Raw genomic sequence first — 56,243 nt, forward strand, 5'->3', positions numbered from 1 at the left:
GGCGCCCTGGATCACCTCGGCCAGCTTGCGGGCGTCGGTCTTCTGCGCGAAGCGCGCCTTGTCTGGGTCCATCAGCACGGTGCGGCCTTCGTAGACCACGCCTTCAATGTCGGTGACCCAGACGTTCTCCAGCGGCAGGCCCAGGTCCACCATCAGATCCAGGCAGGCCAGCGCGGCCGCGCCTGCGCCCGAGGTCACAACCTTGACCTGCTTGATGTCCTTGCCCACGACCTTCAGGCCGTTGATGAAAGCCGCCGACACGCAGATCGCGGTGCCGTGCTGGTCGTCGTGGAAGACGGGGATCTTCATGCGTTCGCGCAGCTTGCGCTCGACGGTGAAGCATTCCGGCGCCTTGATGTCTTCGAGGTTGATGCCGCCGAAGGTGGCTTCCAGGCCGGCAATGATCTCGACCAGCTTGTCCGGGTCGGTCTCGTTGATTTCGATGTCGTACACGTCCAGGCCGGCGAACTTCTTGAACAGCACCGCCTTGCCTTCCATCACGGGCTTGGAAGCCAGCGCGCCGATGTTGCCCAGGCCCAGCACCGCGGTGCCGTTGGTGATCACGCCCACCAGGTTGCCGCGCGCCGTGTAGCGGAACACATTGGCCGGATCGGCCACGATCTCTTCACAGGCTGCCGCCACCCCGGGCGAGTACGCCAGGGCCAGGTCCCGCTGGTTGGTGAGCTGCTTGGTCGGCGTGACCGAGACTTTGCCGGGGCGCCCATGCTCATGGTATTCAAGGGCGGCTTTGCGGAGATTGGCATCCATAGGGGCGGCTACTGGCTAGAGTGGGAAACACGAAAGGGGGGAATTCTATTCCGATGGCGAACGCCGCGATACCTCGGTCATGCCCGCCTGCCCCTTGGATAAGCGCATGCGTTCCATGTTAGCGCCAGCTTACAAATTGTCGCTATTCCGCGATGCGGAATAAGGGGAACCGGCGATCGGGATCGAACTGGGCCTTCACCCGGGAGTCCAGTCGGGTAGTGGCAAGCCCGGGCGGCTCACCCGCCGACTCCGCAGCTTGCGGCGCGGGTTCGGCGTCCGCCAAGGTGACCGCCTGCACCCAGGCCAAGGTGCCGCCGTGCCCCAGCAGCAGATGCGCCAGGTTGACGGTCGCGGGCGCCTCGGGCTTCAGCGCATCCAGGCGGTAGCGGCCCAGCCAACGCTCGCCGTCACGGGTGGCGAAGGCATCGCCGCCAGACGCCAGTTGAAACAGCGCGGGCACCAGGCGCTGCACAGTGGCCGAACGCAGGGGCTGGACGTCGGCCTCGCCAAAAGGTCCCAGCGTTTCTTCGATGCCGTCCGCCAGCATCACGTCCAGGGCCAGCAGCCCCGAGTCCGCGCACCGGCCGGCCCGCCAGCGGGCCGGCGCGGCCAGCCACGCGGCCAGGGTCATGTCCCCGGGCAGGCCGGCAAATTGCCGCAGCCCCGCCTGGGCCAAGGCCGCCACGGTGGTCCCGGGCTGCGCGCGCCAGCGTCCAGGAGCTTCGGGCAGCGGCGCCAATCCGACCATGGCGGACGGGTCTACCCGGAGAACCGGCCCATGGACCGCTTCGAAAGGCCCTTCGGCGCCGTCCAGCGCCAGCGTCACGCCATACGCGGCGCAGAGCGTGCGCGCATGCGCCACGTCCGCATCGCGCGCCGGAATCAGTACGCCACGCGGGCCGCCCGCCCCGGCCTCGCCCAGGTCGCGGACGGCGCCCTGGCACAGCAGGGTCAGCCGCTCCATGAAAGCCGCCCAGGGGCTGCGGACCGGACGACGGCCCAGGAGGAAAGCGCGCCGGGATGGCTGCATGACTACAATTCCTTTTTCGCTACAAAACGCCTTCGAGAATCCGATGCCCCGCCTTGCCAATCGCACCCACGACTTCCTGACCTTTCAGGTAATGGAACTATTCAAGCAGGCGCAAGCGCTGCAGGCGGCGGGCAAGGACATTATCAGCCTGGGCATCGGCGAACCGGACTTTACCGCGCCCCCCCAGGTCGTGGAAGCGCTGGAACGCGCGGCGCGCGCCGGCCTCAGCGGCTACAGTCCTTCGGCGGGCCTGACCTCCCTGCGGGAAGCCATCGCGCAGTTCTACCATGAACAGTTCGGCGCCCGGATCAATCCGTACCGCGTTATCGTCACTGCGGGGGCTTCCGGGGCCCTGACGCTTGCCTGCGCGGCTCTGGTCAATCAGGGCGGCGAAGTGCTGATGCCGGATCCGTCCTACCCCGCCAACAGCAATTTCGTGCTGGCGGCGGGCGGCGTGCCGCGACTGATTCCAAGTACCGCCGCCAAGCGCTTCCAGTTGTCTGCGCAAGACGTGGCCAGCCACTGGACACCCGCGACCCAGGGCGTATTGGTCGCCTCGCCCAGCAACCCTACCGGCACCTCCATCGACCACGGCGAGCTGGCCGAACTGCTGGCGCAGGTCCGTGCGCGCGACGGCTTCGCGATCGTCGACGAAATCTACCTGGGTCTGTCCTACGAAGGCCAGCCGCGCTCGGCCCTCACCCTGGACGACGATGTCATCGTCATCAACAGCTTTTCGAAGTACTTCCACATGACGGGCTGGCGCCTGGGCTGGATGATCGTGCCCGAGGACATGGTGGCCCCGGTGGAAAAAATCGCCGCCAGCCTGGCGATCTGCGCGCCCACGCTGGCCCAGCACGCCGCGCTGGCCTGCTTTTCCGCAGGCGCGATGAAGACCTTCGAGCATCGCCGCGAGGCCTTCAAGCAACGCCGCGACTACCTGTTGCCGGAATTCGAGCGCATGGGCATCCAGGTTCCCGTCAAGCCGGATGGCGCCTTCTATATTTATGCCGACATCGCCAACCTGGGCATGGACAGCGCTGCCTTCTCGCAACGCCTGCTGCTGGAGGCGGGCGTCGCCGCCGTGCCGGGCCTGGACTTCGGGCCGGCCCATGGCCGCCACACCATGCGCTTTTCCTACGCCACCGGCCTGGACCGTCTGGAAGAGGCGGTCGCCCGGATCGGCCGGCTTCTGCAAGGGTAAGGCCCCCGCGAAGGCTGCTCCGCCGTGGGGCAGCCCGGCGGCGGAACGGCCATTCTTATGAAGAGCGCCGAAGCAAGCGACACACGCTGAAGGATCAGTCGCGAGCCAGCGCGATGCCCGAGGCCAGCGCCAGGCGGCGGCGTTCCGCCTGCACCTTGGCGCCATAGCCGTTGTCGTCCGGTCCGGTGGACCCGACGTAACACGCCAAACCGCCATCGACCGAACCGCGCCGGTTGATACAGTCGCGCAGGATCGTGGCGCCCACCCTGATATTCGCGGCGGGATCCAGCGCGGTCTTGCCGACCGCGTCGAACTTGTCCTGGTGGACACTGGTCATCACCTGCATCAGCCCCTGGGCGCCCACATGGCTTTCAGCCAAGGGGTTATAGCGGGACTCGATGGCGATCACGGCCAGCACCAGCAACGGGTCCAGCTGCTTTTCACGGCTGACTTTGTATACCGTGTTCAACAGCGGGCCGGTGGCGTCATAGGCGACCTTGTACTTGCGCGAAATATAGTTGCGCAGGGCTTCCGCCTGCGGACCGGTGGCGCTCATCGCGGTAACCGGTTTGGGCGCTGGCGGCGCGACACGAGCAGGCCCCAGCATGCCGGTGGCATTGCTGGCGGGAGCGGTCGGAACGGCCATGGCAATTGCCGACGACATGTCGGAACCCAGTTCGGACCCGGCTTCGGATTCGGTGCCGGTTTGCATGGATGTAGGCGCTAGGGCGGTCAACAAGGCTTTGTGCACTTGCAATGCCTGGTCGCGCAAACCAGGCAGGGCGAATCCCATGCTTACCGTCACAATGACCGCAATGCCCAGATAGACGGAGCAAATGCGCAGGGACTCGGCAAGATATTGGTGCACTCCTTGGGCCAGGCTTCTGAACAGGCTGGCCACTGACGCATCGGGCATAAAACCTCCTGCGTTAAAAAAGAGGGAGTCAATGTTAACCTCTCTGTCTACCCAATATGTAACCAAATCGCTGGGATCTGTAGTGAAATACCGCGACCTTAGAGACTTCCTCGCCCAACTTGAACGCATGGGCGAGCTCAAACGCATCACTGTGCCGGTATCTACCCGGCTCGAAATGACCGAAATTTCCGACCGTGTCCTGCGTGCGGAAGGTCCGGCCCTGCTGTTTGAAAACGCTCAGCACAATGGCCAACCGGCGCAGATGCCGGTGCTGGCCAATCTGTTCGGCACCCCGTCCCGCGTGGCCCGCGGCATGGGCGCGGACGACGTCAGCGCCCTGCGCGATATCGGCGAGCTGCTCGCCTCGCTGCGCGAACCCGAGGCACCCCGCGGCCTGCGCGACGCGCTGGCCAAGGTTTCGATGCTGAAGTCCGCGCTGTGGGACATGAGCCCCAAGACCGTCAAAAGTCCCGCTTGCCAGGAAATTGTCTGGGAAGGCAAGGACGTGGACCTCACCCGGCTGCCCATCCAGACCTGCTGGCCAGGCGACGTGGCGCCGCTGTTGACCTGGGGCCTGGTGATCACGCGCGGCCCCAATGCCCGCCGCCAGAACCTGGGCATATACCGCCAGCAACTGCTGGGGCCCAACAAGCTGATCATGCGCTGGCTGTCGCACCGCGGCGGCGCGCTGGATTTCCGCGACCACGCCTTGGCGCATCCCGGCACCCCCTTCCCCATCGCGGTCGCCCTGGGTGCCGACCCGGCGACCACGCTGGGCGCCGTCACGCCGGTGCCCGACAGCCTGTCCGAATACCAGTTTGCCGGCCTGCTGCGCGGTTCGCGCACCGAGGTGTCAAAGGCGCTGGGCAGCGACCTGTCCGTACCCGCCTGGGCGGAAATCGTGCTGGAAGGCCACCTGCTGCCATCCTCCGACCCGCGCGCCGTCGCCCCCGTTGTGCCGGAAGGCGTCAATCCGCCGCCGAACACCGATTACGAAATGGCGCTGGAGGGTCCCTACGGCGACCATACCGGCTATTACAACGAACAGGACTGGTTCCCCGTCTTCACGGTGGAGCGGATCACGATGCGGCGCAATCCCATCTATCACTCCACCTATACCGGCAAGCCGCCGGACGAGCCCGCCGTGCTGGGCGTGGCGCTCAACGAGGTGTTCGTGCCCCTGCTGCGTCGCCAGTTGCCCGAGATCGTGGACTTCTACCTGCCGCCGGAAGGCTGCAGCTACCGCCTTGCGGTGGTGTCGATCCGCAAGCAATATGCGGGGCACGCCAAGCGCGTCATGTTCGGCCTGTGGAGCATCCTGCGCCAATTCATGTACACAAAGTTCATCGTGGTGGTGGACGAGGACATCAACCCGCGCGACTGGAAGGAAGTCGTGTGGGCGATGACCACGCGCATGGATCCGGTGCGCGATACCTTGCTGGTGGAGAACACGCCCATCGACTACCTGGACTTCGCTTCGCCGGTGTCCGGCCTGGGCGGCAAGATGGGCATGGACGCCACCAACAAGTGGCCGGGCGAAACCAATCGCGAATGGGGCACCCCCATCACGATGGACGCCGACGTCAAGAAACGCGTGGACGATCTGTGGGGGCAACTGGGCCTGTAATTTCCCGGCTCACGCCATGAAAAAACCCGTCAGAGCGTGACGGGTTTTTTCATGGGCGGCGCAGGCGTCAGCGTTGCCCGGCAGCCGGATCGCCATCGCGGCGCGAGTTCTGCCAGGCCCTGAACAATTGCCAGCCGACAAACGCGCCGCCTGCGATCTTCAAGAGCTTGGAGCGTTTGCCGCCGCGCATGACCATGGCGGACAGCGACGAACTGACGATGGGATAACGCCGCGCCAGGCTGATCGCCTGCAAGGCCCAGCGCGACGCGCTGCCCGATGCCAGGCCGGGTAGCAGCCCCTTGAGCAGCGCGGCCGGCTCCAGCTTGCGTCCGGCGGAGGCGATGCTTTGCGCCAACGATTCGCGTTCGATGGCGGCGCGGGCGCGCAGCAGTTCGATGCGCACGGCGCGATCGACGGTGGGAGACCTTTTCGTCATGCTTCAGCCCTCCTCGCGCCGGCGCAACTGCGCTTCGTCGTCGTCCTGCGCATCGCGCACCCGCTCCAGCAGCTCGGCATCGCGGCCGAGTTCTTCCAGCGTGGCAGAGAACGGCGGCGCGCCGTAGACCAGCCCGTGCCGCACCGCCACCAGCAAGGCCACGCCTACCAGTCCATAGAAGCCCGCCAGCAGGCCCAAGGCCAGATAGCGGTCTTCGGTGGGCCAGAACGCAACCGCGACCGTGACGGTGAAGACCAGCACCGCCAGTGTCAGGAAAAGCAGCGCAGCAAATGCCATGCCCAAGAGCTTGAGCAGGCGCGCTTTTTCATCCGCCGCTTCCAGCGCCAGCAATTCCAGGCGCGTGCGCAACAGCCCGACCACGCTGGAGGCAACGCCGAAAACAGATTTTCGTAGACCCATGGCTGAAAAGGACGCCGGGCGGGAAGCGCGGCCCTACGCCCGCGCCGCCCGCCCGGATGTCCTGCCCAATCAGCGGCGGCTGATCAGCAAGCCGAGCAGCAGGCCGGTCACGCCTGCGATGCCGATGGCTTGCCAGGGATTGTCGTGCACGTAATCATCGGTCGCGCGGGCAGCCTTGCGGCCGCGTTCCAGTACGGCGTCCTGCGCTTCGTACAAGGCTTCGCGCGTACGCTTCAGCGAGGTCAGCGCGCGGTCGCGCAATTCATTGGCCTTGTCGCCCGTGCTGCTGGCGGCTTCGCGCAACAGGCTTTCGGCGTCATTCAGGCTGGACTTGACACTGTCGATGAGTTTTTCTTTTGCGACTTCTTCGGATTTTCTCGTGGCCATTATTTGAGCTCCTGTTGTGTGTCAATGACGGAACCATCATACCAGCCGTCATGCGGTGCAGACGGCGCGCTTGCTACGGTGTGCTACTTGATTTGCGTAATCTCAACGGCGGATTTGACGCCGCCCTGATCGATATCCTGCTTCATCACCAGGTTGATTGCCGGACAGTACCAGTCCGTCACGGTGGTGTTCATGCCCGGGATGGGAATGATCAGGCCCTGGAACGTGGCCATGGTGGGATCGGAGTTGCGGGTGTATGTGATCGGATGGCAGGACTGCGCGCCCAACGCCGTGTTCACCGACGTCTTCTGCCCGACGGTTTTCTCGCCGATGCGCACCGTGGTGCTGGGCTGCCCGCCCACGGGCGCCTCTTTGCCGATCTTCAGGCGAAACGACGAGCCGGGCAATTTCTGGCCGGCGCTGAGTTTGCCGTCATAGGCGAACAGACCCAGCATGCGCAGGTCGAACTGGCCTTCGGAGGGCTTGGGCGCCTCGCCCGCGCTGGCATAGCGCAGGAAAGTGGCCTGGCCGCCCTTGACCGTCATCAGGTAATCCAGCTTGGACTTGCCCGGAGGCAGGCCCGCATAGCTGAAGGTGGCAACGCCCTGCACGCGCGCGCGGCAGTTGTCGCCATTGCTCTTTGTAACTTCGGCGAACGTCAGATCGGCGCCCAGCGCCAGATTGCCGGAGCCGGTCAGTTGCACGGCGCCGCCGTCATGCATGAATTGCGCATCGCACACGCCGGCCTGCGCCGCAGCGGCCGCGCCCAGCGCGCCCGCCAAAAAAACCAGGGATGCCATTTTTCGCATCGTCACACGCCACTCCATCAATCCGGAAAAAAACTGCCCGCGCCTGGCGCATGGCTGGCTTGATACTACACCGGTTGCGAAGCCCGGCGTATGTCGGAACGTGTCGGCGCGTACCGCGTCGAATCGGCGCCAGCGGCGGCTACACAGGCGCTGCCGCGAGCGCGGCGCGCCCGATCAGCGCCTGGATCTCAGGCACGCAGGAGCCGCAACCCGTGCCGCAGCCCAGGCTGGCCTTCAAGGCTGCCAGGTCGCAGCCACGGCCGATGCCGGCCAGGATGGCCGCCTCGCTCACGCCATTGCAGACGCATATGGCACGTGAACGGGCCGCCCCGGCTATCCGCCCCAGCAGCAGCGCCGCCACGCCGGCCGGCGCGTCCCCGCCCCCGGCCCAGGCCAGCAGCGCGTCCTGCGGCCGCAGGTCGCCGGCAAGCAGAAAGCCACGCAACACGCCTTGCTCCATCCTCACCCTGCGCATCTGACCGCGCGCAGGGTCATCGAAGGCCACATCGGGCGCCAGCAGGTCCAGCGCGCCCGCGATCGCTTCCAGCTCCGCGGCCTGCGGCGCGGCCCTGGCGGCCAACCGCATTCTCACTCCGCCCGCGCCCACTGGCAGGACGACCGCGTATTCGAAGCGCCGCAGCCAGGGGGCCAGGCGCGCGCGCAGGGCGGCGCTGTCGCCCTGCAGCCACCCGGCGGCCTGCCACGCCAGGCCTGCGGGTTCCGCACGGATGGCGCAGTGCTTGAGCTCCGGCTGGCGTGAAATGGGATCGGTCGCCGGATTGGTCAAGGCATTCACCCCCTGCCCGGCCATATAGGCGCTGCCCCAATGCATGGGCAGGAACACCTGCCCGGACGGCAACGCATCGTCCGCCTGCACGGGTAGCACCACACTACCCCGGCGCGATGCCAGCCTTGCCAGCGCGCCGGGCTCGAGCTTCAGCTGGCGCATGTCCCCAGGGTGCATGGACACCCAGGGTTCCTCGACATGCTGCGTCAGCGCAGGGGCCAGGGACGTGCGCGCCATGGTGTGCCAATGATCGCGCAAGCGGCCGGTGGTCAGCCGCAGGGGATATGCCGGTGTCGTGGGCTCGGCGACCTGCTGGTAGTCCACGTCGCAAAAGCGGGCGCGCCCGCTGGCGGTGGGAAACACGGCGTCGGCATACAGGCGCGCCGTTCCCTGCCCTTGCCGGTAAGGCCATTGCTGCGGCCCCTGCGCGTCAAGCGTCGCGTAGTCCAACGCGCTGTAGTCCAGGTCCCGGCCCGCGGTCGTGCGGGCGTGCTCGGCAAAGACCTCGCTCTCATCCCGATAGGCAAACAGCGCCGCCTTGTCCGGCGCGATCCGGGCGGCCAGTCGCAACGCCACCGCTTGCGCCAGGCGCCAGTCCGGCTGCGCGTCGCCGGGTGGGTCGATTGCCGCCCGCACCCGGCTGATGCGCCGTTCCGAATTGGTCACGGTGCCGGACTTCTCGGGCCACGTGGCGGCCGGCAGCACCAGGTCCGCATATGCCAGGGTCTCCGTGCCGGCGAACGCCTCCTGCACGATGACGAATTCGGCACGCTCGAGTGCCGCGCGCACGCGTGCCTGGTCAGGCAGAGACTGGGCCGGATTGGTGGCGGCGATCCACAGCACTTTGATCCGCCCTTGCAGCACCGCGTCGAACATCTCCAGCGCCGTGGCGCCCGGCGCCTGGGGCAAGGCGTGCACGCCCCACAGGGCGGCGGTTTCCTCGCGGTCCGCCGCCAACCCTGGGTCGCGATGGCCCGGCAACAACGTGGCCATGCCGCCAGCCTCCCGGCCGCCCATCGCGTTGGGTTGCCCCGTCAAAGAGAACGGCCCGGCGCCGGGCTTGCCGATCTGCCCGGTCGCCAGATGCAGGTGTATCAACGCAGCATTCTTGTCGGCGCCGCTGGTCGATTGGTTCAAACCCATGGTGTAGAGCGACAGCGCCGCGCCCGCACCGCCAAACCAGCGCGCTGCCCGGATGATGTCTTCCGCCGGGACGCCGCAGATATCCTGGGCCGCGCGCGGGGTGATCTTGCGCGCCCGCGCCATCAGGGTCTCGAAGCCCTCGGTATGGCGCTGGATGTAGCCTTGGTCCAGCAAGCCCTCGCGCTCCATGACATTCAGCATGGCGTGGAACAGGGCCACGTCGGTGCCGGCCGCCAGCAGCAGATGCAAGTCGGCGAAGGCCGCGGTGTCGGTGCGTCGCGGATCCGCGACGATCACCTTCATGCTGGGACGCCGCGCCCGCGCCGCCTCCAGCCGCCTGAACAGCACGGGATGCGCGTACGCCATGTTGGAGCCGGCGATCAGCACCGTATCCGCCAGGTCCAGATCTTCGTAGCAGGCTGGCGGCGCATCCGCGCCCAGCGTGCGTTTGTAGCCCGACACCGCGCTGGACATGCACAGGCGCGAATTGGTGTCGATATTGTTGGTGCCGACCAGCCCGCGCGCCAATTTGTTGAAAACCGCGTAATCCTCGGTCAGCAGCTGCCCCGACAGATAGAAACCCACTGCGTCCGGTCCGTCGCGCGCGATGGTGTCGGCCAACCTGGCCGCCACGATGTCCAGCGCCTCGCCCAGCGCAATGGCCCGCATCGGTTGGGCGCGCGTCCCGCGCCATTGCGCCGAGAGGACGCGCGCGCCGTCGCGCCGCACCGTGTCCGCCAACGCCAACCCCTTGCTGCACAACCTGCCCCGGTTGGCGGGATGCTGTTCGTCACCACGCACGCGCAGCACGGCGCCGTCGCGCGTTTGCACCCGCAAGCCGCAGCCGGTGCCGCAATAGCAGCACACAGATGCCACTTCGCTGACGCCGTGCGCCACGTCCACGATATCTATCCGGCGCGTCTTGGACCCATCCATGCCTTACTCTCCCGCCGCGCCTTCGCCGTGCATGAGTCGCTCGCGCAAAGGGCCAATGCGCCTGCCCTCGCGGATCAGCCGCACATACCACCCGCTGTCCGCCGTATCGCCGTACAGGCAGGCGCCCACCAATTTGTCGTCGCGGATCACCAGTTTCTTGTAGACGCCGCCCGGCGTGTCGGCCAGCGTAATCGCTTCGGTCTGCGGCCCACCCGTGAAGTCGCCGGCGGAGAAGAGGTCAATGCCGGTGACCTTCAGCCGAGTCGCAGTGACGCTGCCTTGATAGCGGCCAATGCCATGCAGCGCCAGATGATTGGCCGCCACTTTCGCCTGCTCGTACAGGGGCGCGACCAGGCCATAGGCGGTGCCGCGATGGCTGACGCATTCGCCCACCGCATAAATGCGCGGGTCATACGTCTGCAAGGTGTCGCTGACCACCACGCCACGATTCACGTGCAGCCCGCAGCGCTCCGCCAATTCCGTGTTGGGCCGCACGCCCACCGCCATCACGACCAGGTCCGCCGGGATCTCTTCCCCGTCCGCGAAGCGCAAAGCGCGCACCCGCCCGCTGCCTCCGTCCAGGATCTCCCGGGTCTCGCGCCCCAGCAGGAACTTCAGTCCCCGCGCTTCGAGACTGCGGCGCAGCAATGCCGCGGCGCCGCCGTCAAGCTGCCGGTCCAGCAGCGATTCGCCGAGATGCACCACCGACACATCCATGCCACGCGCGGCCAGGCCATTGGCGGCCTCCAGCCCCAGCAGGCCCCCGCCTATCACCACCGCATGCCGGTAGCGCGACGACGCTTCTATCATCCGGTTTACGTCGCCGATATCGCGAAAGGCGATGACGCCGTCCAGATTGCTGCCCGGCACCGGCAGGATGAACGGATTCGATCCGGTGGCCAACAGCAGCCGATCGTAGGGCGCCTCGGTGCCGTCGTCGGCCAGCGCAATCCGACGTGCGCGGTTCACGCCGACCACCTTGCGATTCAGTAGCAGGCGGATGCAGTGACGGACATACCAGTCCTCGTCATTGAGCACGATGTCCCGCAGGGTCTGTTCGCCGGTCAGGACCGGCGATAGCAAAATGCGGTTGTAGTTGGGATACGGCTCCGCGCCGAACACCGTGATGTCGTACAGGTCTGGCGCCAGCTTCAGCAGTTCCTCCAGCGTGCGCATGCCTGCCATGCCATTGCCGACCACGACGAGCTTCTGCTTCGTGTCCATGGCGATCCTAGGCGGCTGCGCGCGATGCGCCGGCCTCGGCTAGCGGTTCGTCTGCCGCAGACAGGGCCGCATTGGCCTGCGCTGCGGCCTGCGAGCGCTCCGGGTTGCCATGGCGCCGATGCAGGAAATCCACCACGGACGCCCGGCAGGCCAGATAGGCCGCATCGTTGGCCAGGCGCACACGGTCGCGCGGACGGGGTAAAGGCACTGGCAGGATCTCTCCGATGGTCGCAGCCGGACCGTTGGTCAGCATAACGATGCGGTCGGACAGCAGCACGGCTTCGTCGACGTCGTGCGTAACCATGATGGTGGTGGTGCGCGTCTTGGCGACGATCTTCAGCAATTCGTCCTGCAGATGCGCCCGCGTGAGCGCATCCAGCGCGCCAAAGGGTTCGTCCATCAGCAGCACGCCCGGCTCGATCGCCAGGGCCCGCGCAATGCCCACGCGCTGCTTCATGCCGCCGGAGATTTCGCGCGGCAGCTTGTTCTGCGCCGGCAGCAGACCCACCAGATCCAGCGCGGCCCGGGTGCGTTCGATCAGCTGCGCGCGCTTTTCGGAAGCGCCGAAGACCCGCTCCACCGCCAGATGCACGTTCTGGAAGCAGCTCAACCAGGGCAACAGCGAATGGTTCTGAAACACCACGGCACGGTCCGGGCCAGGCCCGGTGATCTCGCGCTCCGCGCACAGCAGCACACCGCTGCTGGGACGGGCCAGGCCGGCGATCAGGTTGAGCAACGTCGATTTGCCGCAGCCGGAATGGCCTATCAGCGTAATGAACTCGCCTTGGTCCACCGTCAGGTCGACATCGCGCAGCGCCACGAAGTTGCCCTTGCGGGTATTGAACGTCTGGCCCACGCGCTCGATGCGTACATGCTTCTTCATGGCGCTATTCCTCCGTATAGGTGAAGCGGCGGGCCAGGGCGACCAGCAGGGTTTCCAGCAGCAGGCCCACAATGCCGATGACGAAAATCGCAATGACGATGTGTTCCACCTTCAGGTTGTTCCATTCGTCCCACAGCCAGAAGCCGATGCCCGTGCCGCCGGTCAGCATCTCCGCCGCCACGATCACCAGCCACGCCGTGCCGATCGACAGGCGCACGCCGGTCAACATGTAGGGCAGCACGGCGGGCAACAGCACCTTGGTGGTCACCTTCCATTCGGACAGGTTCAGCACCCGCGCCACGTTCAGGTAGTCCTGGGGAACGCGCGACACGCCAACTGCGGTGTTGATGATCATCGGCCAGATCGAACAGATGAAGATGGCCCAGATGGCGGCCGGATTGGCCGCCTTGAACAGCAGCAACCCCAGCGGCAGCCAGGCCAGCGGCGACACCGGCCGCAGCAGGCTGACGATGGGAGAGAACATCGCGCGCACCGCGGCATAGCGGCCAATGGCGAAGCCTACGGGTATGCCGATCAGCGCCGCCAGTCCGAAGCCGATCGCCACGCGCTGCAGCGACGCCAGCAGGTTCCAGCCTATGCCCTTGTCATTGGGGCCGTTGTCGTAGAACGGATCGGAAAAAAGCTCGACGGCCGCGCGCCAGGTGACTCCCGGCGTGGGGATTTCCGGTATGCGCATCGCCACCACCTGCCACACCAGCACAAACAGCGCGAAGCCCGCCACGGGCCCGACCACGGCCCGCAATGCACACTCCAGACGCTCTCGCCAGAAGACGATGAACGCATCGCCACGATTCATACTCGTTACGGTAGACATAGCATGCCCCTTTCAGATATCCGCGGATTGGCGCTCAGGCCCGGACCTTGAATCCGTCGGCGTAGCCCGCGGGATTGCTGCCGTCCCACACCACGCCGTCGATGAGTTTGGAGCTGCGCATCTCACTGGGCGGCAGCGCCACGCCCGCTGCCTGCGCGGCCTGCCTGTACAGGTCGATCCGGTTGATCTGCTTAGCAATCGCCAGGTAGTCGGGATGCTCCTTGAGCAGCCCCCAGCGCTTGTGCTGCGTGAGGAACCACATGCCATCGCTGAGGTACGGGAAATTCGCGGATCCATCGGCGTAAAAGCGCATGGCGTGCTCGTCCGTCCAGCGCTTGCCCAAGCCGTCCTCATAGCGCCCCAGCATGCGGTCGACGATGCCGCTGGCGTCCGTGTTGACATAGGATTTGGCGGCGATGGTCTCGGCGGTCTTCTGGCGGTTGGCGGGCGAGGCATCGATCCACTTGCCAGCCTCGAGGATGGCGGCGGTGACCGCGCGCGCCGTGTTCGGATGCCGCGATACGAAGTCCGCGCTTGTGCCCAGCACCTTCTCGGGGTGGTCCGTCCAGATGCCCTGCGACGTAACGGCGGTGTAGCCGATCTTGTCCAGGATGGCGCGCGCCCCCCAAGGTTCGCCCACGCAATAGCCGTCCATATTGCCCACGCGCATATTGGCCACCATCTGCGGAGGCGGCACGGTAATCACCTTGGCGTCCTTCATGGGATTGATGCCATAGGACGCCAGCCAGTAGTACAGCCACATCGCATGCGTGCCGGTGGGAAAGGTCTGGGCAAAGGTGTATTCGCGCTTGTCGGAGGCCATCAGCTTGGCCAGCGATTCGCCATCGCGCACACCCGCAACGCGCAGTTTGTCCGATAGCGTGATCGCCTGGCCGTTCTGGTTCAGGCTCATCAGCACAGCCATGTCCTTCTTCGGTCCGCCTATGCCCAGGTGCACGCCGTAGACCAGGCCATAGAGCACGTGCGCCATGTCAAGCTCGCCATTCATGAGCTTGTCGCGCACCGCCGCCCAGGAAGCTTCCTTGGAGGGCGTGATGGTCACGCCATGCTTTTTGTCGATGCCCAGCACCGAGGCCATCACGACCGACGCGCAATCGGTCAGCGGTATGAAGCCGATCTTGACCTCGGTCTTCTCCGGAGCATCCGTGCCGGCGGCCCAGGCGCCGGCGCGCACCAAAGGATCCACCAATGACAGCAGGCTGGCGCCGGCCACCGCGCGCGCCGTGCCGCTCAGCCATTTGCGGCGTCCGGCGTTGGCACTGAGATCCCCGCCCGCGGCGGCGTCGGTGGAGGGGCTACGGGTCGATGGCGTCATGCATGGCTCCTGGCAAAAAAAAACGTCCCGCGCGCCATGGACTCCCATCCAGTGGCGCTGCGGAACGTCGTTGTCCCTTGCCGCGATTCGCGGCGCGTTGCGTGGGGCAACCGTCGTTGGCGCCCGAAATCACTCAAGCAAACGCTGTGCCAGGAAACACGGAACAAGGGCTCATGCGCCGCCAGGCCGCGTCCGCGCTGGCGCAGCCCGGGATCATGCGCCTACGGCCGGCAGGCCGGAAAACGGGGCGCGAACCAATCTGGTGCGCAACCGGTTGCGGCAGCGCACCATCCGCGTGCCATCCACGCTCCCTCGCTGTGCCGGCGGGCGCGCCGCCGTCGCGCAACGCGATGGCATGGAACTTGCATGACTGTGTGCATCAGAGGGGAATCTCATGCTTAAGGTCATGCTGCTCAACGATGGAGAAGGACGCGCGGCATCGCTGCGGCAAACGCTGGCCGCGGCGGGGGTGCATGTCGTCGCGGAAGCAACGCCAGGCATGGACCTGGCCGCCGCGATCGCGCAGGCCGCCCCCGACGTCGTACTGATAGATAGCGATGCGCCCGGCCGGGACACACTGGAAAACGTCTGTGTGGCCAGCGAGCACAGCGACCGCCCGGTCGTGATGTTCACGGACAACGGCAATCGCGACACCATACGCAGCGCCTTGCGCGCAGGCGTCGCGGCGTATGTCGTGGGCGACGTGCCGGCCGGGCGCATCGAGCCGCTCTTGACGGTGGCGATCGAACGCTTCGCCATGGAGAAGTCGCGCCGCGAGGAATTGCGCGAAGCGCAATTGCGCCTGGCCGACCGCCAATGGGTGGAAAAGGCGAAAGGCATCCTGATGAAGGCGCGCTCGATCTCCGAGGACGAGGCCCACGGGCTGTTGCGCCAACGCGCCATGCAAAGCCAGAAGCGGCTGGGCGAAGTCGCACGCGAGGTGGTGGAAATGAGCGCCTGGCTCGGCAAATCGACTTAATGATCTTTGGTTATATGAAACAAAGAAATCAAAAGTTGTGGGGATGAGCCCCCCTTCCTATGATCCAACGACACTATGCCGGGTACGCCCGAGGCTGGCATTCAATGACGCTTTTCCCGATTTTTGCCGATCTGAAAGACAGGCTGGTCCTGGTGGTGGGCGGTGGCGCGGTCGCCGAACGCAAGACGCTTTCCCTGCTGGAAGCCTCCGCGGACGTACTCGTGGGCGCCCCGGCGCTGACACCCGCCCTGGCCGCCCTGGCCGCCGAAGGCCGCATCCGCCATCTTTCCGGCCGGTTTGATCCCGCCTGGCTCAACGAGGCCTGGCTGGTGGTCGCCGCCACCGATGACCGAGTAACCAATGCCGCCGTTTCGGAGGCGGCCCGCGCCCGGCGCATATTCAGCAACGTGGTCGACGATCCCGAGCTGTCATCCTTCCAGGTGCCCTCCATTGTCGACCGCTCGCCCGTCATCGTCGCCATTTCCTCATCCGGCGTGGCGCCGGTGCTGGCGCGCCGGATCCGGGAACGCATCGAATCGCTGTTCGACCATACATTGGGCCAGCTGGCCGGCTTGGCCGCCAGCTACCGCAAGCGCATCCGGGCGAGCCACCCCGACCTGGGCGCTCGCCGCCGCTTCTACGACTGGCTGCTGGACGGCCCGGTGGCGGGCTTCCTGCGGCAGCAACAGCCGGCCCAGGCAGAAGCCGCGCTCGAGGCCGCCTTGGCCGCGCCACAAGCGCCTGCCACGGGCAGCGTGGTGCTGGTGGGCGCCGGCCCAGGCGATCCCGGCCTGCTGACGCTGAAGGCGCTGCGCGCGCTGAACGAAGCCGATGTGATCCTCCATGACCGGCTGGTCAGCGACGAGGTCATGGGACTGGCGCGCCGCGACGCCGAGCGCGTGTCTGTCGGCAAGCTGCCTGGCGAAAACCACAACGCCACCCAGGCGCGCATCCATAAGCTGATGGTCGAGCATGCGCGCGCCGGACGCCGCGTGGTGCGGCTCAAGGGGGGAGACGCCTTCATCTTTGGGCGAGGCGGCGAAGAACTGGAGTATCTGCGCGCGCATGGCGTGCGCTATGAAGTGGTGCCGGGCATCACCGCCGCGCTGGCCTGTGCGGCCTATGCCGGCATCCCGCTGACGCACCGCGAGCACGCCCAGTCCGTCCGCCTGGTCACCGCGCACTGCCGCGAAGACGAAGACAATCTGGACTGGCCCGCGCTGGCACGTGAAAAACAGACCCTGGCGTTCTACATGGGCGTAGGACAACTGGACCTGCTGACCAACCGCCTGCTGGCACACGGCCGGTCGCCGGACACGCCTTTCGCGCTGATCGAAAACGGCAGCCGGCCCGAACAGCGCGTGTTGTCGGGCACGCTCGAACGATTGCCGTCCCTGGCCGCGGAGCACGCCATCCAGTCCCCCGCCCTTTTGATCGTGGGCGAGGTCGCGGGCCTGGCGCCGCAGCTGCAATGGTTCGGCCAGCACATTGAAGGCCAGCCGGAGGAAATGGCGGCCTGACCGGCTGCATCCGCAGCCGTCGCCCCAGACCGCTATTCGGTCTTTTGAGTCGTGCCGAAGATGCGGTCGCCGGCGTCGCCCAGGCCGGGCATGATGTAGCCGTGTTCATTGAGGCCGTCATCGATGGACGCGGTATAGATATGCACATCGGGGTGCTTGGCCAGGACGGCGTCAATACCGACCGGCGCCGCAACCAGCACCAACGCGCGGATTTCCTTGCAGCCGGCGCGCTTGAGCAGGTCGATGGCGGCAACCATGGAGCCGCCGGTGGCCAGCATCGGATCGACGATCAGGGCCAGGCGCTGGTCCAGTTCGCCCACCAGGCGTTCCAGGTAGGTATGCGCTTCCAGCGTCTCTTCGTTGCGGGCCACGCCCACCACGCTGACCTTGGCGCCCGGAATCAGGCTGAGCACGCCGTCCAGCATGCCGATGCCGGCGCGCAGGATGGGCACCACAGTGACTTTCTTGCCAGCGATCTTCTCGACCTCTACCGGGCCACACCAGCCTTCGACCGTGGCGGGCGCCAGCGGCAGGTCCTTGGACGCTTCGTAAGTGAGCAGCGCGCCCACTTCCTGAGAGAGCTCACGGAAGCTCTTGGTGCTGAGGTCGGCGCGGCGCATGATCCCGAGCTTGTGGCGGATCAGCGGATGGCGGATTTCGTGCACGGGCATGTGCGTAACTCTCCAGAATATTGATAGACAGGGTTTTCGCCTCAGGCGGAACCATGGCGGCGCGACGCGCATTGCGTCGCCCGTCGCTGAGCCACATCTGAGGATCGTAATCGGTTTGGAAGGGAATTGTTATTGACCGCCAGCAGGATCTTTCGAAGATTTTTTCCGGCGCGATGAATGCATGTTTATTGTTCAGTGAGCCAGGCGATCAGTGCGTCGTCGAAGGCGCGCACGGCGCCCGCCTGTTCATGGTTAACGATGCTGACCACCACGTAGCGCTTGCCGCTGGCGCCCAGCACGTAACCCGCGATGGAACGCACGTCGCGCAGCGATCCCGTCTTCAGGTGGGCCATGCCCGCGGTGCCGTCGCCCTTGAGCCGGCGGCGCACCGTGCCGTCCACCCCGGCGATTGCAAAAGATGAAATGTACTCCGGCATGACCGGCGAATTCCAGGCCACGGTCAGCATGGACGCAAGGCTGTCGGCGGACACCCGGGCGTCGCGCGACAGGCCGGCGCCGTTGTCGATGACCAGTTCCGGCATGTCCAGGCCTTGCTTGGCCAACAGCCCCTTGGCCACGGCTTCGCTGCTGGCGACGGTGGCGGGCCGGCGGCCTCGCTCTGCGCCCAGGGTCAGCAGCAAGGTGCGCGCCATCACATTGTTGCTGCGCTTGTTGATCTGGCGGATGGCCTCGGCCAGCGTCGGCGAATCATGCGAGGCCAGCACGACGGCGTCGGGCGGGACCATGCCTGAACGGACCTGGCCCTTGAAGGTGCCGCCCAGTTCCTTCCAGAGCATGCGGAACACCTCGGTGGCGTAGTCGGGCTGCGACAGCGCCAGGCGATACAGGCTGAACTCGCCGCAGGAGCCCGCCACCTTGCCGTTCACGCGGATGGTCACGCCTTGCTGGGTGATCAATGGCTCGGTCGTCACTACCGGAGGGCCAGGGCAGCGGGCGTCGCTCCATTCCACGCGGCCCTCGATTTTCAGCCCGGGCAGCGGCGGGTCGATCAGCGGCACCCATTTGTTGGCGGCCGGATCCGGCGTGAACAGCAGGCGCAGCGCGCCGAAGCCCACCATGAGGGCGTCGGGGCTGGCGTTGTAGGCTCGGTCCGGGGCGCCATCGAACGCGCCAGGGTCGGTCGCCACCTGGCCGAAGATGCTGCGGTCGATGACCAGGTCGTTGATCTGCTTGACGCCGCGCAGCCGCAGTTCTCGCAGCAATACCCACAAGTCCTGCAGCAGGAATTGTGGATCGCCGCCAGCCCGCAAATATAGGGGACCGCTCAGCACGCCCTTGGCATCGGGCCGCGCGCCCGGCGCCGTCATGAACTCGGTGCGCCAGACGTAGTTGGGCCCCAGTTCGGACAGCGCTGCCCAGGTCGTGACCAGCTTCATCACCGAGGCCGGATTGCGCGATTCCTTGGCGTTCAGCGCCACCAGGCGCGGCCCGCCCACTTCCTGTACCACCAGAGACAGGGAACTATCGGGCAGCTTGCTCGCTTTCCAGGCGTTCACCACGTTGGGCGGCAGGCCGGGCACCTGTGCCCAGGCCGCGCTCGCCACCGCGGCCAGCAGCCCTCCGGCCAGCCACCGCTTCAGCCCGCCCACACGCCTATTCGCTCGTCCCGTCATCTACGCCCACCCGGTTGCTCGTCCTGCAAAACCGAGAGCATACAAAACCTGGGCGAGTTGCGGCGCGCAGGCCGTTTCCCCGCCGGGCCGCCCCAAGGGGGAACAGTGTATGGACTGTGTATGGACCGGGGAGAAAGGTGACAGGTGTACGAGGACATAGGTGACACCATACGCCCCCCCTCGGGGCAATAAGCGCGAAGAGCCCCTCGGAGGCAGCAAGCACAAACGGCCCCCCAGAAAAATAGCCCGCCCGCCGCCGGGCCGCCCCAAGGCGGGCCAGCCCCCCTCGGGGGGGCAGCAAGCACGCATAGCGTGCGCAGCGTGGGGGGCCCTCCCTCCCGCCGGGCCGCCCCAAGGCGGGCCAGCCCCCCTCGGGGGGGCAGCAAGCACGCATAGCGTGCGCAGCGTGGGGGGCCCTCCCTCCCGCCGGGCCGCCCCAAGGCGGGCCAGCCCCCCTCGGGGGGGCAGCAAGCACGCATAGCGTGCGCAGCGTGGGGGCCCTCCCTCTCCCTCTACTTCAGCCGCCACTTGCCCGAAGCCACGGTCGCCATCACCAGCGCCCGCTCATCCAGCCCATTGTGGTCGGTGGGACTCATGTTGACCACGCCGGTCGCGGTCGGCAGGTTCTTGACGTTTTCCAGCGCGTCGCGCAGCGCCGCCCGGAATTCGGGCGTGCCGGGCTTGGCGGTCTTCAACGCCACCGGGATGGCCTGCTGCAGCAAGAGGCCGACGTCCCAGGTATAGGCGGCGAACAGGGACACGCTGCCCGCGCCGTTGGCCGCCTCGTACTTCTTGGCGAAGGCCTGGGCGGTCGACTTGACCGGATTGTCGTCGGGCAGCAGATCGGCCACCATCACCGGCCCCACCGGCACCCAGGCGCCCTCGCAGGCGTCGCCGCAGACCCGCAGGAAATCGTTGTTGGCCACGCCGTGGTTGAAATAGATCTTGCCCTTGTAGCCGCGCTCACGCAGCGCCCGGGCCGGCATGGCGGCCGGCGTGCCCGAAGCCCCGACGACCACGGCGTCCGGCGCCGCGCCCACCACCTTCAGGGTCTGGGCCACGGCCGACGTGTCCGTGGGCGCAAAGGCTTCCTTGCCCACCACCTCGATGCCGTGCTTTTTGGCCGCTTTCTCGATTTCCACCCAGAAGGTCTCGCCCAGCGCATTGTTGAAGCCGATGAAGGCCAGCTTCTTCACGCCATTGGCCGCCGCATGGCGCGCAATGCCTTCGGCCATCAGCGAATCCGAGTGCGGCGTCTTGAACACCCAGCGGCGCTTGTCGTCCATTGGCTCGATCAGGCGCGCCGAGGAAGCCAGGGTGATCACCGGCGTGGTGCCGCTGGCCACCGTGTCCAGCATGGCCATGGTGTTGGGCGTGGTGGTGGACCCGACGATCAGGTCGACCTTGTTCTCGGAAATGAGCTTGTGGGAATTGCTGACTGCGCGGGTGGTGTCGGAAGCGTCGTCCAGCACCACGTACTCGACCTTGACGCCCCCGATCTCGGCGGGCAGCAGGCTGATGGTGTTGCGTTCGGGGATGCCCAGCGAGGCCTGGGGACCGGTGGTGGAAAGCGTGGCGCCGATTTTCACTTGGGCCAGCGCGGGCGCGGCGCCCGCTGCCAGCAGGGCGGCCAGCGCGGCGGCCATGAGGGTACGACGAGGGGTCATGCGGAGTCTCCTTGGATACGCGGATGTCTTATGCTTTGCGCCGATCCGCTACGGCGTGGAACTCTGTTTATACGGCGGGGAACCCGGCGGACGGGCACCTCGGGGCCCGCTGCGGGTTTGTCCGCACGGGCTCGCAGCGCGGCGCGGCTGCGTTCTTGCTGGTCTCCACGTTGCCAGTGACTGGCAAGCGCTGTATTTTTTAGTGATACACGTATTCTAATAAGAGACAAATCGATGTCAACAACTAGCAGTACGGGGATCCAATCCGCTGAAATCGCCCTGGATGTGCTGACCCGGCTGGCCGAACTGGGCGGCGCTCTGTCCGTATCGGAGCTGGGCCGCAGCCTGGACATGCCGCGCGCCAAGGTGCACCGCTACCTGGTGTCGCTCGAGCGCCGCGGCTACGTGGAACAGGACGCTGCCAGCGCCCGCTACCGGCTCGGGCCGCAAGCCCTGCATACCGGACTGGCCGCCCTGGCCGAAGTGGACTTCGTGAAACTGGCGGCCGGCTGCCTGGACAGCCTGAGCGCCGCCATTGGCCAGACGGTTTTCATCTCCGTCTGGGGACAGCATGGGCCCACCATCGTGCAATGGCGCGACGCGCGCCTGCCGGTAACGGTCAACGTGCGGGTGGGCTCGGTGCTGCCGCTGCTCAATAGCGCGACCGGCCGCGTCTTCGCCGCCTGGCTCCCTGAATCCCTGGCCCTGCCCCGGGCCCTGTCCGAGTGGGACGCGCTGCGCAGCCATGACCCGGATGCCGCCCAGGTGCTGGATGCCGCCGCTGCCCCCACTGACCCCGCGGCGGCGCTGCGCAGGCAATGGCAGGCGACCCGCCAACGCGGCTACGCCAGCGTCAGCGGCCACCTGTTGCATGGCATAGACTCCGCCGCCGTGCCGGTGCTGGATGCCCAGGGCCACCTGGCCGGCGCCATCACCAGCCTGGGATTGCATGGCGGCTTCGACCTCTCGCCCGATGGGGAACCCGTGCGGGCGCTGGTCGGGGCGGCAGCCGATTGTTCGCGCCGGCTGGGGTGGAGTCCGGCCCGCTGAACGCGGCCGCGGCAGGCATCCGTCCCCGGGCGCGGCTGCCGCGTTTTCCGGCCGCTTTACAATACACGGTTGCCCCGAGCCCTCCTGGCTCGCCTTTCGCCTTCTTTTGCCGCCCTAGCCGGACGGATAGCCGCGTGACCCAGTCCCTCACCGTTTCCGATTTCAACTACGAACTGCCGCCCGAGCTCATCGCCCAGGCGCCCGCCGCCGAACGCACCGGCAGCCGCCTGCTGCACCTGGATGGCGCCGGCCAGCTGCACGACCGGCAGTTCGCCGACCTGGCCTCGCTGCTGCGTCCGCAAGACCTGCTGATCTTCAACGACACGCGCGTCATCAAGGCGCGCCTGAACGGCCACAAGATCACCGGCGGCAAGATCGAGGTGCTGGTCGAACGCATCACCGAACCCGACCGCGTCCTGGCCCATGTGCGCGCCAGCAAGTCGCCCGGCCCGGGCATGGTGCTGCGCCTGGCCGATGCCTTCGATGCCACCGTGCTGGGCCGCGAAGGGGAACTGTTCGACATCCGCTTTCCCGGCCCCGTGCTGGAACTGCTGGACGCCCACGGCGCGACCCCGCTGCCGCCCTACATCACGCACGAGGCCGACACTGGTGACGACGAGCGCTATCAGACGGTCTACGCCCGCGAGCCCGGCGCCGTGGCCGCACCCACCGCCGGCCTGCACTTCGACCAGCCCACGCTGGACCGCCTGGCTGCGATGGGCGTCGAACGCGCCTTCGTCACGCTGCACGTAGGCGCGGGCACCTTCCAGCCGGTGCGCGTGGACAACCTGGCTGACCACGTCATGCATGCCGAATGGTTCACCGTGCCACAGGCAACGGTGGACGCGATTGCCGCCGCCCGCAGCCGAGGCGGCCGGGTCATCGCCGTCGGCACCACCAGCGTGCGCGCCCTGGAGTCCGCCGCCGCCCAGACCGAAGGGCGCACCGCCCCCGGCCTGCCGCTGGCCTCGGCCCAGGGCGACACGCGCCTGTTCATCACTCCCGGTTACCGGTACCGCGTCATCGACGCCCTGGTCACCAATTTCCACCTGCCCCAGTCGACCCTGCTGATGCTGGTGTCGGCGCTGGCCGGCGTAGAACCCATACGCCGCGCCTACGCCCACGCCGTCGCCGAGCGCTACCGCTTCTTCAGCTATGGCGACGCCATGTTTATCGAGTCCCCCGCCCCATGACCGGACTGAATTTCGAACTGCTTGCCACCGACGGCGGCGCCCGCCGCGGCCGCATCACGCTGAACCACGGCGTGGTCGAGACGCCCATTTTCATGCCTGTGGGCACCTATGGCAGCGTCAAGGCCATGCTGCCGCACGAACTGAAAGAGATCGGCTCGCAGATCGTGCTGGGCAACACCTTTCACCTGTGGCTGCGTCCCGGCACGGAAATCATGGAAAAGCATGGCGGCCTGCATGGCTTCATGCAATGGGACAAGCCCATCCTGACCGACTCCGGAGGTTTCCAGGTCTTCAGCCTGCAAGGCATGCGCAAGATCACCGAGGAAGGCGTGAAGTTCGCCTCCCCCATCGACGGCGCGCGGCTGTTCCTGACGCCGGAAGAATCCATGCGCATCCAGCGTTCGCTGAACTCCGACATCGTCATGGTGTTCGACGAGTGCACGCCCTATGAAATCGACGGCCGGCCCGCCACCGTCGAAGAAGCCGCCCGCTCCATGCGCATGTCGTTGCGCTGGGCGCGCCGGTCGCGCGAAGAATTCGACCGCCTGCAAAACCCCAATGCGCTGTTCGGCATCGTCCAGGGCGGCATGTACGAAGCCCTGCGCGACGAATCCCTGGCCGGGCTGCAGGAGATCGGCTTCCATGGCTACGCGATCGGCGGCCTCTCCGTCGGCGAGCCCAAGGAAGACATGATGCGCATCCTGGCGCACGTCACGCCCAAGCTGCCGGCCCAGGCGCCCCGCTACCTGATGGGCGTGGGCACGCCGGAAGACCTGGTCGAGGGCGTCTCCCGCGGCGTGGATATGTTCGATTGCGTCATGCCGACGCGCAATGCCCGCAACGGCTGGCTGTTCACCCGTTTCGGCGACGTGAAGATCCGCAACGCCAAGTACCGCGACGACACCCGCCCGCTGGACCCGAGCTGCGGCTGCCATACCTGCGCGAATTTCTCGCGCGCGTACCTGCATCACCTGCAGCGCGCCAACGAAATTACCGGCGCGCGCCTGAACACCCTGCACAACCTGCATTTCTATCTGACCATCATGAAGGAAATGCGCGAGGCCATCGCCGACGGCCGCTTCGACGCCTGGCGCGCGCAGTTCGCGGCCGACCGTGCGCGAGGGGTGGATTAGAATTTCAGGACGCAGAACCTATATACAATAGTCGGCTTGCCCTATCCATGGCTCGCGCGGGGATGGGCGCATAAAAACACTAGATACAAACACCCAAACAGACTAAACGCAGGAGAATTCAATGTCCGTTATCGATACCGCCAGCCTCGTCGTGGCTCAGGCTGCCGCCCCCGAGGGTAACGCGCTGATGGGCATGCTGCCCATCATCCTGATGTTCGTGATCCTCTACTTCCTGATGATCCGTCCCCAGATGAAGCGCCAGAAAGAGCACCGCAACCTGATCGCCGCCCTGGCCAAGGGCGACGAAGTCGTCACCGCCGGCGGCCTGCTCGGCAAGGTGACCAAGGTCAACGACAGCTACGTCACCGTCGAAGTCTCCGAACTGGCCGACAAGCCCGTCGAAGTGATCATGCAGAAGTCCTCGGTCTCGACCGTGCTGCCCAAGGGAACCATCAAGGCCCTGTAAGCGTCCCACAGGAGCCCCATCGGGCTCTTGTGCTTGATGGCCCTGCCGCCGCCCGCCGCGCTTGCCGCCCGGGCGGCCCTTTCATCACTTTTACATGAAGTAGCCGGCAATGAACCGCTATCCCCTCTGGAAGTACATTACGGTCCTGGTCGCGGTCATCATCGGCCTGCTGTACACGCTTCCCAATTTCTACGGCGAATCTCCGGCCGTCCAGGTTTCCAGCGCCAAGGCCACGATCAAGGTCGATCCCGCCATGCTGAGCCGGGTCGAACAGATCCTGACCGACGCCAAGATCCCCAACGAAGGGGTCTACTATGAACAGAACGGCACGCTCGGCACCGTGCGCGCCCGCTTCGCGTCGACCGACCTGCAACTGCAGGCGCGCGACCTCATCGACAAATCCCTCAATACCGTCGCTGGCGACCCGCACTACACCGTCGCGCTGAACCTGCTGCCCGCCTCTCCTGCCTGGATGCGCGCGCTGGGCTGGTTCGCGCCCAAGCCCATGTACCTGGGCCTGGACCTGCGCGGCGGCGTGCACTTCCTGCTGCAAGTGGACATGCAGGGCGCCCTGACCGCCCGCTACGATTCGCTGGCCGCCGACGTGCGCTCGGTGTTGCGCGACCAGAAGGTCAACGTGGCCGGCGTCGAACGCTCGGGCATGGCCATTGCCGCCACCTTCGCCAACTCGGACGACCGCGACCGCGCCATCTCGACCCTGCGCAGCCGCCTGCCCGACCTGGAATTCACCGAACGCGAAGAAAACGGCAAACCCCTGCTGATGGCCGCCCTGAACCCGGCCGCCGTCACCCGCGTGCAGGATTCCGCGCTGAAGCAGAACATCAACACGCTGCACAACCGTATCAACGAACTGGGCGTGGCCGAACCGGTCATCCAGCAACAAGGCGGCGACCGCATCGTGGTGCAGTTGCCCGGCGTGCAGGACGTGGCCAAGGCCAAGGAACTGCTCGGCCGCACCGCCACGCTGGAAATCCGCATGGTCGACGACACCCCCGCCGCGCAAGCCGCGTTGCTGGGCGGCAGCGTCCCCTTCGGCCTCGAACGCTACAACGACCGCGACGGCCGCCCCATCCTGGTCCGCCGCCAGGTCATCCTGACCGGCGAAAACCTGCAGGACGCCCAGCCCGGCCGCGATTCGCAGACCCAACAGGCTGCCGTGCACCTGACGCTGGACTCCAAGGGCGCGCGTATCTTCCGCGACGTCACCCGCGACAACATCGGCAAGCGCATGGCCATCCTGCTGTTTGAAAACGGCAAGGGCGAAGTGGTCACGGCGCCGGTCATCCGCAGCGAAATCGCCGGCGGCCAGGTGCAGATCTCCGGCAGCATGAGCTCCGAGGAAGCCGCCGACACCGCGCTGCTGCTGCGCGCGGGCGCGCTGGCCGCGCCCATGTCCATCATCGAGGAACGCACCATCGGCCCGAGCCTGGGCGCGGACAACATCGCCAAGGGCTTCTATTCGACGCTGTACGGCTTCCTGGCCATCGCCGCCTTCATCATCCTGTACTACCACCTGTTCGGCGTGTTCTCCACGATCGGCCTGACCATGAACGTGCTGCTGCTGCTGGCGCTGCTGTCCATGCTGCAGGCCACGCTGACCCTGCCAGGTATCGCGGCTATCGCGCTGACGCTGGGCATGGCCATCGACTCGAACGTGCTGATCAACGAGCGGATACGCGAAGAACTGCGCGCGGGCGCCAGTCCGCAGCAGGCCATCCACCACGGCTTCGAGCGCGCCTGGGGCACCATCCTGGACTCCAACCTCACCACGCTGATCGTGGGCCTGGCGCTGTTGGCGTTCGGTTCGGGCCCGATCCGGGGCTTTGCGGTGGTCCACGTCCTGGGCATCCTGACCTCGATGTTCTCGTCGGTGGTGGGCGTGCGCGCGCTGGCCAACCTCTGGTATGGCCGCAAGAAGAAGCTCACGTCGATCTCCATCGGTGAAGTCTGGAAACCGAAGACCAACTGAACATGAGCGCGGGCGGCCCGGCCGCCCGCCACAGATAAAGCCTAAGGCGAAAAATGGAATTTTTCCGTATTCACCGCACTATCCCGTTCATGCGCCACGCGCTGGTGCTGAACATCATCAGTCTCGTCACGTTCCTGGCGGCTGTCTTTTTCATCATCACCCGCGGCTTCCACCTGTCGATCGAGTTCACCGGCGGCACGGTCATGGAAGTCAACTACGCCCAGACGGCGCAGCTGGAAAACGTGCGCGGCGTGGTCTCCAAGCTGGGCTACACCGACTTCCAGGTGCAGAATTTCGGCACCTCGCATGACGTCATGATCCGCCTGCCGCTGCAGGAAGGCCAGACGTCGGCCACCCAGAGCGAGACCGTCATGGCCGCGCTGAAGACCGCCGATTCCGGCGTCGAATTGCGCCGCGTCGAGTTCGTGGGCCCGCAGGTGGGGCAGGAACTGCTGCACAACGGCCTGATGGCCTTGCTGGTCGTGGTCATCGGCATCATGGTGTACCTGGGCTTCCGCTTCGAATGGAAGTTCGCCGTGGCCGGCGTGATCGCCAACCTCCACGACGTGGTGATCATCCTGGGCTTCTTTGCCTTCTTCCAGTGGGAGTTCTCGCTGTCGGTACTGGCGGGCGTGCTCGCAGTGCTGGGCTACTCCGTGAACGAATCCGTGGTCATCATGGACCGGATCCGCGAGAACTTCCGCAAGTACCGCAAGGCGGACGTGCAGGAAGTCATCAACAGCGCCATCACGCAGACCATCTCGCGGACCATCATCACCCACGGTTCCACCCAGATGATGGTGCTGGCCATGCTGTTCTTTGGCGGCCCCACCCTGCACTACTTCGCCATGGCGCTGACTATCGGCATCTGGTTCGGCATCTACTCGTCGGTGTTCGTCGCCGCGGCGCTGGCCATGTGGCTGGGCGTCAAGCGCGAAGACCTGGTCAAGCCGGTCAAGAAGGAAGGCGAGGAAGGCGAAGCCGCCTGATCGTCTCCGCGTGAAGAGGAACCCGCCGCATTCGGCGGGTTTTTTTATGCCCGGCCGTTCGAGGACTTGCCTCTTGCCAAACACATAAGTATTCGCTAATGTGTTGCCATGCTCGAAAACGATATTTTCAAGGCCTTGGCCGATCCCACCCGCCGCGCCATCTTCGAAAAGCTGGCGGCCGGCGGCATGAACGCCAGCGCCCTGCGCGTGGGCATGGAAATCAGCCAGCCGGCCATGTCGCAGCACCTTTCCGTGCTGCGCAAGGCGCGGCTCGTGCGCGAACAGAAACAAGGCCGATTCGTGAATTACGAAGTCGATCCCGACGGGCTGGCACTGATTGCCGGATGGCTGACCAAGTACCGCGCCTATTGGCCGACCCGCATCGACGCCCTGAACGCTCTGCTCAAGGACATGGACCAATGAAACCGACCGCGCCCGGCGACCAGCCCGAAGACATCGTGCTCGAGTACGAGCTTGACGCGCCGCCCGAGAAAGTCTGGCGCGCGATCAGCATTCCCGAGTTCCGCGAGCAATGGTTGCCCGGCCAGGCCCTGGCCAGCGCCGAACCCACGGATTCGACGCCCCCCGAGGCGATCTGCTACCGCATGCGGGACGAAGAACCGCCCTTCCTGGAAAGCCTGGTCACCTTCCAGCTCCGGCCTGCCGCGGATGGCCGCACGGTCCTGCGCATCATCCACGCGCTGGCCGACGCCCGGCTGGAAGGCGGCAAGCTTGCAGCCGCCAATGACGCCGGCCCCTTTCTCATGCGCGCCGCCTGATCCCAGGCCCAGCGCAAGGCAACCGCAACACAGGAGATTCGTCCATGCAGGACGTGATGCAGTACGTGCCCATGGTGGTCGAGCAATCCGGCCGCGGCGAGCGATCCTTCGACATTTATTCCCGGCTGCTGCGCGACCGCATCATCTTCCTGAACGGCGAGGTCAACGACTCTGTGTCCGCATTGGTCTGCGCCCAGCTGCTGTTCCTGGAATCCGAAAACCCGACCAAGCCGATCCACCTGTACATCAATTCGCCCGGCGGCGTCATCACCAGCGGCCTGGCCATGTACGACACCATGCAGTTCATCACCGCGCCCGTGCACACGCTGTGCATGGGCACGGCGCGGTCCATGGGTTCCTTCCTGCTGATGGCCGGCGAACCGGGCGAAAGATGCGCGCTGGCCAACGCCAGCGTGCATGTGCACCAGCCACTGGGCGGCTTCCAGGGCCAGGCCTCGGACGTGCTCATCCATGCCGAGGAAATGCGCAGGACCAAGGACCGTGTTACGCGCGTCTATGCGCAGCACTGCGGCCGCAGCTATGAAGAGGTCGAGCGCAAGCTGGACCGGGACTGCTACATGAGCGCCGAAGAAGCGCTGGAATGGGGCCTGATCGACCGCGTCATAAAGCGCCGGGACCTGGACGCCTGAGGCGGCGGCAAACACTGTACTGTTCCGTTCAGCCGCGCTGTACGGGTACGGATCGTCGCGGATTCGCTACCATAGCCGGATCATGAAACTCGTCATCGATCACCTCGTCGTCGCCGCCGCCGACCTGGACAGCGGCACCGACTACGTCGCCGGACTACTCGGAATCGCCCCCTCGGGCGGCGGCGCGCATCCCCGCATGGGCACCCACAACCGGGTGCTGGGCATGGCCAGCGGCCTCTACCTGGAAGTCATCGCCATCGATCCGCAAGCCACCGCGCCTTCACGGCCACGCTGGTTCGGGCTGGATCAGGACGCGGTGCGCGCCCGGCTGGCGCAAGGCCCTTACCTGGCCCACTGGGCGGCGCGGGTCGAAGCTCCGCTGGACCTCTCCCGCATGCAAGCCGAGCACCCCGCGCGCATACCCCCGGCCATCCCGATGGAACGGGGGCCTCTGCGCTGGCGGCTGACGGTGCCGGAAGACGGCAGCCTGCCCGCATGGCGCGTAGCGGGCCATGCGGCCGGCGACGGCCTGCTACCTACGCTGATCCAATGGGACGTGGCGGATTACCCCGGCATCAGCCTGCCGCGCCAGAACCTCACCCTGCGCCAGCTGTCGGGCAGCCACCCGCAGGCCGGGTTGTTGCGCCAGGGCCTGGCCTGGCTGGGCGCCGACCACCTGATCCAGCTGGAGCAGGCCGACGGCCCGCCGCGCCTGAGCGCCCAGATAGAAACCGCGAGCGGCCTGAAAATCCTGGCCTGACTCCGCGCCCGCCAAGAAAACCAGAACATCCGGAGACCTGTTCATGCTTTCCACCCGCAAGCGTTTCGACGAAGACCCCTATCTGGACCGGTGCGACGCCACCGTGATCGCGGTTGGCCCCGAGGGCGTCGAGCTGGACGAGACAGTCTGCTACGCGCGCAGTGGCGGCCAAGCGGGGGACAGTGGCACGCTGACGCTCGCCGACGGCCGCGCATGGGCGCTGACCGACACTGTTTACGCTGACGACCGCAAGCGCATCCTGCATGTGCTGGAAGACGGCGCCGCGCTTCAAGTGGGCGAGCGGGTCTCGGTCGCCATCGACTGGCCGCGCCGCCACCGGCTCATGCGCCTGCATACCTGTCTGCATCTGCTCGGGTCGCTGGTGCCCGCCCCCGTGACAGGCTGCAGCATTTCGCCTGATTCCGCCCGCATCGACTTCGACTTGCCCGAATCCACGCTGGACAAGGCCGACCTGACCGAACGCCTGAACGCCCTGATCAACGCCCGGACCGGCATCAGCATCAATTGCATCACCCCGGAAGAATTGGCGGCGGAGCCGGATCTGGTCCGTACCGTGGGCGCCGCGCCGCCGGCGGGCACCGCCAGCATACGCATCGTCGAAATCCCCGGCGTGGACCGGCAGCCCTGTGGCGGCACCCATGTCGCCAACACGGGCGAAATCGGTGCGGTGGCCGTTACCAAGATCGAGAAAAAGAGCCGCACGAACCGGCGCGTGGTGGTGAATTTCGCCTGAAGCGCAGCCTGAAGCCGGCTCGCTGCCGGCCCGCGGGATGGCGGCTCACTTCTTCCACCAGCGCCACGGCGCGCGCAAAGGCCATTGGTACGTGGCGCCCAGCACTCGGGGCGCCAGCACATGGCCGACCAGCACCGCGATGCCCGCGGCCGTCATCACGTCCGACAGATAGTGGTCCAGGTTGACCAGGCGGCTCATGGCCACCAGCACCGCCAGCAACAGGAAGACCCAACGCCAGCGCGGCGCCAGGATGCCCAGCACCACCGCCACGGCGAAGGCCGCATACGTGTGGCTGGAGGGAAACGAGTTATACAGCTGCACCCGCGAGAAGGACTCGCCCAGCCCGTATATGCCTTTTTCGAAGAACAGCTCGGGACGCGCCCGCGCCACCGAACGCTTGAGCACCAGCACCACCAGGCCGCCGACCGCCAGGGTCGACAGCATGAGCAGGCTACCGCGCGCCATGCTGGCGTAGCTCATGCGCACGGGATTGCGCCAGCCGCGGGCCAAGCCGACCAGTCCGATCACGTAGAAGGCCAGCGCCACGCCGATATAGGGGCCGCTTTCGCCGAGTTCGCCGATCCATTCGAAAGACAGATTCACGCTGTCGGACACGGACTGCTTGATCCACACCGCGAGCGGCAGGTCCACCCACAGCGCGCAGGCGCTGGCGGCCAGCGCCAGGGCGCAACCCAGCAACACCCAGGTCAGCGCGGAAAAGGGGTTGCGGAACTGATCGGGCTCGGACCGGCCCGCCGCAGCGTCGATCGCGGGAGCGGCTGCCGAGGGCGTCAGGGGATTGGTGTTCATCGGTACCGCTACAGGGAAATGAGAAATATTCCAGGGCCCTGAAGTCGGCCCAGCACGCTATCGTAACGGGCTAGGCGCGCCAGACCAAGAAGCAAATTCGGGCAACGGTTAAAATTCGGCGTTTTCCTCCCTTTCAGCCCCCGGGATCTACACCCGTCACGGCGACCATCATGCAAGAAACTACCCTAAAGCGCGCCAACGCCGCGCACGACGGCGCCAGCGCCGCCCTCCCCGCCGCCGACGCCGGCTCTCCCCGCAAGCTGTACATCCGCACCTTCGGCTGCCAGATGAACGAGTACGACTCGGACAAGATGGCCGACGTGCTGCGCGGCGACCAGGGCCTGGAGCTGACCGACAACCCGGAAGACGCGGACGTCATCCTGTTCAACACCTGTTCGGTGCGCGAGAAGGCGCAGGAAAAAGTCTTCTCGGACCTGGGCCGCGTGCAGCACCTGAAAAAGACCAACCCCAACCTGGTGATCGGCGTGGGCGGCTGCGTGGCCAGCCAGGAAGGCGAGGCCATCGTCAAGCGCGCGCCCTACGTGGACGTGGTGTTCGGCCCGCAGACGCTGCACCGCCTGCCGGAACTGATCAAGCGCCGCCGCGACGAAGGCCGTTCGCAGGTGGACATCAGCTTTCCCGAGATCGAAAAATTCGACAACATGCCGCCCCCGCGAGTCGAAGGCGCCACGGCGTTCGTCTCCATCATGGAAGGCTGTAGCAAGTACTGCAGCTTCTGCGTCGTGCCCTACACGCGCGGCGAGGAAGTCTCGCGGCCCTTCGAGGACGTGCTGGTCGAGGTGGCCGACCTGGCCGACCAGGGCGTGAAGGAAGTGACGCTGCTGGGCCAGAACGTCAACGCCTACCGCGGCCGCATGACCGACAGCGACGAAATCGCCGATTTCGCCATGCTGCTGGAGTACGTACACGAAATCCCGGGCATCGAGCGCATCCGCTACACCACCTCGCATCCCAAGGAAATGACCCAGCGCATGGTGGACGCCTACGCGCGCCTGCCCAAGCTGGTGTCGTTCCTGCACCTGCCGGTACAGGCAGGCAGCGACCGCGTGCTGGCCGCCATGAAGCGCGGCTACACCACCCTGGAATTCAAATCGGTGGTGCGCCGCCTGCGCGCCGCCCGCCCCGACCTGACGCTGTCCTCGGACTTCATCGTCGGCTTTCCCGGTGAAACCGAAGAAGACTTTGAAAAGACCATGAAGCTGATCGAGGACGTCGGCTTCGACACCTCGTTCTCGTTCGTGTATTCGCGCCGCCCGGGCACGCCCGCCGCCGACCTGCACGACGACACGCCGCAGGACGTGAAGCTGCGCCGCCTGCAGCGCTTACAGGCACTGATCAACGAGCAGGCCGCCACGATCGCCCGCAACATGATCGGCACGCGCCAGCGCCTGCTGGTGGAAGGCCCCTCGCGCCGCGACCCGAACGAACTGATGGGCCGCACCGAGAACAACCGCATCGTGAACTTCGCCGCGCCCGCGCGGCTCATCGGACAAATGGTCGACGTCATCATCACCGAAGCGCACACCAATTCGCTGCGCGCGCGGGTGGCCGACGTGGACCGTATTCCCCAAGAGGCCGAATGACCACTCCCCGCTCCCGCGCCCGTCGCAGCATGCCCATCGTCGTCACCCTGGACGGCGACAACACCCATCTGGCCAATCTCTGCGGGCCGCTGGACGAAAACCTGCGGCAACTGGCCGACGGCATGAACGTCAAGCTCGCGCGCCGCGGCAGCCGCGTCACCATCGAAGGCGAACTTGCGGAACTGGCCGGCCGGGTGCTGCGCCGCTTCCATGAACAGGCCGTGCACCGCGCCCTGTCGGTCGACGACATCCAGCTCGGGCTGGTGGAGATCGGCGTCGGCCGCCAGGAACAAGAGCTCAAGGAAGAACAGGCCCGCGAGGCCGACCCGCTGCCCGCGCTGGACGACGAAAGCGACGGCATCGCCCTGCGCACCAAACGCAGCGACCTGCGCCCGCGCACGCCGCGCCAGCGCGACTACCTGAACAACATTCTCAAGCACGACATCACGTTCGGCGTCGGCCCCGCCGGCACCGGCAAAACCTGGCTGGCCGTGGCCTGCGCCATCGACGCCATGGAGCGCGACACGGTGCAGCGTCTGGTGTTGACGCGCCCCGCGGTCGAGGCCGGCGAGCGCCTGGGCTTCCTGCCCGGCGACCTGGCACAGAAGGTCGATCCCTATCTGCGCCCGCTCTACGACGCGCTCTATGACCTGATGGGTTTCGAGAAGGTGCAGCGCCTGTTCGAGAAGCAGACCATCGAGATCGCCCCCCTGGCCTACATGCGCGGACGCACGCTCAATCACGCCTTCGTCATCCTGGACGAAGCGCAGAACACCACGCCGGAACAGATGAAGATGTTCCTGACGCGTATCGGCTTCGGCAGCAAGGCCGTCATCACGGGCGACCCATCCCAGGTGGACCTGCCGCGCGGCCAGGACAGCGGCCTGGCGCATGCGGTGAAGGTGCTGCACGACGTGCAGGGCATCGCCACCACCCGATTCACCAGCCGAGACGTCGTGCGCCATCCCCTGGTCGCCCGCATCGTCGACGCCTACGACCGCGCCGCCGAAGATGAAGCCTGAACTGTCCCTGTCCGTGCAGTACGGCATCGAGGAAGCTCGTCTGCCCCGCTGGCGCCTGCGCCGCTGGGCAGAGCGCGCGCTGGCGGGCGCCGCTGAAGATGGGCTGGTGGAGTTCTCGGCCGCGGAGCTGAGCCTGCGGCTGGTCGGCGCTGCCGAGGGCCGGCGCCTGAACCGCGACTTCCGCGGCCGCGACTACGCCACCAACGTGCTGACCTTCGAGTACGGCGTGGATCCGCTCGGTGTTGCGCGCGGCGACATCGTCATGTGCGTGCCGGTGCTGGTGCGCGAGGCGCGCGAACAGCGCAAGGCGCTGCTGGATCACGCCGCGCACCTCACCATCCACGGCGTGCTGCATGCGCTGGGCTACGACCACATCAAAGCCCGTGACGCCAAGCGGATGGAAGCCCTGGAGACCGCCACGCTGGCTGCCATGCGCATCGCCGATCCCTACGTGGCCGCCTGAATCGGGGCGGCCAGGCGGTGGCTCCTTTGCCTTGGGGCGGCCCTGCGGCAGAGGGTGCCCCCACGCTGCGCCCGCGATGCGGGCTTGCTGCCCCCCGAGGGGGCTCCTTTGCCTTGGGGCGGCCCTGCGGCAAAGGGTGCCCCCACGCTGCGCCCGCCATGCGGGCTTGCTGCCCCCCGAGGGGGCCTTTGCCTTGGGGCGGCCCTGCGGCAAAGATTGCCGCCAAATAGCGTCCTGCAAGGCGCAGATGGCAGCGGTTTCCCTAATTTTGGGGGGCGGCGTTACAAATTGCAGGCCAGTATCGGTTATGCTGGGCCCTCCATAACTTGTCCTTCCGGACGATGTCTGACCCTTATCCTGCCCCCGAAGCGACTCCTGCTCGCTCAGCCAAACCCGCCACAAAATCCCTTCTAGACCGCCTGCTTTCCCTCGTGCGCCGCGAGCCCGAGGACCGCGAAGGCATCAAGGCCGTTCTGGAAGCCGCGCACGAACGCGAACTGCTCGACGCGGAATCCTACAAGATGATCAAGGGCGCGCTCGCCGTGTCCGAAGGCACCGTGGGCGACATTATGGTCCCGCGTTCCCGCATGGACCTGCTGGACGTCACGCAGCCCATCCCCTACCTGGTGGCCTCCGTCATCGAGACCGCGCATTCGCGCTTTCCGGTCTACGAGGGCGACCGCGACAACATCATCGGCATCCTGCTGGCCAAGGATCTGCTGCGCTGCATGCTGGAACCCAACATCGAAGTGCGCACGCTGGTCCGGCCCGCCGTCTTCATTCCCGAATCCAAGCGCCTGAACGTGCTGCTGCACGAATTCCGCGCCAGCCGCAACCACCAGGCCATCGTCATCGATGAACACGGCGGCATTTCCGGCCTGGTCACAATGGAAGACGTGCTGGAACAGATCGTCGGCGACATCGAAGACGAGTTCGACGAAACCGAAGAAGACTCCATCTTCCCCGAAGGCGAAAACCAGTGGCGCGTCCTTGCGGCCACCGACATCTCGCACTTCAACGACGTCTTTGGCTGCCAGTTGCCCGACGACGAATACGACAGCGTGGGCGGCTGGATGGGCGGACAGCTGGGTCGCATTCCGCGCCGCGGCGACACCGCCGAATTCGACGGGCTGCGCCTGGAAGTGGCCCGCGGCGACGCACGCCGCGCCATCTGGCTGCGCGTCAAGCGCAACGCCCCGTCCCAAGCCTCCCGCCCTTCCGACGAAGCATGACCCAGTCCCCGCGCAGCCGTAAACTGCGCGGCGCCGCCGGCCTGATGCTGGCGGGCGCCGCGCACGCCCTGACTTTCTCGCCCGGTCCCTTGCCGGCTTGGGCGCTGGCGACCACCCAGGTCCTGATGCTGGCCATCGCCGCCCGCGTCACCCTGTACGCGCCGTCGGCCAAGCAGGCCTGGGCGCGCGGCTGGCTCTTCAGCTTCACCAGCTATGCGCTGGGCCTTTACTGGATCTTCATCAGCCTGCATCGCTACGGCGACCTGGCCGCGCCGCTGGCCGTGGCCGCAGTGCTGGCGCTGTCGGCCTTTCTGGCCCTGTTCCCGGCCACGGCCAGCGCGCTGGCGCGCCGCTACGCGCCGCTGGAGCCGGGCTCCGCGCCTGCCCGCATTCTTTCCGGCACGCTGGCCTGGGCCGCGATGTGGGCGGGATTCGAATGGCTACGCGCCGTGCTGCTCACAGGCTTCCCCTGGCTCAACATCGGCTACGCGCAGGTCGATGGACCCATCGCGGGCTGGGCACCGCTGCTCGGCGTGCACGGCATGGCCTTCCTGGCCGCCTTCGCCGCCGCGGCACTGGCGAGCCTGTGGCAACCGTCGCGCAAAGCCGGGACCGGCTCGCGCCACGCCTTGGCCGCCGGCATCGCGCTGGCCCTGGCTGCGGCAGGCTGGCCACTGTCTCGCATCGATTGGTCCGCGCCCAGCGGCGATCCGCTGAACGTGCGCCTGGTCCAGGGCAACATCGAACAATCGCAGAAGTTCGACCCCGCCCTCCTCGATCAAAGCCTGGTGCGTCACCTGGATCTGGCGGCCATGCCGGCTGCGCCGGGCGTACCGGACCCGCAGTTGATCATCCTGCCGGAAACCGTGCTGCCCATCTTCCAGGACCAGCTTGACCCCCGCGTCTGGTCAGTCTGGCGCGATCTGGCCGCGCAACGCAACACTGTGATCGCCATGGGCGTGCCGCTGCACGACCGCGTCAAAGGACGGGACCGCTACACCAATAGCGTCATGGGCTTTGACGGCAGCACGCCGGTCGAACAGCTTGTAGCCGGCACCACCTCCATGCGGTACGACAAGCGCCATCTGGTGCCGTGGGGCGAATATGTGCCGCCGGGCTTTCACTGGTTCGTCGAGATGCTGAATATCCCCCTGGGCGACTTCGACCGCGGCGCGGTGCGCCAGACGCCCTTTGCGGTCGGCGGCCAGCACATCGCGTTCAACATCTGCTACGAAGACCTGTTCGGACCGGACCTGCTGCCTTCGCTGCAACCCGGCCCCAATGGCGAGCCAGGCGCCACGATACTGGTGAACGTCAGCAACCTGGGCTGGTTCGGCGATTCCTGGGCCTTGCGCCAGCATCTGCAGATCGGCCGCCTGCGCACCATGGAAACCGCGCGGCCCATGCTCACCGCAACCAACACCGGCATTACCGCCGCCATCGATGCCAAGGGCCGCGTGGCAGCCCAGCTTGCGCCGTTGCAGGCAGGCGTGCTGCCGGTGGCCGTGCAAGGCATGACGGGGCTGACGCCATACGCCCGGTTTGGCGACAAGACGGCGCTGGCCCTGATCGGCCTGGCGCTGATCGCCGCGTTCGGCAGCGGCCGCAAGACGCGCCGCGCCTGAGGACATTCAGGCAAACAGATTGGACGGCAGCGCGCCGCCGTCCTCCGGCGGACGCAGCGGCCCGGCGCCTGCCCCCGTGCGCTCGATCGCATCCGCGATGGCTTCCATGTCCTCGGCATCCAGTTCAAGCGACGCCGCGCCGAGCAATCCATCCACTTGCGCCGCGCTGCGCGCGCCCACGATGGCGCCGGTCACTCCTGGCCAAGCCAGCGTCCAGCCCGCGGCCACCGCCGCCACCGTGGTGCCGTGGCGCTCGGCGATGGGCTTGAACGCATCGGCCAGCGCCAGATTGCGTTCGATGCCCGGGGAAGTGAATTCCGCGTTCCGCGCCCGCCAGTCATCGGCGGGCAAGGCGCGGGCGCGCTCCATGCTGAAGCTGCCAGTCAATAACCCGGACTGCATCGGGCTGTAGACGATCACGCCTGTGCCATGCCTGTCGCACCAGGGGATCAGGTCCGAGGCCGCGGCGCGCTGTATGGCCGAAAACGGCGGCTGCAGCGTGTCCACGTGCCCCAATGCCTCGGCCTGCTGCAATTGCGCCAGATTGTGGTTGGACAGGCCCACCGCGCGGACCTTGCCTTCCCGTTTCAGGTCCAGCAGTTCCTGCCAATACACCTCCAAGGGGGTGCCGTCGCCCGCCGGCCAGTGCATCTGGTAGAGATCGATGCGCTCCACCCCCAGCCTGCGCAAAGAATCCTCGAGTTCGCGCCGAATGCTGGCGGGCGCGCCGGTGCGGCGCGGCATGGCCTGCGGCTGCTCTGGCGACCACGTCAGGCCGCATTTGGTGAATACGTAGGGCCGCGCATCCGGCGCCATCTGCGCCAGCGCGCGGCGCACGATCTCCTCGGAGTGCCCCAGCCCGTACACCGCCGCGGTATCGATCCAGTTGATGCCCCGCTCGACCGCGCGGCGGATCGCCGCCATCGAATCGGCATCGTCTTGCGGCCCCCAGCCTATCGCCCAGCCATTGCCGCCCATGGCCCAGGCACCCAGCCCGATACGGGTGATGTCCATGCCGCTCTGGCCCAGCGGGCGCGTGGGGAACGAGGTCTTGCTGCTCATGGCGATGTCCGTGTTCGCATATCCGGCGTAAAAAAGGCGCCCGCGCCGCGCACATTTTGGCGCGGCCCGGCGACGAAAAAATTCCGCGCGGACGAAAAAAATTTCCGCCCACAATAGCACTCTCACAAGTCTTTGATTTACTTGAATTCTGCATCAATCGCTCTTACCGACCTTGCGCAAAAAAAGAGCAAAAAACGCCTAAAAAGCCCTTCCACCCCCCTTTTTTTCACAACTTTTATGTTTTTTGCGACGAAGCGACTTGCACACCAAATTTAGTTCGTGCATAATCTCGTTTCTTCGCCAACGGCACTAAACAAAACCGGCAACGAACTACGAAAAAGCACGCAGCAGTACGCAGTAAAAGTAAGGCCGTGTGTTCGATTTCGTAAAACGTTGAACGGGTTGATTAGAAGAACGGGGGTATAGCTCAGCTGGGAGAGCGCTTGCATGGCATGCAAGAGGTCAGCGGTTCGATCCCGCTTACCTCCACCAGTAAGCAGTACGGTAGTAAAGTAGTTCTGTTTTGTTCAGGTCCCCTTCGTCTAGAGGCCTAGGACATCACCCTTTCACGGTGAGTACAGGGGTTCGAATCCCCTAGGGGACGCCAGTTCGCTGGCAGCAGTATGTAGTAGATGCAGTTGAAGTGACAATGTAGTTGAGTACGCCGCTGCGGAGCGGTAGTTCAGTTGGTTAGAATACCGGCCTGTCACGCCGGGGGTCGCGGGTTCGAGCCCCGTCCGCTCCGCCAAAAGCTCTCGCTCAGAGTCTTTCAAGAGCTCCGTTTTCGGGGCTTTTTTGCTTTATATAGTGTGAGACCTGTTTGTCTGCAGTTTGGGCATCTGGGACTTCCTGGGGGGTATAGCTCAGCTGGGAGAGCGCTTGCATGGCATGCAAGAGGTCAGCGGTTCGATCCCGCTTACCTCCACCAGTAAGCAGTACGGTAGTAAAGTAGTTCTGTTTTGTTCAGGTCCCCTTCGTCTAGAGGCCTAGGACATCACCCTTTCACGGTGAGTACAGGGGTTCGAATCCCCTAGGGGACGCCAGTTCGCTGGCAGCAGTATGTAGTAGATGCAGTTGAAGTGACAATGTAGTTGAGTACGCCGCTGCGGAGCGGTAGTTCAGTTGGTTAGAATACCGGCCTGTCACGCCGGGGGTCGCGGGTTCGAGCCCCGTCCGCTCCGCCAAGCACATCGTGCAGCTCATCAGTCTCTCTGCTTTAGCGTCTATCGAAAGCTCCGGATCCCGGAGCTTTTTGCATTTCTGCCCGACTCATTTTCCGGCAGCCATCCTTTCCACCATCCCCCCTGCGCTCAGTCTCGTCCATTTCGCCATCTGGACAGTCCGTCGGTGCGCCGTCATTCTCTTTGCGTCGTGCCCCGCGAAAAGAAGAGGACTACGTGACCGCGAACACCGCCGCTCCCCATCCGCACCGCCAGCATCTTCAACGCATCATCGCGGGCCTGAACGAAGGCATCATCCTGCTCGAGGCCGACGGCGCCATTGCCTGGGCCAATGACAGCGCATTAAGGCTGCACGGGACCGACACACTGGATGAACTGGGCGGCACGCCTGCCGGCTATCGCAAGCGCTACATCCTCACTTACCGCGACCACCACCGCGTGCCGGCGCGCCAGTACCCGCTGGACAGGCTGGCGGCCTCCGAACCGTTCGACGAGTTGCTGTTGGACCTGGCACGCAAGGACGACGACGAGTTCCTGCGCAACGTGCGAGCCAGCGGCCTGAACCTGGACAGCGCCGAGGGCACTGATTACCGAGTCCTGATCCTGCACGACCAGACCGAACAGATAAACGCCGAAGAACGCTTCGAGCGCGCTTTCGGCGCCAATCCCGCGCCCGCCCTGATCTGCCAGCTGTCCGACCTGCGCTACGTGAAAGTGAACCAGGGCTTCCTGGAAATGACCGGCTACGCGCGCGACGCCGTGCTGGGCAAGTCGGCCTATGAACTCGATGTGCTGGATGGCAGCGGCGACAAGGACAACGCGGTCGCCATGCTTAACGAAGGACAAACCATTGCCCAGAGGGAGGGCGTGCTGAAATTGGCGGACGGCAGCACGAAGTTCGTCATCGTCGCGGGCCAGCCTATCGACATGCAAGGCGAACCCTGCATGCTGTTCACCTTCATCGATCTGGAGGCGCGCAAGCGCACCGAACTGGCGTTGCGCGAAAGCGAGGAACGCTTCTCCAAGGCGTTCCGCCTGGCGCCCGTGCCCATGGCCGTCTGCGACGGCGAGACCTTGCTAGCGCTGGACCTGAATGCCGCTTTTGCCTCGGCCACGGGCGCCTTGCCGCAAGACGGCATCGGCCACGCCTTGGCCGACTTGGGCCTGCAACTCCAAGAAGAGCTGGAGGCCAGCCTCAAGCGCGCTGAAAGCGCTCGCAACCACGATGTCACCTTGACGGCCAAGGATGGCAACCAGCTCGACTGCCTGCTGTCGGCCGAACCCGTGACGATCGGCGGCCAGCCGCGAGTGCTGCTGGCGATACAGGACATCACGGATCGCAAGCGTTCCGAGACGGAATTGCTGACGGCGATCGAGGCAGTCATGCAGGACACCTCATGGTTCAGCCGCAGCGTCATCGAAAAGCTGGCGCAACTGCGCGAACCCGCGCCTGCCACGCGCGACGTGGCCGAACTGGCGCAGCTCACCGCGCGCGAGCGCGAGGTGCTGGGCCTGATGTGCCAGGGCCACGACGACGATGGCATCGCACAGAGCCTGAAACTGTCGCGCAACACCGTGCGCAACCACGTCGCCACGATCTACAGCAAGATCGGCGTGCATCGCCGCAGCGCCGCCATCGTGTGGGCGCGGGATCGCGGCATCACCGGCCATGAGCGCGCGCGGGCGCGGGACAAGCGGCCTAAAGCCTGACCTCGTATTTACAATTTGATTCAAAATAATAGGGCCCGGCCCATCCCCGAAGATGCGATCCAGTTAGAAGTTCGCGGCCCTCAAAATCCGCCATTTCCGGCGAAAAACAGGGCAATAGCCCTCCATTTCCGCACTCCTCGCCTGCATTGCGCAAACCCTGCGCAGCTTCTTACGATCCGCCGATCCCGTCCCTGCCCGGCAGGGATGCGATCCCGCAAGACCGAGAGGAGCCCATCCATGCAGACCGCCTACATTCCCGTCCCGACCGTCGCCAAGCCGGCAACCGCTCCCGCCTGGAGCGCCGCCGACATCATGGCGCTTTACGAGCTGCCCTTCATGGATCTGGTATTCCGGGCCCAGCAGGCGCATCGCGCCCACTTCGATCCGAATGCGATCCAGCTGTCCAGCCTGTTGTCGATCAAGACGGGCGGCTGTCCCGAGGACTGCGCTTATTGCCCGCAGTCCTCCCATTACGACACCGGGCTGGACGCGGACAAGCTGATGCCGCTGGCGGACGTGGTGGCCGCCGCCCGCAAGGCCCAGGAAGGCGGCGCACAGCGCTTCTGCATGGGCGCCGCCTGGCGCAGTCCCAAGCCGCACCACCTGGAAGCCGTGGCCGAAATGGTCAGCGCGGTGAAGGCCCTGGGCCTGGAGACCTGCGTCACGCTGGGGATGTTGCGCGAGGGTCAGGCCGAGCAACTCAAGAGCGCCGGCCTGGACTACTACAACCACAATCTGGATACCTCGCCCGAGTTCTACGGCAAGATCATTTCCACCCGCACCTACCAGGACCGGCTCGATACGCTGGACCGTGTGCGCGATGCCGGCATCAACGTATGCTGCGGCGGCATCGTGGGCATGGGCGAATCGCGCCGTGAACGCGCCGGCCTGATCGCCCAGCTGGCCAGCATGGAGCCATATCCCGAGTCCGTGCCGATCAACAACCTGGTACAGGTGGAAGGCACGCCGTTGGCGGGCGTGGAAGCGCTGGATCCGTTCGAGTTCGTGCGCACCATCGCCGTCGCCCGCATCACTATGCCGCGCGCGGCGGTGCGTCTGTCCGCGGGCCGTGAAGCCATGGATGACGCGCTACAGGCCCTGTGCTTCATGGCAGGCGCCAACTCCATGTTCTATGGCGACGCCCTGCTGACCACGGCCAATCCGCAGATGGAAGCCGATCAGCGTCTGCTGCAGCGCCTGGGCATGCGGATCGACGCCGCCCCGCACACGCATCACGACGCCTCGGAATGCCGTTGACGCCCGGCCTGCTCTATCTGCTGGCCAGCGTGGCCTGCAGCGTCACCGTGGCCGTCCTGCTGAAGCTGGCGCGGCGTTACCAGGTGGACGTGCGCCAGGCCATCGCCATGAACTACGCGGTGGCCGCCCTGCTCTGCTGGACCGTGCTGCGTCCTGACGCGGCCGCGCTGCTTGCGCCGCAAACGCCGTGGCTGGTGCTGGCCGCGTTGGGCGTGCTTCTGCCGAGCGTGTTCCTGGCCATGGCGGCGGCCGTGCGCCACGCCGGCATCGTGCGCAGCGACGCCGCGCAACGCCTGTCCCTGTTCATTCCGCTGTTGGCGGCCTTCCTGCTCTTTGGCGAATCGGTCAGCGGCCGCAAGCTCGCCGCAACCGCGCTTGCCGCCTGCGCCTTATATTGCCTGCTGCGCCGGCCGGCCCGTCCGCAGATCCCTGGCGAAAGCGCGTCCGAGAGCGGCCGCGCCATGTGGCTGTGGCCCCTGGCCGTCTGGGTGGGCTATGGCGTGATCGATATCCTGTTCAAGCAGATGGCGCGCGCGGGCACCGCCTTTGCGGGGGGGCTGCTGCTGGCCTTCGTCATTGCCGGCCTGCTGATGCTGACCTATCTGCTATGGCGCCGGGTGCGCTGCCAGTTCCGGCACCTGGCCGCCGGGGCGGCGCTGGGACTGGCGAACTTCGGCAACATCCTGACCTATATCCGCGCGCATCAATCTCTGCCCGAGCATCCCGCGCTGGTGTTCGCGTCCATGAACATGGGCGTGATCACCCTGGGCACGCTGGTCGGCGCGTTGGCTTTTCGCGAGCCATTGACCCGCTTGAACCTGCTGGGCATCGCGCTGGCCCTGACGGCCATTGTGCTGATGGCGCCCTGGTAACGCGCCATCCCCGGCCTCAGGTGCCCGTGCGCCTTTCGCGCTCATCGTCGGCCGCGACGTCCGCCGGGTCCACGGAGGCCTCGACGGCAGGCTCGGCCTGCGGCGCGTCGGCCGTTGCCACGGGAGCCGTTTCGGGCTGGACCATTTCCATGGCGATGTCGGTTGCTGGATCCACGCGCGGATCCAGCACCGCCGCAGCGGGCGAACTCTGCAACGTGTCCGGCATAGGCACGAAATGCGTGGGAGCCTCTTCCACCTGGTGCGCGCCGGTGACGCGCGTGGGACGTACGTGCCAGACCAGGATCAGGGCGCAGGCGGAAATGAACACGTAATACATGCTGGGCCCGGCCAGCGACATCAGCACCCCGGCAATCATCGGCCCCACGCAAGCGCCCACGCCATAGGTCATGAGCAGCACGGCCGAGAGGCTGACCCGGCGCTCGGATTCCACGTGATCGTTGGCGAAGGCCGCGCCCAGCGGGTACAGCGTGAATTGCAGCACGCCAAAAACACAGGACATGGCCACCAGCGCCCAGTACGGCAGGACGATCCAGCCCCACATGACCACGGGCAGCAGCACCAGCAGCAAGGCGTTGAAGCGGATCAGGCCTGCGCGGTTGATGCGGTCGGACAGCCAGCCCATGGGCCATTGGGACAACAGGCCCGCAGTCACCGCGGCAGCCACGAAAATGGCAGCCTGCGAGGTGGACAGGCCGTGCTTGGCGCCGTAGACGGCCGCCAGGCCGTAGAAGGCGCCAGAGAGATTGCCCGCCACGAACAGCACCGTCATCGACAGTGGCACGCGCCGCATGAAAAAGCGGATGTCCAGCGGCGCCGGCAGCGGCGTGGGCGGGTGCGACCGCGCCGTGACCGCGATCGGCACCAGGCACAACACCAGGCACATGGCCACCAGGGTCAGCGGCCGCAGGTCCAACGTGGCATAGGCCGTCAGGGCCAGTTGCCCCAGCACGGTGCCCAGCCCGGATACGACCATGTAGACGGAAAAGACCCGGCCGCGCTGGTGATTTTCGGTCTGCTCGTTGAGCCAGCTTTCGATGACCATGAATTCAGTCACCATCACGATGCCCGACACGACGCGGAACACCAGCCACAGCGGCATGGAATCGACCAGCGTTTGCGCCAGGATCATGCTGGTGGCGATGGCCGCACAGGCGACGAACGCGCGGATATGGCCCACGCGGATGATGAGTTTGTGCCCCAGGCGGGCGCCGCATACCAGGCCCAGGTAATAGCCGGCGATCAAGGCGCCGATCCACACCTCGTTGACAGACTGCGCTGTCAGACGGAGACCCATATAGGTATTGAACAGACCCGTGCCGATGAGCATCAGCAAGGTCGCGAAGTAAAGCGACGAAAAGGAGGAGATGGTGGCGAGCATGGCGTCGGCAACCGCTGCTGGCGGCAGCACAACGGGCCGCCGGGGCAGCCCGCTGCGCTAAGCGGTAAAACAGGAACTGCGTGGAATCAGACTTGCGACAGCATCGTGGCGGCGTCGCTGACTTCGAACTTGCCGGCCGCTTCCACGTTCAGTTGCTTGACCACGCCGTCGACGATCAGGGCCGAATAGCGCTGCGAGCGCACGCCCATGCCGCGCTGGACCAGGTCCAGTTCCAGGCCCAGTTCCTTGGTCCACAGGGCGGAGCCATCGGCCAGCATGCGGACCTTGCCTTCGGTCTTCTGCTCGCGGCCCCAGGCGCCCATGACGAACGCGTCGTTGACGGAAACGCACCAGATTTCATCGACGCCCTTGGCCTTCAGCGCAGCGGCCTGCTCCACATAGCCGGGCAGGTGCTTGGCCGAGCAGGTGGGCGTGAAGGCGCCCGGTACCGCGAACAGCGCAATGGTCTTGCCGCGGGTCAGGTCGGCGACCTGGAACGCGTTGGGGCCCAGCGAGCAGCCGGCGGTTTCGGTTTCGATGAATTCGGTCAGGGTGCCATCCGGCACGCGGTCGCCGACTTTGATCGTCATGTAGATCTCCAGGAATAAGGGGCAATGCATTGGGGCAGGATCGCCCCACAGGCTCCATCATAGTTCCTGCGCGGCCGCCTTGCTGGCCAGCCAGCGTCCGGGAAAGAAAGATGCACAGTCTGAAACGACTCCATACCGCGCCTACACGGGCTCGAAACGGCTGATTGCCATAATGTTGTGGTTGCAATCACCGCCCGCGCACGCCGCGCTGCCGGCTGGCGGGCATCTATCGGAGGTTCATCGATGCGCAAGATCTTGACCGGCCTGGCCCTGACGCTGGCCTCGGCCGCCACGGCCTGGGCGGCTCCGGATGCCGCCGAACAGGCCCAATACGAATCTTTCATCATCGCCGCCGGCGCCTCCAACGGCGCCGCCCGCGCCTGCGGGGCTTCCGAACCCGACCTGGCCCAGCACCAGGCCACGGCCCGCAAGAACCTGCTGCAGTATGCGCAGGAGTATGGCTTTACTTCAGGCGGGTATGAGGGGCTGTTCCAGAAAGGACAGGGCCAGGGGACCGCGATGATGGAAGAGATGAAGCGGTCGGGGGTGGATGGGTGCCGGGGGGTGTTGGGCGGGTTTCAGAGTGAGAGGGTGATGGAGTACGAGGATATGAAGAGGGCGTTGGCTGAGGTTAGTGATGGGTTGCCGGGGGAGAAGGCGCAGTAGCAGGTTCTGCTTCTGTTTCTGAAGGTTCAGGTTCTTGAGACGCCAGTCGCGGCGGCGGGGTGTGGCGATGGATCTTGCGGGGCCCGCCCCCGGCCGGCCGCGCGGGCGGCCTCTGGGGGCTTACGCGGTGTCTTGCGATGCCCGATGGCGCTGCGCGCTGGTGAGGAGCCGCGCCCCCCATCACCGCCCCCTCCCCCGAACGGCGACGCCATCAGAAAACCCACCTACGCATGCGCGCCAGCGATCACAATCACACTTCAAATAATCACGTATGTATTAATCGGCCACCCGCGCGGCCGATTAATGCGGGCAGCCCAAGACTCTCCCCGACCCCGGCTCCAGCAGCGCCACAAGCCAAGACGCACGTAGCCCGTCGTCGCGGGCTCGTGGCGGCTCGCAACCTCGATGCGCCCGAGGGAATCTGAAGGGAAGGCCGAAGGCCTGGACGAAGATGACAAGGGGGAAGTCCGGAGCGAAGGCTCCGGACCGCAATCGTGGGCGCGAGCCGCCACGCGCCCGCGACGACGGGTGACCTGCGAAGAGCTATGCAGATCGCCCCAAGAACAACGTCAAAGCCCGTTCTGCTTGAACCAATCCAACATCCGAGTCCAAGCCTGCTCGGCCTCCGCCTTCCGATAAGAAGGCCGATAATCCGCATGAAACGCATGCGGCGCGTCCGGATATACATCGATCCGCGAAGCCTTCGCCGCAGCCGGACCCTGCGCCAGCTCCAGCCGCATCTTGTCGACGTCGGTCATCGGGATACCGGCATCCTTGCCGCCGTATGCGCCCAGCACTTTGGCCTTCAGCGCATTCACCTGGCTCAACACCGACTTGGGCTTCAATTCCGAAGGCTGTCCGCCCAACTGGCCGTACCAGGCCGCGCCGGCCTTGAGCTTAGGGTTGTGGGCGGCGTACAGCCAGACCTGGCGGCCACCCCAGCAGAAGCCTACGATGCCCAGCCGGTCCGGATTGCCGCCGTTGGAGGCGGCCCAGGCGGCGGTTGCATCCAGGTCGGACGTCACTTGCGCATCCGGGACCTTGCCGATGATTTCGGCCTGGAGCTTGGGGATCTCGGTGTACTTGGACGGATCGCCCTGGCGCGCGAACAGTTCAGGCGCGATAGCCAGGTAGCCCTGATGGGCCAGCCGGCGGCATACGTCCTGGATGTACTCGTGCACCCCGAAAATCTCCGACACCACCAGCACGGTGGGCAGGTCCTTCTTGCCCTTGGGCGCCGCGCGGTACGCGGGCATCTTGCCGTCCTGGACCGGGATGTCAACCTTGCCGGCCAGAAGGCCGCTGGTGTCGGTCGTGATCGTGGTCTGCGCCACGGCCTGCCCGGCCGCCAGCGAAAAACCCGTCGCCACCGTGGTGGCGATGAAACCCCGCCGATCCAGCCTCAAGGGCGGAAGCAGGCTGTCGAAGTGCGCGTCCTGGTCATTCATCGAGAATCTCCTGGCAAAAAGCTGGCGCAAGGCAGTCTTGCACCGCCCACGGGGCCAGCCTGGTTCACTTCAGGGAGAAGTCCACGCGCGAGGGTTGTCCCTCGTCCTTGATGCCGTCCGCGTCCAGCTGCGGCGCAACGATAAACACACGATCCGCGAGTCCTTCCTGGGCTTGCAGCTTCTCATAAACCGCCTGCGCGCGCGCATCGGCCAGTTGGCGCAACTGCTCATCGCCAACGGGCGCCACGCTGCGCAGCATCTCCTCCATCTGCTCCGGCGGAACGGACTTGGCCATGCCGATGAAGTTGCGCGGCTTGTCCTTGATGTCCGTGTCGTCGTAGACCTCTTCCAGGTACTTGGCGCGCTCCGCGCCCGATACCTGGACGCCCGCCGGGTTCGGCTTTTTGCCGCGCGGCGTGACGTCCGCTGCCTTGGCGGCGCGGATCTTGGCGTCGACCCAGGCCTGGCGCAGGCCTTCCATGTCGGTCTTGGGGTCGGCGCGGCCGCTGATGTCCATTTTCAACGCGGGACGATCCGTCAGCGCCTTGATCAGCGTATCCAGGCGCTGCACGCTGTCCTCGGTCAGCGCCGCGCTGCCTGGCGCGAACTCCACGTAGGACAGTTCCTCGCCACCGCCAAAGGCCGAGGCGAGCAGGCTGAAGGGCGACGTGACGGCTTTGACCACCAGGTTCAGCAGCACCCGCACCACAATGCCGCCCACGGAGAACTCCGGGTCGTCCAGCGAACCGGAAATCGGGAGGTTGATGTCGATGTTGCCGCGCGAATCCTTCAGCAGGGCCACGGCCAGCAGCACCGGCAGCTTGGTCGCGTCCGGACTGTTGGTCTTGTCGCCGAAGGTCAGTTGATTGAGCACCACATGGTTGGTGGCTTGCAGCGCGCGGTCCTTGATCTTGTATTCCAGGTCCACCGACAGCTTGCCGCGCTTGATGGGGTAGCCCACGTACTTCGCGGAATAAGTATTGAAGCGCGGCAGGTCCACGCCCTTTGCCGATGCCTTCAGGTCCAGCGACAGGTACTTGGCGAAAGGCTGCACCACGCCGCTGATAGAAAGCGGCGCGGTGGTGTAGACGCGGCCGGTGACCTTGACCTTGGCGGGCTGGGGGTTGGTGGACGACACTGCCGTGATCGAGCCGTCGATGCTGGACAGCTCGGCCACGTAGTTGGGCTTGACGAAGCGGTCAGTGAAAGTCATGCGGCCGCGGCTCAACGTGACGCTATTGACCGAGATGTCCGGCATGCCGCCGCTCTTGGCGGCTGTGGTGGCGGGCGGCGGCGCCGCGCTGCGACCTGGCGTCTGCGTGTCCTGGGTGATGGAGCCGCCCGCCTGGCCAGGAGCCGCCACGAGATCCATGACGTTCAAGCGGCCCTGCGCATTGAGCAGCACGCGGCCGTAGAAATCCTCCAGTGCGATGTCGCCCAGCCTGGCCCCTATCTTGTCGCCCGCCACCGAGATATCCATGCCGGTGAAGCCCAGGCGCTTCCAGTTCAGGAAGTCGTCGTTGTTGACGCGGTCCTGCAGGTCCACCCCAGTGACCTCGACGCCCCCCTTCCAGCTGGCCCTCATCGGGGCGGAGCCCGCGGCGGCGGCGAACTCGGCGTTGCCGCGGGCGCCCAGGGTAATGGCGCGCACGGTCGCATTCAAGCTGGAGGCGGCGTACGGCGCGAAGGACGCGACGTTCAGCTCGGCCAGGTCCACCGAGGTTTTTACCGTCAATGGCTGGAGCGTGAACGCCCCCTTGAGATCCAGCTTGCCGTTGCCCTGGACGCCGGCGGCGGCCAGCATGAAGTTGCTCTGGCCCGGCCCCATCGCCAGTCGATCGGCGGTCACGCGCAGGCTTTGCATCGCAATGTCCAGCCCCGGCTTGAGCGATTCGTCACGGGCCTTGAATTGCGCCAGGTCGGCCTGCACGGCGGTGGCCGACGCGTCCACCGCGCCGTCCTTTTCACGCACATGGACCTGCGCACTAGCGGCCAGGCGGCCGTCCAGCAACGCGATCGGCGCCGCGCTGCGCACGGCCGGCGCCAGGGGTGCGAGGGCGATATTGCCCAGACGCACGCCCAGTTCCAGCGAGAGCGGCTTCAAGACGAGCGGCCCTTTGGCGCGCAGCCAGCCTCCGTCGGTGCTGTTGTCCATGGTCAGCCACAGATTGATGGGCTGGTCTGGCGCTTGCGGCAGGGCCACGCCCTCGACCGTCGCGGCCAGGCCAGTCATCACGTAGTCCAGCTTGCTCACCGCGTCGGTGACGTAGACCTCGCCTTCGTGCAGATTGAAGGCATCCAGCTCAACCTTCCATTCCGCGGGCGCGGGCGCCGGCGGAGGTACGGCGGCATCCGTGGATGCGGGCGTGGCGGGATTCGCGGCAGGGGCGTTTGCCGCCGCCGGGACCGCGGGCGCTTCGTTGGCGGGGGCTGCTGCGGCGGCTGGAGCCGTGGCTGCTGCGGTAGTCGTTGCTGCGGCCGGGGTTCCAGGTGCCGCTGCGGCGGCGGGCGCCTTGGCTACCGCGACCGGCGCCGTCGCCGCCTTGTCTGCCGCCTTGGCAGGGTCCAGGCCGCTGGCTTGCCGCAGCTTGTCGGCCACTGGCGTGGCGGTGGGCTCCACGCCCCCCAGCCGCTTCAGCCCGGCAACCACGTCCAGCCAGTTCAGGTGTTCATTGGCATAGCGACGCACATGGATCTGCGGCGCCCACAGGCCGACTTCGCCCACGTAGGCATGACGCGCAATGGGCTCCAGCTCCAGGCGGGTGACGGTCAGCGCGCTCCAGGCGGCCAGGTTCTCGCCGGCGGCGTCGCGCAAGTCCAGCCGCCGCAGCCCCAGGTCGCCGACGACGCGGATCTTGGGCGGCGCGTCCTTGGGCTGCTCGAATACGACCTGCAGATTGGAATCCAGCAGCGCGCTCTCGAGCTTGAACGGCAGCGGCATGGGCCAGACATCCGCCCACTTCTCCAGTTGCAGGCCATTGAATGCCACGCGCAACGTGGACGACGGCACCTTGTCGAACGGCCTGGCCACGCCGTTCAGGTCGAAGGGGCTGCCATTGATGCGCAGATGCACGCGCGGCTGGACGTCGATGTCGGTGGCGTAACCGAAGGTGGAAATGAAGGGCACGCCCACGCCAAGCTCATCGACGACCTGCTTGCGGCCGGTGACCTTGTCGTCCAGCGTGATCGAGCCGTTCTCGATCACCATATTGTTCAGCGAGAAGCGCGGCAGCCCTTCGTCCGGCTTGGGCGGCTCTTCGGGCTTGGCGGCCGTTAATTCGGCCACTCGTTGCTGAATATCAGAGAAATTGAATCGCGTGACGTCCTCGCGGACGATGGCGATGTTAGGCTCGCGCAGCGTCAGTCGATCCACGACCGGCGCAAACCAGAACAGGGAAGTCCAGGCCGCGCTGACATCGAGCTCGGCCAGCCTCAGCAACGGCGTCTGCGAATCAGGTTGCGCCACGGCCAGGTCGCGTGCCCGGACGGTCAGCGTGAAGGGATTGAAGCTGATGTCGCCGACGGAGACGTCCCGCCCGATCATCTTGGAGACGTCCTGCACCAGGACGTTGTGCAGCACTTTGGGGACTTGCCAGGCGGCAACCCCGAAAAGGACAAGTACGAATGCCGCGATACCCAGAAGAATCTTGCCGACCCGGCGGGTTAACCGAAGTTTGGGCATCCGCAAGGGCATTGCGCGTCTCCTGATACGAATTGAAGGCCGAGCGTTTCCGTCCTTCCAATAACTACAGGCGCGATTATCGCGCCCCCTGCACCGCTCGTCTATCATAGGCGTATCAGCGGCCCCAACCCCGCCAGCCGGGACCACCCTTTTCAATCATTAACAATTTTCGCTCCCGATTCCCATGTCCACGCCCACCCCAACCCTGAGTCACCTGGACGAAGCCGGACAGGTCCGCATGGTCGATGTCATCGCCAAGACGGACACTGAGCGCGTGGCCATCGCCACGGCCAGCGTGCGCATGAATGCCGTTGCCTATGGCCTGCTGACCCAGCCGGGCCAGGGCAAGGGCGAAGTCCTCAACACCGCCCGCGTCGCCGCCATCCTGGCCGCCAAGCGTTGCGCCGACACCATTCCGCTGTGCCACAGCCTGCCTCTGGCCTTCGTCGGCGTCGAGTTCGCCCTGGACGACGCCGAGCATCGCATCGACGTGCTGGCCACCTGCCGCACCAGCTACAAGACCGGCGTGGAAATGGAAGCCATGATGGCCTGCAGCGTTGCCGCGCTGACCATCTACGACATGTGCAAGGCGGCCGACAAGGGCATCGTCATCGAGCAAGTTCGCCTTAAGTACAAGGCAGGAGGAAAAAGCGGTGAATGGCGCAACGATTAATCTTCTGTACTTCGCGCGCGTGGCCGAACTGGTCGGCAAGCGCTCCGAAGCCTGGCCCCTGCAGGGCGAGTCCACCGGCGCGCAGCTGCTCGCCGCGCTGGGCGAACGCTATCCGCAACTCGCGCCGTCGGCGCGCCTGAAGCTGGCCATCAACCAGACCCACGCCAAGCCGTCGGCCACCATCCGTGCGGGCGACGAGGTCGCGGTATTCGAACCCGTCACCGGAGGTTGAACGCCATGATCAGCGTCCAGGAAGCCGATTTCGACGGCGCCGCGCTCACGGCCGCGCTGCGGGAGAGCGCCGGCCCGGGCGTGGGCGGCATCGTCACGTTCGTAGGCTATGTGCGCGACTACGCGCCCGACACCCCCACCGATACGCTCTTTCTCGAACACTACCCTGGCATGTGCGAACGCGAACTGGAAGAGATCGCCGCAACCGCCCGCGCCCGCTGGAACCTTGACGGCACCGTCATCGTGCACCGCGTGGGCGCATTGCCGCGCAATGCCCAGATCGTCTTCGTGGCGGCGGCCAGCGCCCACCGCGGCGACGCCTTCCGCGGCTGCGAATACATCATCGACGCGCTCAAGACCCGCGCGCCCTTCTGGAAGCGCGAAACCCTGTCGGGCGGTAGCAGCTTCTGGGTGGAACAACGCCAATCCGACCAGGACCGCACGCAGTCCTGGGATGAAAAGGCCCCCACGCCGCACGCTACGCGCTTGCTGCCCCCCGAGGGGGCCGTTTTTGCCTCGGGACGGCCCAGCGGCAAAAAATCCTCAACGACAAAGAAGGAGCATCCATGAGCGACGAAAGCCTTGTTTCGCTGGCCTGCGCCGTACTGACGGTCAGCGACACCCGCAGCGCGGGCGACGACACCTCGGGCAACCTGCTGGCCCATAGCCTGGCCCACGCCGGCCATCAATGCGTGCGCCGCGACATCGTCAAAGACGACGTCTACCAGATCCGCCGCGTCATCAGCGACTGGATCGCCGACCCCGAGGTGCAGGTGATCCTGACCACGGGCGGCACGGGCTTCTCGCATCGCGACCATACGCCCGAGGCCATCGTGCCGCTACTGGACCGCGAAATTCCGGGCTTTGGAGAACTGTTCCGCCAGATCTCCTATACCGAGATCGGCAGTTCCACCATCCAGTCCCGCGCCTTTGCCGGCTCGGCCAACCAGACGCTGATCTTCTGCCTGCCCGGTTCCAACAACGCCTGCGAAACGGCCTGGTCGCAGATCATCCGCGAACAACTGGACAGCAGCCATCGCCCCTGCAATTTCGCCACCCAATACAAGCAACGCGAAGAAGACAACTGACCCATGCTGGATTTTGATCAAGCCCAGACCCTGCTGGCCAATGCCGCGGGTCCGCTGCAACGCAGCGAAGAGGTGAGCCTGGCCGATGCCGCCGGCCGCGTGCTGGCCGCCGATCTCACCGCCACCGTGGACATCCCGCCCGCCGACAACAGCGCCATGGATGGCTATGCCCTGCGCGTAGCCGACTGGGGCGCTGGCGTGCGTCTGCCCATCCAGCAACGCTGCTATGCCGGCGAAATGCCGGAGCCGCTCAAGCCCGGCCACGCCATCAGACTCTTCACCGGCAGCCTCATCCCGGAAGGCGCGGACACGGTCGTCATGCAAGAGGACACCGTCGAAGCCGACGGGCAAGTGGAAATCTCGCGCCCCCCCGCGCCCGGCCAGCATATCCGCCGCCGCGGCGAAGACACGCTGGCGGGTGCCCCGCTGCTGGCCGCCGGCACGGTGCTGGAAGCGGCGCACGTGGCGTTGATGGCCTCGCAAGGACTGGCCCGCGTGCAGGTCTTCGGCCAGTTGCGAGTGGGAATCCTGACCACCGGCGACGAGCTGGTGCTGCCCGGCCAACCGCGCGCGGCCGAACAGATCTACAACTCCAATGGCCCCATGCTGGCTGCGCTGGCGCGCGGCATGGGCGCCCTGCCCGTGCATGTGCTGCACGCCCGCGATACCGAGGCCGACCTGCTGGCGGCCTTCAAGACGCTGCTGGCCGATTGCGACCTGGTGCTGAGCGTGGGCGGGGTATCGGTGGGCGAACGCGATCTGGTCAAACCCGCGCTAGCCGCGCTGGGCGGCGAACTGTCGCTCTGGAAAGTGCGCATGAAGCCGGGCAAGCCGGTAGCGCTGGCGCAGATCGACGGTAAGCCGGTGGTCGGCCTGCCCGGCAACCCCGTATCGGCCTACGCCGTGTACACGCTGCTGGTGACGCCGCTGATACGCCGCATGCAGGGGCGCGACGCGCTGTTCCCGCCGATCAGCCAGCTGCCCCTGCGCACCGAGCATCCGCGCCAGGACAGCCGCGAGGAATTCCTGCGCGTGCAGCGCCGCCTGGCCGACGACGGCAGCGCCGAGCTGGTGCCCTATGGTCACCAGGGTTCCGGCGTCATCAGCTCGTTGCCCTGGGCGACGGGACTGGCCCGCCTGCCGGCCGACACGCGGGTACAGGACAAGGACCGGGTCGCCTACTACGACCTGCGTCACTGGCTGGCGTAGCGTTCCGCCGCCGCCAGTTCCTCGGGCGTATTGACGTTCATGAAGGCATCGGGCGCGTCGTCGAAGCGGGCTTCGACGGCGCCCGCCCTCGCCTGCCACAGCCCCACCTTGCGGTCCCCGGCCCGCAGGTACTCCAGCAGGTCGGGCAATAGCGACGTGCGCAAGGCCATGCAGGCCGAATGACGCTGTCCGCCCGCGGCCGCATAAGCCATGGGTGCTGCCGCGGATTCGGCCGCGCCGACCAGGCGCCCCGCCAGATCCAGGGGCAGGAATGGCGTGTCGCAAGGGACCACCACCAGCCACGCGTCTTGCCGCGCCGCCGCCAGGCCCGCGGCGATACCCAGCAGCGGCCCTTGCCAGGCGCCAAGATCCGCTTCACCGTCCCGCACCACCTCGCCGTAGGCGGCATAGCGGTCCTCGTGGCGGTTGGCGCTGATGATCAGGCGCGAGACCTGCGGCGCCAGACGGCGCGCGACATGCGCCACCATGGGCTCGCCCCGCAAGACTACGAGGCCCTTGTCTTGCCGGTTCATGCGCATGCCCTCGCCGCCGGCCAGGATCAGGCCGGCGATTCCGGTGCGGACGGGCGTTTCAGCCACCGATGTAGCTCATCTCGATCTTGCGCGCTGGATCGGCCATGTTGCGGCCGCGCAGTTCCGAATAGTTATCGCTGCGTCCGGCCCAGATGCCCGCAATGATGGCGGCGAGCTCGGCGTCGCTGGCGCCATCGCGCAACGGCGCGCGCAGATCATAGCCGTCATGCGCGAACAGGCACAGGAAGAGCTTGCCTTCCGGCGACAGGCGCGCGCGCGTACAGCCGCCGCAAAAGGCGTGCGTGACACTGGAAATGACGCCGATCTCGCCCCCGCCATCCAGGTAGCGCCAGCGCTCGGCCACGCGCCCCATCTCGCCACTGGCGACAGGCTCCAGCGGATACGCCGCGCCGATGCGGTCCAGGACTTCCTGGCTGGGCACGACTTCGGCGAGATTCCAGCCGTTGGTATTGCCCACGTCCATGTATTCGATGAAACGCAGGATGTGGCCGGAATGCCGAAAGCGTTCCGCCATGGGCAGGATCTGACCGTCGTTCAGGCCGCGCCGCACCACCATGTTGACCTTGACCGGCGCCAGCCCGGCCTCGGCCGCGGCGTCAACGCCGCGCAGCACGTCGTCCGGCGTGAAGCCGCTGTCGCTCATACCCTGGAACATGGCAGGATCCAGCGCATCCAGGCTGACGGTGACCCGGGTGAGTCCCGCGCTCTTGAGCGCGGCGGCCTTGCGCGCCAGCATGCTGCCATTGGTGGTCAGGGTCAGGTCCAGCGGAGCCCCGGCGGGCGTGCGCAGCTCGGCCAGCAAGCCCACGAGGTTCTCGATATGTTTGCGCAGCAGGGGTTCGCCGCCGGTCAGGCGGATCTTCTCCACGCCAAGCTGCGTGAAAATGCC

50 protein-coding genes, 6 tRNA genes and 2 pseudogenes (1 of these 58 running past the window's edge) are annotated in these 56,243 nt (G+C 66.3%); 35 read left to right on the plus strand and 23 right to left on the minus strand.

What is annotated here, in order from left to right:
* Both VCS63_RS26630 and VCS63_RS26635 read right to left on the minus strand, forming a co-directional pair.
* Positions 1-768: malic enzyme-like NAD(P)-binding protein (locus tag VCS63_RS26630; RefSeq protein ID WP_323881516.1), on the minus strand; the 768-nt coding region annotated here is incomplete at its 3' end.
* 142 nt (positions 769-910) lie between these two features.
* Positions 911-1,798, minus strand: coding sequence for an FAD-binding protein (locus VCS63_RS26635; RefSeq protein WP_323881518.1), 888 nt, complete (start codon positions 1,796-1,798; stop codon positions 911-913).
* 43 nt (positions 1,799-1,841) lie between these two features.
* Here VCS63_RS26635 and VCS63_RS26640 point away from each other — a divergent pair, with 43 nt between their 5' ends.
* Positions 1,842-3,002 carry a pyridoxal phosphate-dependent aminotransferase gene (locus VCS63_RS26640; protein WP_323881597.1) on the plus strand — a complete coding sequence of 387 codons (1,161 nt, stop codon included), beginning with the start codon at positions 1,842-1,844 and terminating at the stop codon, positions 3,000-3,002.
* Positions 3,003-3,096: 94 nt separating this feature from the next.
* On the opposite strand, the gene VCS63_RS26645 is transcribed toward VCS63_RS26640, so the two are convergent.
* A complete protein-coding gene (locus tag VCS63_RS26645) occupies positions 3,097-3,918 on the minus strand; it encodes a lytic transglycosylase domain-containing protein (protein ID WP_042794803.1) in 822 nt (273 codons plus the stop codon).
* 82 nt (positions 3,919-4,000) lie between these two features.
* On the opposite strand from VCS63_RS26645, the gene ubiD reads away from it, so the two are divergent.
* Positions 4,001-5,545, plus strand: a complete 1,545-nt coding sequence (ubiD, locus tag VCS63_RS26650) for a 4-hydroxy-3-polyprenylbenzoate decarboxylase (protein ID WP_063643371.1) — start codon at positions 4,001-4,003, stop codon at positions 5,543-5,545.
* Positions 5,546-5,612: 67 nt separating this feature from the next.
* Here ubiD and VCS63_RS26655 read toward each other — a convergent pair whose 3' ends face one another.
* From VCS63_RS26655 to VCS63_RS26695, 9 genes and pseudogenes are all read right to left on the minus strand, one after another.
* Positions 5,613-5,981: a hypothetical protein gene (locus tag VCS63_RS26655; protein ID WP_063643373.1), complete on the minus strand. Its 369-nt coding sequence runs from the start codon at positions 5,979-5,981 to the stop codon at positions 5,613-5,615.
* Between the two features lie 3 nt (positions 5,982-5,984).
* Positions 5,985-6,401, minus strand: a complete 417-nt coding sequence (locus VCS63_RS26660; RefSeq protein WP_063643374.1) for a phage holin family protein — start codon at positions 6,399-6,401, stop codon at positions 5,985-5,987.
* Between the two features lie 69 nt (positions 6,402-6,470).
* A complete protein-coding gene (locus tag VCS63_RS26665; RefSeq protein WP_013395739.1) occupies positions 6,471-6,788 on the minus strand; it encodes a DUF883 family protein in 318 nt (105 codons plus the stop codon).
* A gap of 83 nt (positions 6,789-6,871) precedes the next feature.
* The gene (locus VCS63_RS26670) at positions 6,872-7,597 is read right to left on the minus strand and encodes a hypothetical protein (RefSeq protein WP_323881599.1); all 726 of its coding nucleotides are present in this window, start codon (positions 7,595-7,597) and stop codon (positions 6,872-6,874) included.
* A 139-nt stretch (positions 7,598-7,736) separates the two neighbouring features.
* A complete protein-coding gene (locus VCS63_RS26675; RefSeq protein ID WP_323881521.1) occupies positions 7,737-10,463 on the minus strand; it encodes a molybdopterin-dependent oxidoreductase in 2,727 nt (908 codons plus the stop codon).
* Between the two features lie 6 nt (positions 10,464-10,469).
* A pseudogene (locus VCS63_RS26680) lies at positions 10,470-11,687 on the minus strand (NAD(P)/FAD-dependent oxidoreductase); the annotation flags it as partial.
* A gap of 7 nt (positions 11,688-11,694) precedes the next feature.
* Positions 11,695-12,570, minus strand: a complete 876-nt coding sequence (locus VCS63_RS26685) for an ABC transporter ATP-binding protein (RefSeq protein ID WP_313380789.1) — start codon at positions 12,568-12,570, stop codon at positions 11,695-11,697.
* A gap of 4 nt (positions 12,571-12,574) precedes the next feature.
* The gene (gene ntrB / locus VCS63_RS26690) at positions 12,575-13,405 is read right to left on the minus strand and encodes a nitrate ABC transporter permease (RefSeq protein WP_063643376.1); all 831 of its coding nucleotides are present in this window, start codon (positions 13,403-13,405) and stop codon (positions 12,575-12,577) included.
* 34 nt (positions 13,406-13,439) lie between these two features.
* The gene (locus VCS63_RS26695) at positions 13,440-14,741 is read right to left on the minus strand and encodes a CmpA/NrtA family ABC transporter substrate-binding protein (protein ID WP_042794808.1); all 1,302 of its coding nucleotides are present in this window, start codon (positions 14,739-14,741) and stop codon (positions 13,440-13,442) included.
* Between the two features lie 394 nt (positions 14,742-15,135).
* On the opposite strand from VCS63_RS26695, the gene VCS63_RS26700 reads away from it, so the two are divergent.
* Entirely contained in the window at positions 15,136-15,720 is a 585-nt protein-coding gene (locus VCS63_RS26700; protein ID WP_042794809.1) for an ANTAR domain-containing response regulator, read from the plus strand.
* Positions 15,721-15,824: 104 nt separating this feature from the next.
* A complete protein-coding gene (gene cysG / locus VCS63_RS26705; protein WP_042794810.1) occupies positions 15,825-17,240 on the plus strand; it encodes a siroheme synthase CysG in 1,416 nt (471 codons plus the stop codon).
* Between the two features lie 32 nt (positions 17,241-17,272).
* On the opposite strand, the gene upp is transcribed toward cysG, so the two are convergent.
* The 3 genes from upp to VCS63_RS26720 form a co-directional block, all read right to left on the minus strand.
* The gene (gene upp / locus VCS63_RS26710; protein ID WP_042794811.1) at positions 17,273-17,911 is read right to left on the minus strand and encodes a uracil phosphoribosyltransferase; all 639 of its coding nucleotides are present in this window, start codon (positions 17,909-17,911) and stop codon (positions 17,273-17,275) included.
* Between the two features lie 185 nt (positions 17,912-18,096).
* Positions 18,097-19,545 carry a D-alanyl-D-alanine carboxypeptidase/D-alanyl-D-alanine-endopeptidase gene (gene dacB, locus VCS63_RS26715; protein WP_042794812.1) on the minus strand — a complete coding sequence of 483 codons (1,449 nt, stop codon included), beginning with the start codon at positions 19,543-19,545 and terminating at the stop codon, positions 18,097-18,099.
* A 512-nt stretch (positions 19,546-20,057) separates the two neighbouring features.
* Positions 20,058-21,212 carry an ABC transporter substrate-binding protein gene (locus VCS63_RS26720; protein WP_104653728.1) on the minus strand — a complete coding sequence of 385 codons (1,155 nt, stop codon included), beginning with the start codon at positions 21,210-21,212 and terminating at the stop codon, positions 20,058-20,060.
* Positions 21,213-21,446: 234 nt separating this feature from the next.
* Here VCS63_RS26720 and VCS63_RS26725 point away from each other — a divergent pair, with 234 nt between their 5' ends.
* The 11 genes from VCS63_RS26725 to VCS63_RS26775 all read left to right on the plus strand — a co-directional run bounded on the left by VCS63_RS26725 (position 21,447) and on the right by VCS63_RS26775 (position 30,976).
* Positions 21,447-22,262, plus strand: a complete 816-nt coding sequence (locus tag VCS63_RS26725) for an IclR family transcriptional regulator (RefSeq protein ID WP_063643381.1) — start codon at positions 21,447-21,449, stop codon at positions 22,260-22,262.
* Between the two features lie 134 nt (positions 22,263-22,396).
* Positions 22,397-23,455, plus strand: a complete 1,059-nt coding sequence (gene queA, locus VCS63_RS26730) for a tRNA preQ1(34) S-adenosylmethionine ribosyltransferase-isomerase QueA (protein WP_063643382.1) — start codon at positions 22,397-22,399, stop codon at positions 23,453-23,455.
* On the plus strand, positions 23,452-24,588 hold the full coding sequence (gene tgt, locus VCS63_RS26735; RefSeq protein WP_323881525.1) for a tRNA guanosine(34) transglycosylase Tgt: 1,137 nt from the start codon (positions 23,452-23,454) through the stop codon (positions 24,586-24,588). The genes queA and tgt overlap by 4 nt, the downstream gene beginning before the upstream one ends.
* Positions 24,589-24,709: 121 nt before the next feature.
* Complete coding sequence (gene yajC / locus VCS63_RS26740) at positions 24,710-25,054, plus strand: preprotein translocase subunit YajC (RefSeq protein WP_042794815.1); 345 nt, start codon at positions 24,710-24,712, stop codon at positions 25,052-25,054.
* Between the two features lie 109 nt (positions 25,055-25,163).
* The gene (gene secD / locus VCS63_RS26745) at positions 25,164-27,044 is read left to right on the plus strand and encodes a protein translocase subunit SecD (RefSeq protein ID WP_042794816.1); all 1,881 of its coding nucleotides are present in this window, start codon (positions 25,164-25,166) and stop codon (positions 27,042-27,044) included.
* A gap of 53 nt (positions 27,045-27,097) precedes the next feature.
* Positions 27,098-28,033, plus strand: a complete 936-nt coding sequence (secF, locus tag VCS63_RS26750) for a protein translocase subunit SecF (protein WP_042794817.1) — start codon at positions 27,098-27,100, stop codon at positions 28,031-28,033.
* 108 nt (positions 28,034-28,141) lie between these two features.
* On the plus strand, positions 28,142-28,456 hold the full coding sequence (locus VCS63_RS26755) for an ArsR/SmtB family transcription factor (protein WP_042794818.1): 315 nt from the start codon (positions 28,142-28,144) through the stop codon (positions 28,454-28,456).
* The gene (locus VCS63_RS26760) at positions 28,453-28,812 is read left to right on the plus strand and encodes an SRPBCC family protein (protein ID WP_104653729.1); all 360 of its coding nucleotides are present in this window, start codon (positions 28,453-28,455) and stop codon (positions 28,810-28,812) included. The genes VCS63_RS26755 and VCS63_RS26760 overlap by 4 nt, the downstream gene beginning before the upstream one ends.
* Before the next feature lie 44 nt (positions 28,813-28,856).
* Entirely contained in the window at positions 28,857-29,462 is a 606-nt protein-coding gene (locus VCS63_RS26765) for an ATP-dependent Clp protease proteolytic subunit (protein ID WP_042794819.1), read from the plus strand.
* Positions 29,463-29,544: 82 nt separating this feature from the next.
* Positions 29,545-30,222 carry a VOC family protein gene (locus VCS63_RS26770; RefSeq protein WP_323881529.1) on the plus strand — a complete coding sequence of 226 codons (678 nt, stop codon included), beginning with the start codon at positions 29,545-29,547 and terminating at the stop codon, positions 30,220-30,222.
* Positions 30,223-30,265: 43 nt separating this feature from the next.
* The gene (locus tag VCS63_RS26775; RefSeq protein ID WP_323881530.1) at positions 30,266-30,976 is read left to right on the plus strand and encodes an alanyl-tRNA editing protein; all 711 of its coding nucleotides are present in this window, start codon (positions 30,266-30,268) and stop codon (positions 30,974-30,976) included.
* Between the two features lie 45 nt (positions 30,977-31,021).
* Here the strand turns inward: VCS63_RS26775 and VCS63_RS26780 are convergent, their stop codons facing one another.
* On the minus strand, positions 31,022-31,786 hold the full coding sequence (locus VCS63_RS26780) for a phosphatase PAP2 family protein (protein WP_082884784.1): 765 nt from the start codon (positions 31,784-31,786) through the stop codon (positions 31,022-31,024).
* Between the two features lie 170 nt (positions 31,787-31,956).
* Here VCS63_RS26780 and miaB point away from each other — a divergent pair, with 170 nt between their 5' ends.
* The 5 genes from miaB (at position 31,957) to lnt (ending at position 37,732) form a co-directional block, all read left to right on the plus strand.
* Positions 31,957-33,390, plus strand: coding sequence for a tRNA (N6-isopentenyl adenosine(37)-C2)-methylthiotransferase MiaB (gene miaB, locus VCS63_RS26785; RefSeq protein ID WP_063643396.1), 1,434 nt, complete (start codon positions 31,957-31,959; stop codon positions 33,388-33,390).
* Complete coding sequence (locus VCS63_RS26790) at positions 33,387-34,412, plus strand: PhoH family protein (RefSeq protein WP_063643398.1); 1,026 nt, start codon at positions 33,387-33,389, stop codon at positions 34,410-34,412. The genes miaB and VCS63_RS26790 overlap by 4 nt, the downstream gene beginning before the upstream one ends.
* Positions 34,402-34,875 (plus strand): rRNA maturation RNase YbeY, encoded by a 474-nt coding sequence (gene ybeY / locus VCS63_RS26795; RefSeq protein ID WP_042794822.1) that lies wholly within the window; start codon positions 34,402-34,404, stop codon positions 34,873-34,875. Before VCS63_RS26790 ends, ybeY begins: the two co-directional genes overlap by 11 nt.
* A 341-nt stretch (positions 34,876-35,216) precedes the next feature.
* Positions 35,217-36,107, plus strand: coding sequence for an HlyC/CorC family transporter (locus VCS63_RS26800; protein ID WP_063643400.1), 891 nt, complete (start codon positions 35,217-35,219; stop codon positions 36,105-36,107).
* Positions 36,104-37,732, plus strand: a complete 1,629-nt coding sequence (gene lnt, locus VCS63_RS26805) for an apolipoprotein N-acyltransferase (RefSeq protein WP_323881532.1) — start codon at positions 36,104-36,106, stop codon at positions 37,730-37,732. The genes VCS63_RS26800 and lnt overlap by 4 nt, the downstream gene beginning before the upstream one ends.
* A 6-nt stretch (positions 37,733-37,738) precedes the next feature.
* Here lnt and VCS63_RS26810 read toward each other — a convergent pair whose 3' ends face one another.
* Positions 37,739-38,794: an aldo/keto reductase gene (locus VCS63_RS26810; RefSeq protein WP_175200787.1), complete on the minus strand. Its 1,056-nt coding sequence runs from the start codon at positions 38,792-38,794 to the stop codon at positions 37,739-37,741.
* Between the two features lie 416 nt (positions 38,795-39,210).
* Between VCS63_RS26810 and VCS63_RS26815 the strand changes: the two genes are divergently transcribed.
* The 9 genes from VCS63_RS26815 (at position 39,211) to VCS63_RS26855 (ending at position 43,814) form a co-directional block, all read left to right on the plus strand.
* Positions 39,211-39,286: transfer RNA gene (locus VCS63_RS26815), tRNA-Ala, on the plus strand.
* A gap of 39 nt (positions 39,287-39,325) precedes the next feature.
* A tRNA-Glu gene (locus VCS63_RS26820) sits at positions 39,326-39,401 on the plus strand.
* 64 nt (positions 39,402-39,465) lie between these two features.
* Positions 39,466-39,542: transfer RNA gene (locus VCS63_RS26825), tRNA-Asp, on the plus strand.
* 104 nt (positions 39,543-39,646) lie between these two features.
* Positions 39,647-39,722 (plus strand) — tRNA-Ala (locus VCS63_RS26830).
* Between the two features lie 39 nt (positions 39,723-39,761).
* Positions 39,762-39,837, plus strand: a tRNA-Glu gene (locus VCS63_RS26835).
* 64 nt (positions 39,838-39,901) lie between these two features.
* Positions 39,902-39,978: transfer RNA gene (locus tag VCS63_RS26840), tRNA-Asp, on the plus strand.
* Positions 39,979-40,191: 213 nt separating this feature from the next.
* Complete coding sequence (locus tag VCS63_RS26845; protein WP_063961531.1) at positions 40,192-41,685, plus strand: helix-turn-helix transcriptional regulator; 1,494 nt, start codon at positions 40,192-40,194, stop codon at positions 41,683-41,685.
* A 237-nt stretch (positions 41,686-41,922) separates the two neighbouring features.
* Entirely contained in the window at positions 41,923-42,942 is a 1,020-nt protein-coding gene (gene bioB / locus VCS63_RS26850; protein ID WP_323881534.1) for a biotin synthase BioB, read from the plus strand.
* Entirely contained in the window at positions 42,939-43,814 is an 876-nt protein-coding gene (locus VCS63_RS26855; protein ID WP_063961529.1) for a hypothetical protein, read from the plus strand. Before bioB ends, VCS63_RS26855 begins: the two co-directional genes overlap by 4 nt.
* 16 nt (positions 43,815-43,830) lie before the next feature.
* Here the strand turns inward: VCS63_RS26855 and VCS63_RS26860 are convergent, their stop codons facing one another.
* Together VCS63_RS26860 and VCS63_RS26865 are read right to left on the minus strand one after the other, a co-directional pair.
* Positions 43,831-45,213 (minus strand): MFS transporter, encoded by a 1,383-nt coding sequence (locus tag VCS63_RS26860; protein WP_149063949.1) that lies wholly within the window; start codon positions 45,211-45,213, stop codon positions 43,831-43,833.
* Between the two features lie 86 nt (positions 45,214-45,299).
* Complete coding sequence (locus VCS63_RS26865) at positions 45,300-45,803, minus strand: peroxiredoxin (protein WP_042797286.1); 504 nt, start codon at positions 45,801-45,803, stop codon at positions 45,300-45,302.
* Between the two features lie 243 nt (positions 45,804-46,046).
* On the opposite strand from VCS63_RS26865, the gene VCS63_RS26870 reads away from it, so the two are divergent.
* The gene (locus tag VCS63_RS26870; protein WP_063643411.1) at positions 46,047-46,469 is read left to right on the plus strand and encodes a hypothetical protein; all 423 of its coding nucleotides are present in this window, start codon (positions 46,047-46,049) and stop codon (positions 46,467-46,469) included.
* 569 nt (positions 46,470-47,038) lie between these two features.
* Here the strand turns inward: VCS63_RS26870 and VCS63_RS26875 are convergent.
* Together VCS63_RS26875 and VCS63_RS26880 are read right to left on the minus strand one after the other, a co-directional pair.
* Positions 47,039-47,917 carry a dienelactone hydrolase family protein gene (locus VCS63_RS26875; RefSeq protein WP_112966131.1) on the minus strand — a complete coding sequence of 293 codons (879 nt, stop codon included), beginning with the start codon at positions 47,915-47,917 and terminating at the stop codon, positions 47,039-47,041.
* A gap of 64 nt (positions 47,918-47,981) precedes the next feature.
* A complete protein-coding gene (locus VCS63_RS26880) occupies positions 47,982-51,611 on the minus strand; it encodes a DUF748 domain-containing protein (RefSeq protein ID WP_323881535.1) in 3,630 nt (1,209 codons plus the stop codon).
* A 172-nt stretch (positions 51,612-51,783) separates the two neighbouring features.
* Here VCS63_RS26880 and moaC point away from each other — a divergent pair, with 172 nt between their 5' ends.
* The 5 genes and pseudogenes from moaC (at position 51,784) to glp (ending at position 54,800) form a co-directional block, all read left to right on the plus strand.
* The gene (gene moaC, locus VCS63_RS26885) at positions 51,784-52,272 is read left to right on the plus strand and encodes a cyclic pyranopterin monophosphate synthase MoaC (RefSeq protein WP_042794830.1); all 489 of its coding nucleotides are present in this window, start codon (positions 51,784-51,786) and stop codon (positions 52,270-52,272) included.
* On the plus strand, positions 52,253-52,504 hold the full coding sequence (locus tag VCS63_RS26890; RefSeq protein WP_042794831.1) for a MoaD/ThiS family protein: 252 nt from the start codon (positions 52,253-52,255) through the stop codon (positions 52,502-52,504). Before moaC ends, VCS63_RS26890 begins: the two co-directional genes overlap by 20 nt.
* Before the next feature lie 5 nt (positions 52,505-52,509).
* Positions 52,510-52,962 (plus strand): annotated as a pseudogene (locus tag VCS63_RS26895) (molybdenum cofactor biosynthesis protein MoaE); the annotation flags it as partial.
* 107 nt (positions 52,963-53,069) lie between these two features.
* On the plus strand, positions 53,070-53,591 hold the full coding sequence (gene moaB, locus VCS63_RS26900; RefSeq protein ID WP_063643418.1) for a molybdenum cofactor biosynthesis protein B: 522 nt from the start codon (positions 53,070-53,072) through the stop codon (positions 53,589-53,591).
* A gap of 3 nt (positions 53,592-53,594) precedes the next feature.
* The gene (gene glp / locus VCS63_RS26905; RefSeq protein ID WP_076815140.1) at positions 53,595-54,800 is read left to right on the plus strand and encodes a gephyrin-like molybdotransferase Glp; all 1,206 of its coding nucleotides are present in this window, start codon (positions 53,595-53,597) and stop codon (positions 54,798-54,800) included.
* Here the strand turns inward: glp and mobA are convergent.
* Together mobA and moaA are read right to left on the minus strand one after the other, a co-directional pair.
* Positions 54,785-55,339, minus strand: a complete 555-nt coding sequence (gene mobA / locus VCS63_RS26910) for a molybdenum cofactor guanylyltransferase MobA (RefSeq protein ID WP_416379212.1) — start codon at positions 55,337-55,339, stop codon at positions 54,785-54,787. The genes glp and mobA overlap by 16 nt on opposite strands.
* A gap of 52 nt (positions 55,340-55,391) precedes the next feature.
* Positions 55,392-56,243 carry the 3' portion of a GTP 3',8-cyclase MoaA gene (gene moaA / locus VCS63_RS26915; RefSeq protein ID WP_042797288.1) on the minus strand. Its footprint extends 252 nt past the window's final position, so only the last 852 of its 1,104 coding nucleotides appear in the window; its start codon lies beyond the right edge, outside the window; it ends in the stop codon at positions 55,392-55,394.

This window comes from Achromobacter sp. D10 (assembly GCF_035282245.1).
Lineage (GTDB): Bacteria > Pseudomonadota > Gammaproteobacteria > Burkholderiales > Burkholderiaceae_B > Achromobacter > Achromobacter insolitus.

Coding starts and splice junctions, on each gene's coding strand:
- VCS63_RS26720 (WP_104653728.1), bottom strand. CDS start 21,212: ATGACCCCTCGTCGTACCCTCATGGCCGCCGCGCTGGCCGCCCTGCTG.
- dacB (WP_042794812.1), bottom strand. CDS start 19,545: ATGACGGGACGAGCGAATAGGCGTGTGGGCGGGCTGAAGCGGTGGCTG.
- VCS63_RS26780 (WP_082884784.1), bottom strand. CDS start 31,786: ATGAACACCAATCCCCTGACGCCCTCGGCAGCCGCTCCCGCGATCGAC.
- VCS63_RS26665 (WP_013395739.1), bottom strand. CDS start 6,788: ATGGCCACGAGAAAATCCGAAGAAGTCGCAAAAGAAAAACTCATCGAC.
- glp (WP_076815140.1), top strand. CDS start 53,595: ATGCTGGATTTTGATCAAGCCCAGACCCTGCTGGCCAATGCCGCGGGT.
- secD (WP_042794816.1), top strand. CDS start 25,164: ATGAACCGCTATCCCCTCTGGAAGTACATTACGGTCCTGGTCGCGGTC.
- VCS63_RS26860 (WP_149063949.1), bottom strand. CDS start 45,213: ATGCTCGCCACCATCTCCTCCTTTTCGTCGCTTTACTTCGCGACCTTG.
- VCS63_RS26660 (WP_063643374.1), bottom strand. CDS start 6,401: ATGGGTCTACGAAAATCTGTTTTCGGCGTTGCCTCCAGCGTGGTCGGG.
- VCS63_RS26810 (WP_175200787.1), bottom strand. CDS start 38,794: ATGAGCAGCAAGACCTCGTTCCCCACGCGCCCGCTGGGCCAGAGCGGC.
- upp (WP_042794811.1), bottom strand. CDS start 17,911: ATGCCCGTGCACGAAATCCGCCATCCGCTGATCCGCCACAAGCTCGGG.
- VCS63_RS26755 (WP_042794818.1), top strand. CDS start 28,142: ATGCTCGAAAACGATATTTTCAAGGCCTTGGCCGATCCCACCCGCCGC.
- yajC (WP_042794815.1), top strand. CDS start 24,710: ATGTCCGTTATCGATACCGCCAGCCTCGTCGTGGCTCAGGCTGCCGCC.
- VCS63_RS26875 (WP_112966131.1), bottom strand. CDS start 47,917: ATGAATGACCAGGACGCGCACTTCGACAGCCTGCTTCCGCCCTTGAGG.
- VCS63_RS26685 (WP_313380789.1), bottom strand. CDS start 12,570: ATGAAGAAGCATGTACGCATCGAGCGCGTGGGCCAGACGTTCAATACC.
- VCS63_RS26695 (WP_042794808.1), bottom strand. CDS start 14,741: ATGACGCCATCGACCCGTAGCCCCTCCACCGACGCCGCCGCGGGCGGG.
- moaC (WP_042794830.1), top strand. CDS start 51,784: ATGTCCACGCCCACCCCAACCCTGAGTCACCTGGACGAAGCCGGACAG.
- VCS63_RS26700 (WP_042794809.1), top strand. CDS start 15,136: ATGCTTAAGGTCATGCTGCTCAACGATGGAGAAGGACGCGCGGCATCG.
- VCS63_RS26640 (WP_323881597.1), top strand. CDS start 1,842: ATGCCCCGCCTTGCCAATCGCACCCACGACTTCCTGACCTTTCAGGTA.
- VCS63_RS26725 (WP_063643381.1), top strand. CDS start 21,447: ATGTCAACAACTAGCAGTACGGGGATCCAATCCGCTGAAATCGCCCTG.
- VCS63_RS26635 (WP_323881518.1), bottom strand. CDS start 1,798: ATGCAGCCATCCCGGCGCGCTTTCCTCCTGGGCCGTCGTCCGGTCCGC.
- VCS63_RS26775 (WP_323881530.1), top strand. CDS start 30,266: ATGCTTTCCACCCGCAAGCGTTTCGACGAAGACCCCTATCTGGACCGG.
- VCS63_RS26655 (WP_063643373.1), bottom strand. CDS start 5,981: ATGACGAAAAGGTCTCCCACCGTCGATCGCGCCGTGCGCATCGAACTG.
- ybeY (WP_042794822.1), top strand. CDS start 34,402: ATGAAGCCTGAACTGTCCCTGTCCGTGCAGTACGGCATCGAGGAAGCT.
- tgt (WP_323881525.1), top strand. CDS start 23,452: ATGACCGGACTGAATTTCGAACTGCTTGCCACCGACGGCGGCGCCCGC.
- VCS63_RS26880 (WP_323881535.1), bottom strand. CDS start 51,611: ATGCCCTTGCGGATGCCCAAACTTCGGTTAACCCGCCGGGTCGGCAAG.
- secF (WP_042794817.1), top strand. CDS start 27,098: ATGGAATTTTTCCGTATTCACCGCACTATCCCGTTCATGCGCCACGCG.
- lnt (WP_323881532.1), top strand. CDS start 36,104: ATGACCCAGTCCCCGCGCAGCCGTAAACTGCGCGGCGCCGCCGGCCTG.
- miaB (WP_063643396.1), top strand. CDS start 31,957: ATGCAAGAAACTACCCTAAAGCGCGCCAACGCCGCGCACGACGGCGCC.
- mobA (WP_416379212.1), bottom strand. CDS start 55,339: ATGCGCATGAACCGGCAAGACAAGGGCCTCGTAGTCTTGCGGGGCGAG.
- ntrB (WP_063643376.1), bottom strand. CDS start 13,405: ATGTCTACCGTAACGAGTATGAATCGTGGCGATGCGTTCATCGTCTTC.
- VCS63_RS26670 (WP_323881599.1), bottom strand. CDS start 7,597: ATGCGAAAAATGGCATCCCTGGTTTTTTTGGCGGGCGCGCTGGGCGCG.
- VCS63_RS26765 (WP_042794819.1), top strand. CDS start 28,857: ATGCAGGACGTGATGCAGTACGTGCCCATGGTGGTCGAGCAATCCGGC.
- cysG (WP_042794810.1), top strand. CDS start 15,825: ATGACGCTTTTCCCGATTTTTGCCGATCTGAAAGACAGGCTGGTCCTG.
- VCS63_RS26760 (WP_104653729.1), top strand. CDS start 28,453: ATGAAACCGACCGCGCCCGGCGACCAGCCCGAAGACATCGTGCTCGAG.
- VCS63_RS26675 (WP_323881521.1), bottom strand. CDS start 10,463: ATGGATGGGTCCAAGACGCGCCGGATAGATATCGTGGACGTGGCGCAC.
- moaB (WP_063643418.1), top strand. CDS start 53,070: ATGAGCGACGAAAGCCTTGTTTCGCTGGCCTGCGCCGTACTGACGGTC.
- VCS63_RS26865 (WP_042797286.1), bottom strand. CDS start 45,803: ATGACGATCAAAGTCGGCGACCGCGTGCCGGATGGCACCCTGACCGAA.
- VCS63_RS26870 (WP_063643411.1), top strand. CDS start 46,047: ATGCGCAAGATCTTGACCGGCCTGGCCCTGACGCTGGCCTCGGCCGCC.
- VCS63_RS26790 (WP_063643398.1), top strand. CDS start 33,387: ATGACCACTCCCCGCTCCCGCGCCCGTCGCAGCATGCCCATCGTCGTC.
- VCS63_RS26770 (WP_323881529.1), top strand. CDS start 29,545: ATGAAACTCGTCATCGATCACCTCGTCGTCGCCGCCGCCGACCTGGAC.
- VCS63_RS26800 (WP_063643400.1), top strand. CDS start 35,217: ATGTCTGACCCTTATCCTGCCCCCGAAGCGACTCCTGCTCGCTCAGCC.
- bioB (WP_323881534.1), top strand. CDS start 41,923: ATGCAGACCGCCTACATTCCCGTCCCGACCGTCGCCAAGCCGGCAACC.
- VCS63_RS26645 (WP_042794803.1), bottom strand. CDS start 3,918: ATGCCCGATGCGTCAGTGGCCAGCCTGTTCAGAAGCCTGGCCCAAGGA.